The following is a 57,671-nucleotide window of genomic DNA, read 5'->3' on the forward strand; positions in this document are numbered from 1 at the left end:
TCGTTCTTAATATGAACTGCAGCTCATCTTACCGCATCGACTCGACCATGAATAATGATTAGTGGCTCATTATTTTTTTATCAAAACCGGCTCACTTTTTTATTAGCGCTGTGGCTCAGTTTTTTATTGACAAAGGCATCAATGAAAAAGCAGTATATCCGCTTAGCCAAAAAATCAAAAAGAACAACATCTTATAGAAATACACTTCACAAAACAGCTTAGCAAACTTCTTTGCGGTGATTTGAGACTTACACATAAAATATCCGGTTATCATCACAAAGCAATTGATTCCGATTTTTCCCCATGCACCAAACAGAAACAAAAACAGTGAATTTCCAGACATAGGATTTTCAGCAATCGGTCCATCATCACTCATTAATCCAGAATTAACAACAAAATGATGTGCAACAATCAATAGCATGGTAATGATTCGGAATAACTCCAAATTCGATTCGCGGATTTTAGGTTGATACCCACCTTTATTATTCATCGATAACTCTTTACAATCTACCATAGTTACTTCTTGTCCTCCAAAATCACATCGCAAAGTAAGCGCCACCCCCACCCATACGTTTACGAGGCTCAAAAAATGCGATTAAATAGTTCCAAAGGGTTCTACCCGAAAGGAGCTGAGAATATGCCAACGATCAGAGAAGTAAAGACCAAGCTACGTCACAGGAAGTGGTCAGAGCAGATACAGGAATGCCAAAGCAGCAGCATGACCGTAACTGCTTGGTGCAAGGAAAAAGGTATCAGCCAGCACACATACTACTCCCGCTTGAATACGGTGAGGAAGGAACTGCTGAAAAGAGCTGACTTTCCCTTGCAGTAGATCGTACCGCTGAGTGTCTCTCAAAGCGTCACCTGCACGACAGCTACGGTGCAAGCAACAATGTTCATATCTTAATACTTCACTCTGCCTTCAGCCACAGCCTTTAAATGCGCCCCATAAGGGCTCTTGCCATATGCCTCTGCAGATTTCAGTAGACCTTCTTTATCAATCCACCCATTAATGAATGCGATCTCCTCCGGCGCAGAAATGGTAATGCCCTGTCTGTTCTGAACCATCTCAACAAAGTTTGCTGCTTCAAGCAAACTCTGCATTGTTCCAGTATCGAGCCATGCAAAACCACGTCCGAGGAGCTGAACATCAAGAAGTCCATCTGAAAGATACATATCATTCAGCGTGGTGATTTCCAACTCGCCTCGTGCAGACGGCTTCACTTGATTTGCTCTGTCGCTCACGCCAGCCGGATAGAAATACAAACCGGTCACCGCGTAGTTCGATTTCGGATTCTTCGGCTTTTCCTCAATTGAAAGCGCCTTGCCATTCTCGTCAAACTCTACCACGCCGAAACGCTCCGGATCCGGTACATAATAACCAAACACGGTTGCTCTTCCTTTTTCTTCCGCATCGGAAACAGCAGCTTTCAACAGCTTCCTGAATCCATTACCATAGAAAATATTATCTCCAAGTACCATTGCTCCTGCTTCTCTGTTAAGGAACTCCTCACCGAGAATAAATGCCTGAGCAAGTCCATCAGGACTTGGTTGAACTTTATAAGACAAATTAATACCGTATTGACTTCCTTCACCGAGCAGTGCTTCAAAGCGCGGAGTATCATCCGGTGTACTGATAATCAAGATATCCTTGATCCCTGCAAGCATCAACGTACTGAGCGGATAATAGATCATCGGCTTATCATAAATCGGAAGCAACTGCTTCGATGTCACCTTTGTCAGCGGATAAAGACGTGTACCGCTGCCTCCTGCAAGAACAATACCCTTCATATCAATTCACAACCTTTCAGAATTTAAATGTATCCTTGAAGCCGAGCCACTTCTGATCCTTATCAGAGAGATTTAGCTTTGTGCCATCAGTGAGCGTATAGCCCTCTGCGCTTGCGCTGCCGTTGTATGTACCGACAAGCTCCGGCCACTCGATGCCGATTTCCGGATCGTTCCATGCCATGCCGCCCTCGTCATTTGCATGATAGAAGTCATCGCACTTATAGCAGAACTCCGCCACATCGGAGAGCACAAGGAAACCGTGTGCAAAGCCCTTCGGAATCAGAAACTGCTTTTTGTTTTCCTCAGTCAATTCCACACCGTACCACTTGCCGTATGTCGCGGAACCGGTTCGGAGATCGACTGCAACGTCAAACACTCTGCCCTTGATTGCACGGACAAGCTTTGTCTGCGGAAACTGCTTCTGGAAGTGCAAACCGCGAAGCACACCCTTCGTCGAACATGACTGATTGTCCTGCACAAACACGATGTCGATGCCTGCTTCCGCCATGTCACGCTGGCTGTAGGTCTCCATGAAATAACCGCGGTTATCGCCGTGAACTGCTGGCGTGATAACACAAAGTCCCTCGATACCGCCGACATTTTTCTCAACTATGATCTGTCCCATTACTGAATCTCCTTTAAATATCTTGCAAGCGCATCCTGCCATGTCGGCAGCGGCGCAAAGCCGTTCTCGACGAGCTTGGACTTATCCAGTCGGCTATTGAACGGTCTTGCAGCCTTGGAAAGACCGTATTCCGCAGTTGTAACTGGTGTCACCTTTGTAGACATCCCAGCCTGCTTGTAAATTTCAACTGTGAAGTCGTACCACGAAATATAGCCGCCCTCGTTGGTTGCATGATAATAGCCGTACTTATCCGTTTCAGCCATATCCACTAGCAGCCGCGCAAGATCATAAGTATAGGTCGGCGTGCCGATCTGGTCGCTAACAACGCGCACCTCATCATGCGTCTTGCCAACATTGACCATCGTCTTGATGAAATTCTTGCCGTTCACGCCGAATACCCATGCAATACGCACGATGAAATACTTATCCAGTGTGTTCGCAACGGCGAGCTCACCATCGAGCTTGGATTGACCGTAGACATTCTGCGGCGCATAGTCCTTGCAGTCCGGCTGCCACGGCTCTTCACCCTGACCGTTGAAAACGTAATCAGTCGAGATATAGATCATCTTGCAGTCCAGTTTCTTGCAAACATTGGCAATATTCTGCGTACCGTCCACATTGATTGCTTTGACCTTTGGCTGATTCTCTTCGTCCTCAGCAGCATCCACGGCTGTCCATGCAGCGCAGTGAATCACAACGTCCGGCTTGACCTCGGAAATCACCTTATCAACTGCCACTGCATCCGTAATATCCAGCTTGACATACTCGCATTCAGCAGCCGTCTCGTCCAGAATATCGCTTCCAATCGCGGTATAGCCGCGCTTTTTCAGCTCATTTACCACATCAAATCCGAGCTGTCCGCCGACACCTGTTACAAACGCTTTCACAATCAAACCTCCACACGATTGCCGTACATTTTCTCGTAGTAGTTCTGGTACTCGCCGGAGATGATAGTCTCCCACCACTCCTTGTTGTCGAGATACCACTTGATGGTCTTCTTGATGCCGTCTTCAAACTTCGTCTCCGGCAGCCAACCAAGCTCGTTGTGAATCTTGGTCGGGTCGATCGCATAGCGCATATCGTGACCTTTTCTATCCTCAACATGGACGATCAGGCTCTCAGGCTTGCCTAGTTCACGGCAGATCAGCTTTACGATGTCGATGTTCTTCATCTCGTTATGACCGCCGACGTTGTAAACCTCGCCGACTCTGCCCTTGTGGATAATCAGATCAATGGCGCGGCAGTGATCCTCGACATACAGCCAGTCGCGAACGTTCAGACCCTCACCGTAAACCGGCAATGGCTTGTCTGCAAGTGCATTTGCAATCATCAGCGGAATCAGCTTCTCCGGGAAGTGATACGGACCGTAGTTATTCGAGCAGCGGGAGATGGTCACGGGCAGACCGTAGGTTCTGTTGTAAGCCATGGCGAGCAGATCAGCGCCTGCCTTGGAAGAAGAATACGGGCTACTAGTATGAATCGGGGTCGTCTCGGTGAAAAACAGGTCAGGTCTATCAAGCGGCAGATCGCCGTACACTTCGTCGGTAGATACCTGATGATAACGCTGAATACCGTACTTACGGCAAGCGTCCATGAGAACCTGTGTACCGAGGATATTGGTCTGGAGGAAAATCTCCGGATTCTCGATGGAACGGTCAACATGGGACTCCGCCGCAAAATTCACAACGATGTCCGGCTTCTCCTCCTCGAAGAGCTTGTAAACACCCTCGCGGTCGCAGATGTCGAGCTTCACAAAGCGGAAGTTCGGGTTGTCCATTACGGGAGCAAGTGTCGAAAGATTGCCCGCATAGGTGAGCTTGTCCAGACAGATGATTCTGTAGTCTGGATAGGTGTTCAGCATGTGGAACACGAAATTTGAACCGATAAAGCCGGCACCGCCTGTTACGATAATGGTCATGATTTAAATACCTCCATAAAAAATCTTCACACAGGTTACTTCAATAACCCGTCATTTACATAATACTCATTTTATCAAGAAATGCTTTTTCTTTTCGAGTTATCCAAGAGCTAACTCCATTCCAATACTTATCCCACAATTTGAAAAACGGCTTCTCAAGCAAATTGATTCTTATAATATCAATCACACTACAAATTGTAAAGATACCAATCATGCATCCTATAGCATACAACGGCATCAGTTCATCACCAAAATGACCAACAACATCCAATGTATCGTTCCAGAGCCAACGCCGCATTGTGTCACTGTTAGCATGAATCAACAAAACACCGAATGTAGACGCAGCAACAGTGTTTATAAACCTGTTATATGGAATTCTGAGATTCTTGAAGAAAAGAAATGCAAGCACGCCAACTGCTACTGCCAAAAAGCTGTTAGAATCTGTTACAAAATAAAAAGGGATAAAAATATTGAATCTTTCACCTAAATATGCGCAACATATAACACTTGCCGCGGACATAAGTACAAACAACAGTAATAATATTCCGCATATCTTAGTGTTATCAAACCACTTCTTGGGATAAAGCCTAATATAAGATGCTATAACATACAACACCATAAACCATGACACATAGTTCATGTTCAAAGCAAAAAGCCCACATTTAAGTGTTCCAAACAAAACATATGTTAAGCAACTCAGTAGTATTAGAAAGAAATGTGTTCGCTCGCTGATATGCTTTATCAAATAATTCAAAAACGGAATAAACAAAAAGAATACCATATAACAATCATCAAATTTATATTTAATTGATGTGATAGGTACAATTGTTTTGACAAATGCAGTGACTGAAAAATTTTCATACTCGGTTAACAGAAAAATAAGAAAGAGAACTATGCGATAAAGCATTATTTCACATAAGAGCTTTGCAAATTTCTTAGCGGTAATATTAGATTTACACATAAAGTATCCTGTTATCATTACAAAGCAATTGATGCCGATTTTACCCCACGCTCCAAATAACAAAAGAAAAATAGAAAGTGGCGAAGTCGGAGACTCGGCTATTGGACCATCAACTGCTGTTAAGCCAGAATTAACAACATAATGATGTGCCACAATCAGCAACATCGTAATAATGCGAAACAACTCGATGTTTGATGCTCTTTTTGAGGAGGCGGCCTCTCCCCCACCTGCTAACATTTTTGACATACTTTATTCACCTTTAATTATTTTTTACAGCATAGTATTACATCACATATACGATTCACATCATCCATACTCAAATCAGCATACAACGGCAATGTAAGCACGCGCTTGCTGATATGCAAAGCAACAGGTGTCTGATTCACATCATATGCTCCATGGAAGCAATCAAATGTATTGGTCAGCGGATAGAAATACTTTCTTGCACCGATGCCCTGTTCCGCGAGAGCATCAAACACTTCATTGCGGGTTGCACCAAACTGTGTCGGCTCAAATACCACCGGGAAATATGCATAATTAGGTTCAACATCACTCTGAGTAGGGCAAAGAATAATGCCATCAACACCAGAGAGTCTTGAACGATACTGTTCCACAACCGCTTTACGCTTTGCAACCTCTTCATCAAGATGCCGCAGATTGCAAATGCCCATTGCCGCTTGGAACTCGTTCATCTTTGCATTGCCGCCGACAAATTCAACCGTCTCAGGTCCTCTGATACCAAAGTTCTTCATATCATTTAGCGTCTGTACAAGAGCGTCATTCGAGAAACACACAGAGCCGCCCTCAATGGTATTAAATACCTTTGTAGCATGGAAACTGTACATCGATGCATCGCCAAAGCAAGCCGTGCTTATCCCCTTGTACTTTACACCAAACGCATGTGCTGCATCATAGATAACTTTTAAGCCATACTTCTTGGCAATTCGCTCAATCTCCTCGACATTGCAGACATTACCGTACACATGCACGGGAACAATTGCACAGGTCTTATCCGTAATCAATGACTCAATCTTTGTTGCATCCATCGTATAGTATGTAGGATCAATGTCGCAGAAAACAGGATTCAAACTATTGCGAACGATTGCGTGCGTAGTCGAAGCAAAAGTGAACGGGCTGGTGATAACCTCTCCACCCTTCGGCAGATTCATTGCTGCAAGAACATTTTCAAGTGCAAGATGGCCGTTGGTGTAAAGAACAACATGTGGAACGTTCAGCAAGTTCTCAAGTTTAGCTTGAAGCTGCTTGTGCTTTGTTCCCATATTGGTCAGCCAATGGCTATCCCATAATTCTTTGATTTCTTCACAATATTCCTCATAGTCAGGCATTGAGGAACGTGTTACTAATATATTACTCATAAATAATCACCTATTTTTTTGATATAATAAAATGAAGACTGGCTCGCTTCACCTATACAACGCATTCCCATTTTATTGTAAAATGCTATTGCATTATTATTTGATTTATTTACTTCAAGTTTTAAATAAAGCATATCCTTTTTAATTGCTAAGTCACACGCTTTATCAAACAATAATCTTCCCACACCTTTTCCTCTATACGCCGGATCTACAGCAATAAAAGGTATGTATGCCGTTCGAGTCAAAACATCGTTTGCGTATACAGCAACAAATCCCGCAACTTCATCACCTATTTTAACTACAAGGAAGCAAGCGTATTCAGCTAATTTTAGAGCCATCTTATGCCTAAACTCATCATTGTTTCGTAAAGAAGTAAGTTCATTTTGAAAAGAATTCAGGACCACTTCAATATCTGCATAATTATCACAGATTACAAAGCAAATACTTGGATGACCTGAATCTGTATGTCCTAATCTCACTTCAATACCACCTTAACATAGTCATTCATGTGGTTCATCTTGTCATACATTTCATCAGCACTCGAAAACTTCAAGAAGATAATTCCAAGTGCTTTAGCGGCATTATCAAAGCACTCTACGGAATCGCCTTCTTTTTTATACAATTCCTTTCGGAAAATATTCTTTTCTATCTCATCAGAAAAGACGATATCCTGATAGATTCCATCTGCATCAGAATGAAGAACATAATGTGAACAGTAAGGTATCTCAATATGAGGATTAATGTTCAGTTTCTCACCCATAGCAGCCAACACGGACATCTCAACAATGTCCACACCGAAAATTGCGCTAAGTTGTATTGGTATCATATTCCCACCGGCTCTCGGTCCGATATCGATCAGATAAACCTTGTCATCATTATCAATCATCAGCTCAACATTCATACTGCCACTCTGAATGTTTAATTTCGTCACCAGATTTTGTAATACGGCTTTAGCTTTCTCCAAATCCGAATCGCTCAGCAATACCGGAAAGATTTCCCCTCCTGGAACAAGTGGATTGGGCGAATGCTCTCGAAAGCAATTCATTAATCCCCAAATAATGACCTTACCGTTATCAATGAAGATATCCCCACCGATATTGTACTTATGCTTTTGAACGATGAACTTTTCAATAATGATTCTCTTGGAATGTGAGAACGAAAACGCAAACTCCACAGCATTCTCAAATCCATTTGAGGATTGAAGGATTGTCACGCCTTTGCTTCCCGAAGAATCAACTGGCTTCATGATGATAGGATAATCAAAACTATCCTTATCCTGAATTGCCGATTCAGCGCTTGAATATCCCTTTGCAAAAGGACAATCAAAACCGTTATCCGATAAAAATGTCCTAAACTTGTCCTTATTGCAAAGAATATCCACAGATTTATAAGGATTTGTCGGAAGACCAAGCTTTTCCGCAACATAAGCTGCTGTTGGAGCGGCAGGATCAGAAGCATATGCAATCACGCCATTAACATTTTCTTCCTCGGCAACCCTCAATACCGCATCCTTATCAGTCGTACTCACAAGATAAAATCTATCAGCTACAAACTGTCCTGGGTTGTCTGAAAGATAATCACAAACAACAGTATAATAACCTAATCGCTTGGCGGTTTCGATTGCTACAACCTGTTGTGCAGAACCGCCCAATAAAAGTATTTTTTTCATAATTACGCTTCTTTCTTTTTTTTATGAAGTAATCCCTTAACAGTATTGATAAGATATTCAAAGCTATCAATATGGAACAGTTTTGATAATACAATATATATTGTAGCTCCAACAGGAACTTGAATGAGCAATGTCAATACACTACTCAATCCAATAAACTGAACACAAAACACAATTACGCCCATAAAAAGGGAAAGGCAAATCTGAGGCATCATATCCTTTAGCTGTTCAAGATAACTATAATTCATAAGCTTTTTATTTGGCCATGAATTAATAATTTGACCAAGAACAGATGTTACTAACAAGCTATATGCCATAGCCAAAGGACTAATCCACATTGTGGATAATATTGCAATTATACCAATAACCTTTTTTATTATCTCTAGAATTAAAAACAAATCACTTCGTCCCATAGCCTTAATAGCATTAAGATTTGCTGTGTGTATTGGATAGAAAGCAAACGTAAAGCAGAATATTCGTAAAAACGGTACACACGGCAACCACTTATCTGTTAATATCAGTGAAATCAATGGTTCTGCACATACTGCCAAACCAACCATAAAAGGCATCATGATATATGTGCTAATTTTAATTGATCTTCGCGTCATACTTTTAACGGCTTCTGGATTATCCTGAACTTTAGACATTGCAGGCAAGAGAACACTATCTATCGAGGTATTAATGTTTGTCACAATGAACTGCGGAAACTTTTTTCCTTGATTATAATATGCCAAATCAGACGAACTGTACATCTTACCAATTATTAATTGTCTTAAATCATTATATACTGTATCAATCAAAGCTGAAACAAGCAATTTCCAGCCATATGAGAATAATCCTTTCAATCTTTGAAGTGAAAACTTTTTTTGTGGACGCCATTTTACCGTAAACCACAAAATGGTTGTATCTATCGCCGCATTAAATAACATCTGTGCAACTAATGCCCATACTCCATAGCCCAAGTATGCCATGAGTATACCTAAAACCGCCGCTCCTATCGTACCGCCTAATGTTGAAAAGAAAAACTTCTTAAACAGCATATTTCGAGACACATATGCTTGCTGGACATTTTTTACTCCTGAAATAACTAGAATCAAACTCAAAACACGAATAACGGGTGTTAATTCCGGCATTTTATAAAAAGCTGAAATAAACGGAGCAGCTACAAACATTATAATATAGAGAACAGTACATACTACTATATTAAAATAGAACACACTGGAGAAGTCCAGATCATCAGCATCTTTCTTCTGAATCAATGCATTACCCATGCCACTATCAACAAATACCTGCATGATCGTAGTAAAAACGGTTACTAACGCAATAGTGCCGTAAACTGATGGATCAAGCAATCTTGCAAGTACTATTGATACAATGAATGTTACTCCTTGGGCTCCACAACGTTCAAAAAAGCGCCATAAGAAATTTGATAGAACTGAGTTGCTTTTTTTTGTTCTCGTGTTATTGTCCTTCATTTAATCTACCACACGCCTCCTAATGAATTAATAGATACAGATTGACATATGAAACTATTATAAACCGAACCTATAAATGAAGCATTTTATAATCAGATTTATTTTCCGCTTAGTAGGCAACTCATTCCAGCAGTCAATCGTCCACACCCTCGATAAATACTCTTTTCCCGAAGCTAAATACAAAGTGATTTCTTTTCGCTTAATTACATGATCAATCGTTTTCGAATACTTCTTTTTTGTACGACTATTAAATTCTTTAAGAATGGTAACATGTAAATCAAAAAAATTCTTTTTAAGTTTTTCATATGAATGTTGTATACTCCCCGACGCTGATTGTTCATTTCCAACTCTATACGCTGTAAAAATCTCATTGTGATAATGTGCATAGCCCATATTTGTAGCTACCAATCTAGTCAGCAAATCCAAACTTTTCTGATAATTGAATAGTTCCACCAGTGTGTCATATCGAAATACTGTAGAAGCTGTTGGGGTAAAATCTAACAAAAGCATTTCATCAACATCAAAATCGGCTCCATTGCTGTTCTTAAGTTTTTTAATAATCATTCTATCATTCCAAGATGGTTTAGAGTAAAACTTTCTAATTGGATTTCCATCAACATCAACTATACTAGCATTGCTAAAACAAAATGTACATTCATCATGTTTTTCCATATAATCAATCTGTTTTTGCAGTTTATTTGTATCTATCCAATAATCATCTCCTTCACAAATTGCCACATACTTACCATGAGCCATAGGATACAAAAATGAACGACTAACACTCACTCCTTGAGAATATTGGTTTTCTTTTTGATAAATACAGCATATCACGTCAGGGTATTCGCTCTCAAGTTTTCTTATTATGTCTTGAGTTCCGTCTGTTGAAGCATCGTCATGAATATACAACTTGAAACTATACTGTGTTTCTTGCGCTAAAATACTACGAATGGCTTTTTCAACCCATCTTGCATGATTATATGTTGGCATTAATATCGAAACCAATTCAGACATTTTCAGTTCTCCTTTTTTTCAAAAATGATAAACATGATTCTCATTTTCATTGCAATCATCATTTATAATTACGGCAAGCCAAGTAAAAATAATGAAATTACCACACGGATTTCCTATCGAATACAATTTATATAAATACACAAAAAATATTAATCCCGCACATATCGAAAAACATTTCTGTTCTTTCGATTTTGCTTTTACGTATGCCAATTTGAATACTCTAAAAAAACCATACAGTAGCAGGGCAGTTCCAATTAAACCAAATCTCCAAATGCACTGAACATATCCAATATCTGTTGCTCCTCTTCCAAGTGATTCGGGAGAACAACATTCGCCAATAATAAAATGCTCTGGAATACCTATCATTCTGTCCATAACAGCAAATCCTGATGTTTTTTCCCCTGAAGAAAAAAGAACATATATCGATTCAAAGCCGTCCTCAATCCACTCTTTAGTATCCTCTGGAACAATTGAATATAGAGCCATGACGCATAACATAATTATTATGACTGTTGCAGCTGTTCTTAACCACTTTTTTATGAACACGGTTGAATAAAAATACAAAGCAACTAGGGCACCACAAATGCCAACTAACAATATTCCAGTCCTTGTGTTTAATAATGGCATTAAAAGCATTGCTAAAAAAATCAGAATATACTTTATGTTTTTTGAGATTGAAAGGATAAAAGTATAAACAATTATAAATGAAGTTGTATATCCAAAAGAGTCAAATAGATTATCAGCCAATCCAAATGATCTTTGATTATTCATTAATACATAGTTCTTCATGTGCTGACTTTGACTATTGGCAATCGTAAAGCCATTGAAAACATTGCGAATGGGAGGACTAATCAATGCAATTATAACACAAATTGTTTGAATAATTCCAACCATCACCAAAAGGCTCATATAATCATTTGTATCAAGCTTGTATGATAGGGTTATATAATAAAAAACTAAATATGCAACATACCATTTAGACAAAGGAATAATGTAGGCTGTAAAATTATTTAGAAATCCCCCCCTTTGCCCAATTGAAGAAAAGCAAAAAATAAACGTTATAGACAAGAAGTATACTAGGAATGGTGAAAACACACGAAGTGGGTAGATTAACTCCTTTCTAAAAGTAATACCATTCTGATTGCAAATAAATAATAAAACAATAGTAATACCTACATAAGTCATTAATGACACCATTTCTAAAGGAAAAAAATCAGGATTAAATATGCATAAAAACATGTATATTATTAATCCGATTCTTAGAGGAATACTAATTTCTTTTTTCATTATATCATTCCTTAACCAAAAGTTTCTCAACTTTCAACATTTTCAGCTCAATTATAAGGGAATAAGTAATTCAATCGATTAAAATAGATTTATGAAAGTCGAAACAAAGACAGACACCTTGATTTTCAATTTTATAAAAAAGTAGACTGCTATAACTAATCATCTGCTATTTTTTTACTTGCATACAATACCCATCAATCAATCCTTTTATCCACGCTTTCATCTTTTTCATCTTATTATCCTCGAACAACAAATATACTATGATTCTCGTCCATGCGGTACGCCGATATCTTAACGCTTTCCTCCAACCGAATGACTTCTGATGTTTTCTTCCAAAGTATATTTGATTCCTTACTAAATAATAGCACCTAAAAGGAGAATGATTAAACACCACAATCTCTTTTCCAAATAGTTTACGCCTTTTTGTATTATATCCAACTTCATGTAAAATCCCTAGAAATGGGATTCTAACAATCTTATATCCAGCTTGAAGCAGCCTATAACAAAAATCAGTATCAACAGAATCGATAAAGAAAGACTCATCAAAGCCGCCTATTTTAGCCCATGCATCAATATTAATATAGTTTCCAGAAGTAATGCACTTATCTATAATTGTGTAGTTTGCATTAGAAGAATCATCTATGCTATAACTGAAATTCCTGTCTTCTATTTCACACGTTAATGATGCAACGTTGTCTAAACAGACAAATTGTTGATACTGAGCAATCAAACCTTCCCTGCATACCGTGTCCTGATCTAACGTCAAAACCCATTTTACGCCATTATTTCTAGCTACTTCTACAATTTGATTTAAAGCTTTTGCGATTCCTAAGTTTTTGTTGTTTTCAATCAATTCTATATTTGAATAACACGACAATAGCTTTTTAATATCTATTAGATTATTTGATCCATTATCAATTAAGACAGTAAAATCGACTTGAACTGTAATTGCATCAAGATTTTCTTTAAGTCTTTGGATCAAAGGGTTGAATAATACAATTCCAGCACCAGTCATTATCTCACCTCATATTTTATATTGTTAAAAAGGGGTAATTAGCTTTGCTTGTTTTTCATTACATCAATCAAAAGCCAATTATCCATATACAACCCAATTTTTTTTCCATTAGTAAACCACGCATTAGGTGCAATAACTATTTTATCCTTGTTTTTGCTCAGATACTGTGCCCACCAACTAAATGTGCTATTAGATATTATAAAGTTTTTACACATAGTCATCAACCTAATTTTTTCTTCAACAGAATCAGTACCTGTTTCATAGAAAAACCTAACATGAGGGAATCGCTTTTCAAAATCAATATACTCCCTCACCCAGTTTAGATCATCTGAAAAAATTATAAACTCTGGTTTATCAAGTTTTTTTAGCATGATTTCAACCGCTTCGTAGAAATAATTATTGTCGCAAACAAATAATTTTTTTTTCACCTTTGGAACAAGATAATTTCCTCCGCGAATTGAAATGCATACTGAATTAGTATTTTGTGCGACATTATACAAAGCCTGATTAGCTTCAACGCAAGGAGTTGTCGGCACAATTTCGTCTGATAGTTCTTTTTCAACTTCGTGAAAGAATTGAAAATTTTGCCACCAACCATTAAGAAACAAACTATCGCATTTCAACTTTGGAATATCTATGTAATCATTACTTTGCCATACAAGATAACCTTTTTTTGATAAGATTTTAAAGTATAGCTTAGGACAAACTTTTTTTAATACTCTTACCACTGGGTGGTATAGATCAGCAAACCATGCTGGCTTTTCATCTTCAATCTGAACATTTTCATTGAGCTTATAATTGGTCATATCGTAACTGAATTTATACGGAATATGTTTCATCTTTTGACTTCTATGTTCAAGATCATATACATTACATATTATTTTTCCACCATATTGCTTTTGACATCTGCGTGCAAAAGCATATTGAAATAATTGATTTCCAAGTCTTCCAGTTAAATAAACGTGTATTTCATTCATATTTAATATTCAAACGCTCCTCGCCGATTAATTAAAACCTCATTTATAATTATTGCAGCCCCATTTGCTGCCTTTGATAAGGAGCTGAAAGAATAGAGAAAAATGGCTGCCCTAAATATGAAAGTAAAGCCATAAGACGTTCCCTTTTTCTTGCTTCTTTATCAAAGATCACAGTTTTTCTATATTTTTTCATTTCTTCCCATACCGCATCCCGTTCTCTTTTATATTTTCTCGGAATTTGCAAATATACAGCACGGTTAACATTGAATGCTCTTGATCCAACAGCGTTTTTCAAATTAGGATACATTTCAATCACTTTTTTGTACAAATCCTGTGACACTGCAATGCAAGACATTTTTTTTGATGAAAAACCTTGCCGCATTGTACTTACGGCACGAATTCGATAGCCATACATTTTTTCAGTTGTAAATGCTACTTTCGAAGCTTTCGCTAACAACTTATACGTTGTAGCTAAATCTTCATAATACAGTCCAACAGGATACTCAATTCCATTGAATAATTCTCGCTTATATATTTTTCCATGTGGTCCGGTATGGAACACTCTACTTTGATAAAGTAATTGTTTAACAGCTTTCTCAGAGTCCTCAATACCTGTTTTCACATCGCACTCATCAAAGAGTTGTTCTTTATTATTGAACTTTTGATATGGGCTACACGCAATCAAAGTGTTATACTTGTTAATCAAGCACAATAACGATTCTATTAGATTTTTCTTTGCAATGTCATCGCTGTCAACAAAAACAATATACTCTCCATTGCATTGATTGATTGCAATATTTCTCGCCTCAGATTGTCCTCCATTTTGTTTGTGAATAGTTCTAACACGGTGATCATTTAAGGCATACTTGTCACATATTTTGCCGCTTTGATCTGTTGAACCATCGTCAACGAGAATAACTTCTATGTTTTTATATGACTGGTGAATTACACTTTCTAAACAATCAGGTAGTTCATTCTCAACATTATACACCGGAATGATTACACTAATTAACGGATTCATTTATAGTTTCTCCTATATTAGCCTTTTCTCATAGCTCGTTTTATCAGAACATCAAGTCCCATAAAATTTAATCCCCTTCGAGCAATCGTTTTCGCTCGAACCTTTACTGTAATGGGGACGTATTTTTGCAAAAGATCGCCAAATGTCAGAGTATTATAATCTTCATAAAACTTCTTATGCTTTTCATGCATTTTCGGCGACTCTTTCATTTCCTTTACGCCGTCAATAGCTATAGCATAAGGAATTTCCTCAATTATTAAGTCATCGTGTAAAGCGTCGATTATAGCCTTTGCTTTCGGTGTGTGAATTAATACACGCGTAATACCCTTCTTTTCGTTTAATTTTGTTCGGAATTTATGTGCATTAAAACAGTCCCAAATTGTGAAATCGGACACTCTATCAGGTGATCTGAATTTGCATTTAGTACATGAAGGACGGATAATCAATCCAGAAAAGAATAATCTAAGCCATTGGTTCTGTTCAATGCCGCTTCGATTTGTATTACCATTCTTACTTTTTATTTCCATTGTTGAGTACTGATAGCCGAATGCTTTATCGCGAAAATGAACTGAACTAACCGGGTTATGCTCGCTAACCAATTTCATATAAGAATTCCACACTCCTGGTGAGGGAACTGCTCTGCACACCACATCTACAGTTATTAAGTTATCATATTCTTTTCCGAGAAATTGTTTCAGACCCTCAATCTGACATGGTGTTCCGCTATAACATACCATTCTGCCACTTTTAAGTAATTGCTTGGTCTCGGAATAAGTAGCTAAAGGATTGCTCTGAACATATTTACTATTACGAAAAACTGATAAATCAGCTTCTTTCTCCGCACAAGTATGTATTACTCTGAATTTATCATCAAAAGCTGCACCAAAGACAATTCCGCCATGCTTTAATACATATCTCGCAATTGCCGAAAACGCACCGCCAGACGTACTCTCCCGTAAAATTTTCTCATCCGTATTCTGAACAAGAAAGGCTCTTTTCACTTTTGCTTCTATCGTTTTTTTATTGATTATTGGACATACTTTTTCGCAGAGTCCACATTCAACACACGATTTCTTCGCAATAGTCGGGTAAAGAAAACCTTCCGAGTCACTTTTGAGTGTAATTGCGTTCTTGGGACAAATACTATAACACGCTGTACATCCGCAGCAATCACTTTTATTTTTTAATTCAATCATCGTTTATCGCCCGACACCCTTCCAACGCCTTTTGAAGGAAAGACATAGAGTGCGTCCTGAACTCTTCAAGTTTTTCATCAATCTGCGTATAATCTATTTTCTTTTTTATTTGGGTACTGAAATCGTTTTCTTCATTAATAATCCTAGATTCCAATCCCAGAACACTTAATAGCGAATCAATTCTACTGTTTGTAGACATAGAAGTAGACTGAACGAATCTTCTGAAAGAATAAAACTCTTTATGATTAATAATTGAGAAAACGGTTCCATGAAAAGAGTCCGTACAGACGCACTCCGCATTCTTGATCAGATTTACGAATCCTGCTGGATCAACATCGTATGGAGCTATATCCGCAAATTCCTCATCTGACTTGATATAAGAATCAAGCTGCTGGAGTGCAACAGTTTTTAGACCTCTTTTTTTAGCCAACCTTTTTGCACACATACGAGAAAAATGATTATCTCCCAAAAAATAACAAAACAAATAAGGCTCTTTAATCCGTTTCTCACTTTTTATAATTGAGTCCCATTGCTCACAATTAAGCAATAATGTCGGATCACACACCAATTCAGCGTTGATCCCAGCTATATCTTTAATCAATTTAACGCCTGACTTTTCCCGGACAGACAAATAGTCAAACCTCGGCAGGAACTTTCTGGCACTCTCTGCCTGTTTCTTTGGTAAAGAAGAAACACCAAAACTTGTGGCGTAAGCGATTTTACGAATATTATCCGGAACAAAACTTAAAGTATAATAATTTGCGGCTATGTTAGAGGGCAGCCATAATTGATCACTTCCAACCAGAAAAGCCGCATACTCGCTTGCATTTTGCCCAAGTTCTTTTTTGGAATGATATGCCTTAGACAACTTAAATTGTTTTTTAGAAAAAGCTTCAAAACATCGGTTTCTTATAATGATATTGTGTTTCAACTCTTTGTTTACTTTTTTAGCCAAGGCAAGTTTAACAAATCCTAATTTATCTTTAATAACATCAATTGATAAAATCCTGCTACGAAAGTATTTCACTTTTTCCGCACGAATTTCTTGCTTGAGCCCCTCTATATCTATTGTTTCATTTGGTATTCCCAATAAATCCAAGACGGATTGTGTAGCTAATGCCTGAAGCATACTTCCATAATTGGGCTGAAAATAACATGAAACAACCGCGACTTTTTTCTTTTTCATCATAATCACACTCTTAACATACTCTTAAACAACTTACTAGTTGCACTAGCCATTTTTGAAGCATCAAACAGCCCTATTCTCTCTTTTCCATTTGTAGTCAATCGTTTTCTTAATTCTGCATCACCATATAATTCCAAGACAGCTTGCGCCGCGGATTTATAATCATCTATATCCACAAGAACACCAGCATCTCCAATGACATATGGAATCGCATCAGCTCTTGTAGCCACAATTGGCTTACCAAGCAACATATATTCAGGGAGTACTAATCCAAATCCTTCCCAACGACTAAGTAACACAGCAATATCAAAGCATGCAGCATATGCAAAAGGATCATTTACCCATCCTGTGATAAGGAAACTATCTGATAATCCCGCTTCTTTGACTTGTATTTCAGCAGAATCTCGGAATTGACCTCCACCTATATCATCACCAACAATGATAAAAAATGCTTCTGGTATTGTTTTTTTCACAATTGAAGCCATATTAATAAAAATGTCATGCGCTTTTTGCTTTGAAAGACGCCCTGTCATGCCAATAACCAAGGCATTCTCCGGAATTCCTAGTTCCGCCCGACTCTTCGGTTGAAAGCATTGATATTCTTCAATATTAATTCCGTTATTTATCAGAACGAGTTTATCAATTTTACATATCTTATGCTCTAAAGCGCTCTTTTTCTCATATTCCGAAATACATACAATCTTATCTGTCAAAGGTGCAAGCATACGCTCTATCATTTCATACACAAATAGCTTTTTCTTACTTGCGCTTTTCATATTGAAAGCCCAACCATGTGCATTATAGATTACTTTATTCTTTATACCCAGATCAGCTATTCTTCCAATTGCCCCAGCTTTTGAACTATGGCAATATACTACATCCGGCTTATAATGCTTGATTGCTTTGCGTACTGCAAATACGGCCTTTGTATCGTTCTTAATCGAAATCGCATTATGCATCGAGTCGATAACTATAATCGACTTAACCAAGCCTTTGAACTTGTCCCTGTCCAGAAGAGAAGAACATACCAGAACATACTCAAACTCAGTATATTTCTTCATTTTAGTCAGCAGTGTGACCAAGTATCTTTCCACACCACCCGGAGCTTCTACGATATGCATTATTGTTTTTGCCACGTTTTCTTCTGACCTCTTTCACAATTAATGTTCTTATATAACAACAAAGAAACGCGTGCTTTACGCTCGTCTCTGAGTCATTTAATCTCTTTCCCGGCAACTCTTCCACAAAGATCAACCAGTAAACATCCTTTTCAAAGCCTTCAAAAATAGACTCTCAACGAGTTTCTACCCTTCAATCCGCAGAGTGTCATATTTCGCTCTTTACGTTCACAATGTACCAAACCGGTTCGTTCACAAAAGCCACGTATTTTCGCTATTTTACAAGCATATCCCATATGCTGACATTCAACCTGCTTCAGCGTCAACTCAATAAGTTCAAAATGTCTGCCCAAATGGGCAGACATCCGATATGACTATGTAATTATATGGGTGATAAATGCTGCATCTCAAACGACGCTTTTCCGCCTCATAATTTAGCAGTTATATTATTACAAAGCCGCTTTTAACCGTTCTTTCCAACAACTACTACTACCATAGTTTTTATAATAATCTTTACATCAACAATAACAGATCTTTCTCTGACGTATTTTCGATCAAGTTCTATCTGTTCTCCGAGAGTAAGTGAATTCTTACCGCTGATCTGCCAGTAACATGAAAGTCCCGGTCTTACAGCAAGACGATCGCTTGGCAGATTTTTCTGTTCTTCCTCTATAAATGGACGCGGACCTATCACAGCCATATCGCCCTTTAGTATATTGATAAGCTGAGGAAGTTCATCTATTGAAGTAGTACGAATGATACGTCCTACTCTTGTTATTCTCGGATCGTGGTCTATCTTGAAGTTTGCACCCTTGTCCTGATTCTGCTTTATAAGAGTAGCCTTCAGTTCTTCGGCATTAACTTTCATCGAACGAAATTTAAGTATCTGAAAAGGTTTATTATCCTTGCCTATGCGCGTTTGCTTAAACAGCACAGGACCGGGATCATCTATAAATATAGCGATTGCCGTTATCAGCAACAGAGGTGACAACAGTATCAAAGCGAGCAATGAACAAGCGATATCCATTCCTCTTTTTATAACATTATAAAAAGGCTTGTTATCAATTTTGAGTGACGACTTTATCTTTGCCGGATTATCGCATTCTTTTACATATGCAGCATTCATCTGATTTTCCTCCTAACTTTACCAATTACATATAACTGATTACTTATAAAATGTATAGGATATTATTTCAGACAATGCAATTAAGATTGCATCCTGCAACAAGGGCATTGTCGTCATGGAAAATCAACTTGCAGGTTTCCTTCGATGACATTACAATTTCCTTATTCACCATCACGTATTGCGTTGCGCCTAAAACAAGCAATTTTTTCATACATATGCCCCCTAAAAAATAATATTATTAAGTTTTTGAGGAAAAATAAAAAATGCAGATACTTCTGTATCTGCATTTAACATAAAGCCCCCAGATACAGAATTTTCTGACGTACAAGCGCAGTTATTCCCAATCTGAAGCCGATCATATATGACTTATAATATAAAAATATATTCTCTTAATAGTCACTCCGCAATGACCTGCTTACGAAATAAGCATACATCTCATACATACCCCTCAAAAACATTAATTCAACTTGCCGTAATATCACACCGTCTATGTAATACGCTGCTCAAATCTCACCCCTGATATTCGAGCCGGCATCATATGTGAAAAACGTTTAATGGATTAAGAGTTAAGTGTTTTCTTGATTTTTTAATGTAACTCAGCAATTATTCTTTTATGACATTCATATGCAAGAAAGTAATTGATTTCATGCATATTTATTCATTTAAGTCAATCGCTGTTTTGAAGTTGAATTTTGTTTTTTGACATGTCACATTATAGCATAAAACTGTACTTCATGTCAATAATCGAGAAGTAATATTGTAGAATATTACCAACGTAAAACTTTATTTAAGTTTGAATTTATATATTATTTTTATGGCTGTATATCAAGTCTGTAATATAGCTATATCTTATTACAAAATGTAAATCAACAATTTTTTTAACTTGTCTATTTTTAGGTAAAATCCACACTTTATATCGAAGTGAATTTTTTAAAATATATTAGTTGTTAAAAAAATAGCACTCTTTTCATTCATTTATCACAATTCAAAATCAGACGACTTGTATTTTACATTTTTTCACTAAAAATGCATTATTATCACATATGCAATTGTGAAAGTTCAGTTATCGAAATAGTAAAATAATGACATATCAATAATTTAAGCGGCATTGCCGCTGATTTTCTGTTAACGCCCCGTATTTTGCAGTAATATGTCCGACCAAAGTACGCTATTTCTTCAATTTATGCCACTCTCGCTGCTCGATTATAAGCATAAAAAAGAACAGTCTGTGCAAATTGCACAGACTGTTTTAACACAAACGCCCTGTTTGAGTTTCAACTTTCTGTTATTCAAGAGAACTGATAAGCCCTAACAGATACATCTGTATACTCAGTGCATCGTTTGATGTGATGCCCTTGAACGTTTTATCTGCATCACCGTTGAGAAGCCCCTGAGCTGTTATATGATGCTCGTCAGTACCGTTTACGCCGTATTTGTCAGGATTAGCCAGAGACTGCATAATGATGACCACATCTGACATATCCACACCGCCGTCACAGTTTGCATCACCAAGAAGCGTAACTGTTTGTTTCGGCTCAACTGTAGACAGAGGAGCAGTCTCTATAGTACGGATAATGATGTAATTCAGGTTTATCGCCTTGTCATCGCTGTTTATGCAGATATCTACCACACCGTCAGCGCCGACTTCCAGTTCGCAGACAGAAGGAGTTTTTCCGTCTGTTACACAGTCTCTCATTAGTATCTTCTCAAAATTCGTACCGCAAGCTGTTCTTACATAAGGCTTCTTCGAGCAGTTCCACGGATCACTGAAACACATTTCTATTTCATATTTGCCCTTTGGCAGCCAGAATCCATAAACGAGCTGACGGTCGATATTATTTTCATACTGGTTCTTGGTGTAACGGAAGGACGCTGTTTTGTCCCTGTTGTCGATAGTATTGTACTCGTCGCACCATGTATTCGCGGTATAAATGCCACTGCTCTTTGAGCTGCCGTTGTACTGGTCGGTAGGATCGTCCATAAGCCCCCAGTAAGCGCCTGTTACCTCATCAGCTCCGAAAAGCTGTTCAGTAACGCTGTTGTAGTAGCCAAGCTTGTCCTCGCCTGTTACAGTATAGGTGTTGTGGTCGCCGCAGTCAACAAAATAAGCAATGCTGCTGTCATACTCATAAAGCGGCTTAACGGCTGTCATATAGATGAAGTCGCACACCTTTGCGGATTCCTTATCGTCATTTGCTGAGAATGTAACTGTGAGAACATCATAATTTGTTCCGTCAGCTGTTATAGCCTCCACATTTTTGTCCATTACATCAGCTGGAACAATAAGGTCAACGTCGTAAATGTCCTTATTGCCTGTGTAATCCAGTGTACCTGCATAGAGGATAGTGTCGCCGACTACTATGCGGATAGACTTGCCGTTGTCAGCCTTGCGGAATTTAACGGTAAGGATAGTGTAATCAGCTTCCTTATCGACTGCCATGCGGTAGCTGAACGAGCCTCCGCTCTTTGCGTAGCGGTATGTACTGTCGTCGATAACGCTCTGAGTGTTGAACTCCTGCATATTGTGGAGATTATCGTTTTCGTACTGTCCGTAACCCGGCTGTACAGTATCGGTAACGGTCTTCTTTGAACGTGCAGGTCTGTCGATAGCTGAGCTGCTGCTCTGGAAATTCCAGTAGATACCGTATCTCTGCTGATACTGCTTGTAGTGTGGAGTAAATACCAGATCATGGTCAGTATCCTTCAGAGTGAATTTCAGTGAGCTGTTGTCCTTGACCAGATGATCGTTTATATCAGCCATGAAGGTGCTTACTGTTGTACTATTGTCGGAAATGCGGATATTCTCGGAAGGTGTAACCTTTTCCTTCGGGATAGTTACCCACATACCCGTGGAGCTTGTCTGCATATCCTGCTTGCCAAGCTCTGCGCTGAGAACTACAGGGCCGTACTTGAAGCCGTATACCGTATTCTTGTCAGGAAGCGAATATGCCTTGACTTCCTCGGGAATAGTTACCTCGATAACATCGCCTGTCTTGAAGTCGCCTGTTACCTGAGCATAGCCGTTGACAGTCTTGTAGCTGTACTTCTCCCCATCTACCTTGACAGTCATATTGCCTGCCTTCCAGTCAGGTATGCGGAAGCGGAAATCAACTGCACCTGTACCGTCGATAGTGAACTTTGAAGTAATACCCTCAGGAATAGTGCTCTCCTGAGTTATCTTCATATTCTTGTCAGCCCAGTTCAGAATGGAACTCTGATACATATTTACATAGAGGGTATTTTCACCGTGCATATAGATAGTATCACCAAGCTTTGTGAAGCTCTCCATGCCGCTGCCTGTACAGCACCAGAAGTGGTCGAACTGTGAGCTGTATACCTTGAAGTAGCCTGTAGCCATAGGCTGGAAGTAGGTAGTCATACCTGTTTCGGGATTCTGAGAGGAGAGAATAGAATTATAATATGTATTCTCGTAGTAATCCATGTATTTGCTGTCGCCTGTTATCTTGAACAGCTCACGGCTGAGCTTCAGCATATTGTAGGAGTTGCAGGTCTCGCAGTTGCAGTTGGTACGCTCCTTGTCAAGAATATCATCTTCACCGAAGTGCTCCCACTCACTGTTTCCGCCTGTGATGTAGGTATGATGAGTATTTACCATTTCCCAGAAAGCCTCTGCGTATTGCAGATAACGTGAAGCGTCTATCTTCTGACCGTTGACAGTCTTTCCGTCAAGAGCTATATAGCGTTTGAGAGCTCCGAGGAACTTAGGGATAGTAGTATTTGCGTGTTTGTTGTTGAGGACGTTTGAACCGCCTTTCAGTACAGCTTCGTGGAGATTTGTCTCGTCAAAGTAATGAGCAGCTTCTGCGTGATCGTCCTTGCCTGTTATCATGTACAGGTCATACAAACAGTCATTCATGCCGCCGTACTCGATAGAGAGTACCGTGTTGTGCTTCTGCTGGTTCCATGTCTTGCATCGGTTGTAGACCCAATCGCCTAAATTCGAGCCCAGTTCCTTTGCGGGATCATAGCCTGTTGCATTGTAGATATCAACTATACCTGCAATGAGCTTATGCATCGTGTACCACGGTACCCATGCCTCGTTGATGATGTTGGACTTTCCTGCTTCGATGTTGTCGAACTGCACTTCAACGCCTGTGCCGTTAGGGTGAGCAGCTGCCCATATAAAGCCTGCCTTTCCTTTTGAATTCTTCTGGCACTCGCGGAGTCCGTCAATGAGCGCCGTCATCTTTGACAATATCTCCTGCCGCTGAGTATCCGTAAGTTCGGGGTGCTGATAAGCCTGAGACAGCGCTGTGAGGTAATGTCCCACTGAGTGACCTGCGATATTGGTGTTTTCCCAGCCGCCGTATCGCTTTGCTCCCCCTGTGTTCAGCCCTGCATTCTCACGGAAGCCAGCAAGCAGCCTGTTGTTGTCAAAAAACAACAGGTACTTGATCTCCTTGCTGAATGCATTGGTGCAGTAATCATCAGTCATGGTTATGTCTGCAAGACTGAAATTCTGAATGTGCATATCGTCTTCCGCAGCTGCTTCGGGGAGAGGGAACGCTGTAAGCGTCATGAGAAGCGCAGCGGACAGTCCCAGTGATGTCATACGAGAATATTTTTCTGTTCGCATTTTCAATTCCTCCTTAAATTTAATATCCAATATTATTTTATAACATCGCATACTGAATAACAACCCATAAAAATACAGAAAAGGTTGAATATTTTTATATCCTTTGACCTGATTTAAGAAAAAAGAACAGCTATTGAAACTTCTTGCACAGGTTCTTTACAGCTGTTCTTCCTCTTTACAGTTTCCAGTAAATATGTATCTCCCTATCGCCATTATCGCCGACCATTCCGATCTCGATATGGTCTATGAACTCCTCAGTCAGAGCTCTGTCCAGTTTGTCGAAATGAGTATACTTTTCGATGATCACTTTACGCCCTTCAGAGTTCCTGATATGTTCTCGGCATTCCTTTATCTGCTCGGTCATCTCAGCCATACGGGCAGTAATCTCCTGCTCCTCATCGCTCAGGCTTTTACGGAACAGCGAATACTCCTTATCGGAGATGACTCCGTCGAGCTTGTCCTTATACATATTTAAAAGGCGCTTCTCCGCTGCATCATGACGCTCGTTTAATTTAGCACGATCTGCTTCAAGTCGTTTCAGCTGTTCGGCATATATATCACAGACACCTATCTTATCTGACTGACAGTACAGCTCAACTATAGCATTCAGCTCATCAAGTATCTTTTTCTCAAGCACAAGTCCGCTTATGCTCGAATTGTTTGTACAGTTCATAGCACCTGTCTTATATGAGGCGCATTGCAGACCATAATATTTTTTAGTCCTTTCCTTATTATAATATACATTTCTTTTCATCGGACGACCGCAGACTGCACATCTAACTTTTCCCGACAAAGGTGAAAGTTCCTGCGAACGCTTTCCCACTCTTGCATGACTGCTGAGCCGTTCCTGTGTGCGCGACCATGTTTCCGCGTCGATAATCGCCTCATGGGCATCAGGTATACGTATCCAGTCAGCCTGCTCCACCTTTTTCCGCTTCTTGTTCTTATAGCTGATATGGTGAGACTTTCCCTGCACGAGCGTTCCCGTGTACATCTCGTTGGCAAGTATCCTTGCAACAGTCGACTGTGTCCACAGCCCGCGGCTGCTGCTCGTGTCGGCATTAACATTGACATATTTCGAGCCTCTCTGCCTTTTGTATTCGGCAGGACTGACTATACCGTCCTCGTTCAGCTTTAGAACTATGCCGCGATAGCCTTCGCCGCTGACATACATATCAAATATCAGCCGTACAATCTGTGCAGCTTCTTCATCTATGATAAGATGATGTTTATCATTCGGGTCTATCATATATCCGTATGGCGCAAATGAACCTATGAACTGTCCCTGTTCACGCTTATATGCAAGAGTTCGGCGTATCTTTGACGAGATATCCTTCACATACATCTCATTATAAGCGGAAGTGAACAGCCGCATGGTACTGTAGCTCTCGCTTTCGGAGTCAGCATTGTCCGCAACTCCGATAAAACGGATCCCCCATTCAAGGAACTTGTCATTTATATACTGCTCTACCACAACTGTATCACGGGAAAAACGCGACTGATCCTTGCACAGAACGATGTCTATTTGCCCCGATTCACAGTCGTGCAGAAGTCGGTTGAACTCGGGACGGCTACGGTCAATGCCGCTGTAGCCGTCATCAGTATATATATCGTATATCTCCCAGCCGCGTTCATGGCAATAATCACGCAGCATAGCTTTCTGGTTCTGTATACTTGCGCTGTCATCACCTGACTTGTCCCTGTCCTCAATGGACAGGCGGCAGTAGATACCTACTTTCGGCATCGACCTCACCTCCCTTCATTTATATGTAGTTGTCAGTTTTACTTGATAAGATTGCTGTTTATCAGCTTTTCGACCTTGGCTGTAACAGCTGCTTTAAGCTGTTCTAAGCTTTGCGACTTGAAACTGTTCGTTGTATATATTACGTCTTTCATTGTTTTCGCCTCCTCCCTTTCATATATATGTTACATCTGAATTGTATATGCACTAAATTAATACTTGAGCTGTAGAAATGCAATTGTCTCCCATTATGGGAGGCGACTGTTTGATTATATTCAAAGACTAAAAAGCTATATATTTTTTAATTTCCGACAAAATTGCATATAAAAAAGCAATCTGTACAAAAAAGTACAGATTGCTTTTGGTCAATAAGAATATTTTATTTTCTGAGCTCCTCAGGAAAAGACTGAAGTAATTTATCTAAACAACGTTCAAAGAAAGACTGACGTATCAATGTACGATCATTTTCTCGTGTCTGTCCATACATTGATCCGATAGCATCAAGATCGGCTTCATCGATATTACCATCCATATTTACATCTGCTGCAATCTTCATATATTTAGCCATTCTGTGGATACCTATCTCGATATAATTATTCAAGGAAAGATGATCGGCTTCATTGACGATACCATCTCCGTTAACATCTCCAATTCTTGAATAAACATATTCAGAAAGAATATCAACATCAGTATTTTCGATAACTCCGTCAAAGTTCAGATCAGCATTTGCTTTCTGTACATCTGTCAGGTAGCTGCCATTCATGTAGTCTTCAAGAACCTTGAGATCGGCACCTGTTACAAATCCGTCTTCATTTATATCGCCAAGTCTCTTAATTGAATATGTCTTATAAGGTATTTCAGTCAATTGACCATTTGAATGCTTTGTGTAAATTCGCCAATTTATAAAGTCTTTTGAATGATCAAAGTCGTCAGGATTAGTTGAACACATGAAAAAATCATATTTCCATCCCTGATCTTTATCGTCCCATGTAGTATCAACATAGTAACACCTGTCGTTTGTCGGATCATTGTCATATGCATATAACTTTACTACATTCCATGCATGACCGTATTTACCTCCATTAGGATCACCATCCACTGCTTCACAGCATACACCCGCAGCATTCAGCAGGAGACTGTATGCTCTTGAATATCCGTCACAAACTGTATAGAAACCTGCTTCAGGATATTCGTCACTTGCTTTTTCATAATGGAGAAAAGCAGATGCATCACAATGATTCTTTTCGTCACCTGTATATACTTCGTTGTTATCAAGTATTTTTTTCACAACGGGGTCATATTGTACATGGTTGCATAACCAGTTATGAAGCTTTAATGCCCTAACCATTTCGTTATCATTTTCCATATCAACATATTTCTTTGCGATATAAGCAGCGTAACGCTTAGCATAATAATCTGAAATATTAGTATAATTCTGGAAAGTTTCATATATTCCATCCTGGAAAACAGGTACTATCTGTGGTTCTTCCGAATCATCTTCTGAATATACAAATGGATCGATACCGTTTACAGTGAAAGAAGTGCCTTGGATTCCGCTAATAATATTACTGCATCGATTTAGTACTTCAGTTGCATTGCTTTCTGTGATTTGTTCAGGAACAATGATATTCTTAAGATATTTAAGATTTTGAAAAGCGTTGAATCTTACAGAAATACCATCATTTAATGTAAATGTTTCACCTGTCTTTGCAGAAGGATATTTGATAATTTCTGTATTATCTTCATTATAAATAACGCCGTCGATCACGTTGTAATGATTTGGATATCTTGACGTAAATTCTCTTAATGAATCACAGTTATAAAATACTGTATTGAAATTATCATGTATTTCCATATTTTTAGGAAGAGCCACTGTTACAAGATTTGAGCAGTTCCAAAATGCTGAATCCGCTATTCCTGTAATGCCTGATGCATACTGCATATCAACTGAGGTAATATTTGCATTATCTTTGAATGCCTCATATTCGATTGCTGTAACAACGTAATATGTACCATCTGCATAGATAGCATTAGGGATCTGAACTGTTCCTGATGCATCTTTTCCGCTCTTGACATGAGCCACATTGCCTTCATAAAGTGAGTAAACTATGTCGTTCTGAGTGATATCACAAATCGGTCTCATTACTTCTCCAGTCTCGGGATTTGTGTATATCGGACGCTTAGGTGGTGCAGCAGCAGCATTTAATGCTGTCTGCATTGAAAGTGCCATTGTTGCAGTAGCTAAAACTGTTGCGATACGTGCTGATAATTTTTTGCTCATAATAAAATTCCTTTCTGTATTACATATTTTTCTGAAAGCAGCCATTTTCATTTGATTTAACTGCTCATTAATTACAATCGTAATGTTTATTTATCATCGGACAAAAAAATATTGATAAGTCTGTTTTATTTCCACATTGACATTTATAGTAACGAATGGTATAATATTTGTAATTAAAATTCCGATGAAGATGTTGCTGCGAGCAACACGTTCCATAAAGGAGAGTAAATTATGAAACACTTATCATTACAGCTTCTGGCACAGACTGTTGCAGACAAACGTAAGGAAATGAAGCTTTCTCAGGCTGTTATATCAGAAAAAACAGGGATAAACCGTTCACTTATGTCCCGACTTGAAGCTGCGGACTTCAGTCCTTCTGTGGAACAGCTCCTTGCGCTGTCGGAGGTGCTCGGATTTGAGATCTCGGACGTACTGACAGACGATACATCTGCGGTCAATCCCGTCGATCGAAAAAAAATAGCCGTCGCAGGAACAGGCTACGTGGGACTCTCTCTTGCAGTTCTGCTCGCACAGCACAACGATGTTACTGCTGTGGATATAATTCCCGAAAAGGCAGAAAAGCTTAATAACTGGACAAGTCCCATACAGGACGACTATATCGAAAAGTACCTTGCCGAACACGAAGAGCGAGGGCTCTCCCTTAAAGCTACTACCGACGGTGAAACCGCCTACAAAGACGCTGATATCATAATCATAGCAGCTCCTACGAACTATGATCCCAAGACCAATTTCTTCGACTGCTCGGCTGTTGAAGCCGTCCTTGAACTCATAAAAAAGGCGACCTCCGAACGCAGCAGTAAGCCTGCCATTGTTATCAAGTCCACGATACCTGTTGGCTATACAATGCAGGTGAGACAGAAAATGGGCATGGATAATATCATTTTCAGTCCCGAATTCCTGCGCGAATCAAAGGCGCTCTATGATAATCTCTATCCTTCACGTATAATCGTAGGCTCTGACGAAGAAAACAAACAAGCTGCGGAAACTTTTGCGGTTCTGCTTCAGCAGGGCGCTATAAAGACGAATATCCCCGTTCTGTTCATGGCTACAACAGAAGCAGAAGCAACAAAGCTCTTTGTCAATACCTACCTTGCCCTGCGCGTATCCTACTTCAACGAGCTTGACACCTATGCAGAAGTAAAGGGACTTGATACTGCCAATATTATCAAAGGAGTGTGCCTCGACCCCCGTGTAGGCGATTTCTATAACAATCCGTCCTTCGGTTACGGCGGATACTGCCTGCCAAAAGACACAAAACAGCTCCTTGCAAACTATCAGAACGTTCCGCAGAATATGATGTCCGCTATAGTAGAATCAAACCGCACTCGCAAGGACTTCATTGCTGACCGTGTACTTGAAAAAGCAGGCTATTACAACTACGGCGATAACAACGTATACGACAGCAGCATGGAAAAAGAGATCGTCGTAGGAGTTTACAGACTTACTATGAAATCCAACAGCGATAACTTCCGACAGTCATCAATACAGGGCGTAATGAAGCGTATCAAGGCAAAGGGCGCTACTGTCATAATATATGAGCCTACTCTCGAAAACGGCAGCACTTTCTTCGGCTCACTTGTGGTAAATGACCTGAAAAAATTCAAGAGCAAATGCAGTTGTATAGTAGCCAACCGCTACGACTCAGCTCTCGACGATGTTGCAGAAAAGGTCTATACACGCGATCTTTTCAAGAGAGACTGATAAGCTGACAAAGCCTTACAAATACAACTCTGAGCTAAGATCAGAAATCCAAAGTAGGATATCGAATATTTAAACCAGTACAAGTTATATATTATAGCTATTAATATGATAACGAAGCACTTCCTTGTCAAAACATAGATTTATGTATATATATCACTTTCAGCTTTAGTATTTAAAACATTTATACTTAGTTCATATTTTCATATTAAAAAATACGAAAAAATATGTTATAATAACATAAATCTATTTCAGACTATTTTTACGATTGAATATGATATATTAATCGTTTTAACAGCGAGGTGAAGCGGAATATGAAATTTTCATTGGGGCAAAAAATAGTTATGCTGATTACTGTTGTCGCTGTCATTCTGACAGGAACCTGTGTCACGGTCAGTACTGCCGCACATCGCAAAACAATCAGAAACGAATATATGATAACAGCTGATTCTATGGCTTCTACAGTTGCCGTTTCCGTGAACGCCGAACAAATGGAAAAGATCTGCGATCAGGTAATGGAAATTTATCGCGGTTCGGATTTAAAACTGAACAGTACACAATATGAAGACCCACGCTATGACAGCTATATGGAGCAGTATCTTTCGATCATGGACGAACCTGAATATCAGTCGATACAGAATGAACTGCGTGAGATCCAGGATGTCAGTGAAGTCGATTGCATTTATACCGTCATGATCTGTCCGGAAGATGAAACCTATATTTATCTCGTAGATGCTGCTTATGACGATGAGTTTGTTCCTCCGGGCTGCATTGATTCCGTGGAAGAATCATGCCTTAAATATTTGCATGATCCTGAGAAGGGCTTCCCTGCGATAGTGACCAATACTCCTGAATACGGCTGGATGGTTACTTCATTCGTGCCGATCCACAGCGAAAGTGGAAAAATCGTCGGTTATGCAGGCATTGATATTGACATGAACGAGATCGTAAAAAAGGAACAGCACTTTTTGATACTTCTGACAGCGATCCTCTCAGGTCTGACAATTTTAATTTGTATGTTTGCTATATTATTTGTGCGAAAGAAGGTCGTCAAGCCTATAAATATGCTTTCTGAGGCCGCAGGCAGATACGGAAAAAATCAGGCAGCTGCATCGGAGGATAAACGCAATGAATTCAGTACACTTAACATTCACACGGGCGATGAACTTGAAATACTTCTCCGCTCTATGATACAGATGGAAAAGGATATCGACAACTATATCCAGAATCTGACCAATACCAGACAGCAGCTGAGTTCCGTGCGTCAGCAGGCGGACGATATGCACGAGCTGGCACATAAGGATTCGATTACAGGCATTCGTAACAGAATGGCATATGACAAAGAGGTCATGCAGCTTGAAGCAGATTTTAAGAACGGTTTGCAGGAATTCGGAATCGCCGTGATAGACCTGAATTTCTTAAAGCGCATAAATGATGAATACGGACATGAATACGGAAATATTTCAATAAAATTGCTTAGTAAGCTGGTTTGCACAATTTTTACGCATTCTCCTGTCTTTCGTATCGGCGGAGATGAATTTGCAGTTATTCTGCAGGGACATGATTTTGAAAACATAGAGCAGCTCAAAGATGAATTTAACGATAACCTTGACGAATATAAGCGTGATACGGCGCTCCAGCCGTGGGAAAAGATTTCTGCCGCATTGGGGTATGCGCTATTTGAACCGAATAAGGATAACTGCGTAGAGGATGTATTCAAACGTGCCGATCAGAATATGTATGAACGCAAAAAAAGCAATGAAAGCAAATCGGATCGGATAATATCAGTAACAGAAAAACGACGAAAATTCAACATCATAAAAAACAAGATCTCCCACTCGATCGAGTGGGAGATCATTTTGTACAGTCATAGATTTATTTCCGTTTTCACCTCGGAAAGCTTACTACACTGAATCAGTTTTATATTATCTTACTTAACAGGTATCTCAGGAACTAATCCGAGAAGATATTTCTGTATAATTCCTGCATCCTCTGTGGTCATACCATTGTTTCCGACAACATCGGCATTCTTTATGCCCTGAGCTGTAATGTGGCTCTTTTCTGTTCCGTTAAGACCATACTTATTAGGATTTGCAAGTGCCTGCATTATCATTACAACATCGGAAAGATCAACTCCCCTATCACAGTTAGCATCGCCATAGATCGCGGGAGTAACATCTGAATCAGGTATCTTTTTGATATAATCAGCGCTTACATAACCGATACTGCCGTTATACACTGTCTTGTACCAGCCCTTTGTATCGCAGGCAAAGATATCAAGCTGAGTACGGTCAGAAATTGAAGCAAGTATCGTCGAAGATGTATTCGGCTGGCTTCTGAGGTTGAGAGTGCTCGAATTTACGTCCACATAGCCTCCAAAGAGCCTTTCCTCGGGATAACTGCTGAGTGAATAACCAGAGATATACCACTTATCTCCGTCGCCTGCTTCAAGGTCAAATATTCCATATCCGCTAAGCTTACTGTCGCCTACAGTTACTACCTTGAACTTGTTCACACCTGAGCTGAGTATCTTCAGACCTTTTTCGAGATTGAAATCAGGTGAGCCTTTTCCTCCGACTTCAATATATACAACGCCGTCCTTTTCGATAAGGTGACTTTCCATTCTTCTGCTAAGGCTGGTTTTCAGCTCACCTGTACAAGTTCTTTCAATATACTCCTTCATGATTTTTGGAGTGATTTCCTGCTTTTTTGCCTTGCCGTATTCAATGCCGTTAACTTTGATATTATTTGCTGCACCGGATTCAGCTCCTTCTGAAATGATAGAAAGAATAAATCCAAGGCTTTCAATTCTTATTTGTGCTGCGCTTGTAAGATCATTATCTGCTTTGTTTGTTGTAAAGTAGCCGAATTCATAGTCACTTATCTTCCATTCGCCGTTATCGTTGTTGAAAACTGCTCTGCCGTAATCATTCATCTGATCACTTTTCTTTGTAATAGCTGCGTAGTAGTCCATAGCAGGCTCAACGATATCTACACCGTTATCTGTAAGGAATGTGGAGAATGAACAACCTGCACTTCTGAAATAAAGTTCACCGTTTTTTTCAAGCAGGCTGGTCTTGCACTTTTCAAGAAGCTCATCTCTCAGTTCACCGGTACAGGTATCATTTATGAGAGCCTTAGCGCTTTCAATAGATGTCAGACCTTTATAATCAACCTTGTAGAACTCATCTAATTTTGAATCACTTCCATGCGTTAATTTAATAATGATGTTCATATTATTTATTTTCTCTATAGCTGCCTTTTCGCGGTCAGAGACTACCTTTGGCTCGTAATCCTCTATCTTCTTGATATAATCAGCACTTACATAACCTATTTTGCCATTGTACTTTGTCTTGTACCAGCCCTCAACAGCACTGTCAAATATATTCAGCTGAGTTCCCTGAGGTATGGTATCAAGTATAGCAGACGCTGTAGTTGCCGAGCTTCTTAAATTAAGACCGCCTATCTGTGTTGCTACACTGCCGCCGAATAAGTAGTGCATAAAATACGGATCTCCTGACTGACCTGCGCTTATGTAATCAAGCTGAATAGAGCTTTGCGCTATAAATGCGTTCCAGAGCTTACCGTTGCTCTCATAGAATGTATACCAGTACTCCCTGGTATTATCAGGTTTAAGGCTGTATTCAAACTTAATATAACCGCTTATAGTTTTGCCGTTTTTATCTGTGAAAGAAAAATTGCCGTTATAAATGTCTTCCCCTTTTGTGATAACGAGTTTTTCAAAAGAATCTACGTCTGTCCATGTTCCTGCTATTGATGCAACGCTGATGCTGGTAGCTATCGGATCTGTTATTGGGTAATAACCATATTCATTTGCCTTTTCCGCAGCTGCTGCAACAACAGGAGCAGTATCGGCTGCAAAAACAGAAGCTGTAGGTGCTGATGCAAGCATTGCAAGAACTGTTAAACAAGTAATCATTTTTTTCATATCCATAACCTCATTTCATATAATTCCGACACGTTCATAACAAGTCCCCTTCGTGTGATTATATAATAACATATTTATTTTGCTTTGTGTTAAGAATTACAAAATTGTAATTTTCTTATAGTGATGAAATTACTTCTTATGTACGATCTCACTTTTCAGCGCTGACTGCCTCTCGCAGATAAAGTAACACGCCAAAGCTCCCTGTGCAAAAACAGAGAGCTTTTTTGTATCAACGCGGCAATATCAGATTGTAATTATTGAAAGAATGTATGTCTGATGGTATAATAAAAACAGAACTTTCACAGCCGATAAATCGGATAAATATAAGTACGGGAAAATATTTCCTTTTTTTCTAAGACATTTGCCCTGCAAAACTCGTCTAATAAGTGAAAGGCAAAATATTTCCGGAAAGGAGCCGTTCAATGGATAATGGTGCAAGTAGCTACAGCCGTTATCTTGTCGGAGACGATTCAGCTCTTGGAGACATTGTCCGTGAATATAAGGACGGTCTCACTATCTATCTGAATAGTTTTACCAATAATATCCACGATGCTGAGGAACTCATGGAGGAGACCTTCTTCAAGCTTGCGTATAAAAAACCAAAGTATACGGGGAAAAGCTCGTTCAAGACATGGCTTTATTCCATTGGAAGGAATCTTGCCATAGACTATCTCAGGCGTATGAAGAAAAAGGGCAATACCTCGCTGGACGAGTGCTCCGAACTGAATTCAGGACTGGATATCGAGGAAAACTATATCAAAGAAGAACAAAAGCTGATGATACACAGAGCTCTGAAAAAAATGCGAAGCCAGTACAGTCAGGCTATATGCCTTACGTATATCGAGGGCTTCAGCAATTCAGAGGCGGCGTGTATAATGCATAAAAGCAGCCGACAGATGACAAATTTGCTATATCAGGCGAAAAAAGCTCTTCGTGAAGAGTTGGAAAAGGAGGGAATAAAGTATGCGGGAATGGGATGAGATAACCCGTGATCTGCTCAGAAGACGAGACGAAAAGATCGCTCGGAAAAAAGCGCAACTGAGCGTCGTGAAAAGAACGGCGCTGTCTGCTTTGTGTCTTTGCATTACTGTTGCAGCAGGAGCAGGTATATGGAAGAATATGCCTGAGTACAAAAAACTGACCGACAGCCATACCGAGCCGACTACTGTTACTGTAGAACCAACTTCAGACAGCAATGTACCGCCGACTGTTACTTCATCGGTAAACAGCGTTACAGCCGCGACAAAGGGAAATCATGACATAGTTACAACTGCTGCGGCAGAAACAACTTCTGCCCGTATTACTTTTACAGCGGCTTCTGCTTCTGCACAGCAGACAACTGCTGCGGTTCCGTCAGCTCTCACAAACGGGCATGAGAACATTGTTACGACTGATATTGATGTATTACCTAACGAACCACAAATCGAAAGTGAAAGGAATGTTGTTATGAGGAAATTTCTGGCTGTTTTAGCAGCAACTTCAACAATGGCAAATCCAATTCTCGCAAACTCTTCACCTATAGTCCGCTTTGATCAGAAAGAGGATTATGTTTATTCCGCTACATTGAATTACAGCAAGATCGAATCAGGCGAGCTTGATCCCGATTTTAACGGCGACGGAAAATTCGATATCTTCGATGCCCGTGATGCCTTTGCAGCAAAAGCGCCTGATATGAATACCATCTACAATTATTATCTGCTCAATAATGGTATTGTTCCCGAGGATTTTGACGCTTACAAGTATAAAGATGAGAACGGCAAGGTATCTGATGATTCATGGCGCTTTATTGATTGGATCGCAAGTATGCCCCAGCCGAATTTAAAATACGATCATGCTGTAAACTATGACCGTGAGAATAACGTAAGTCTTGATTTCAATGACGACGGCGTTGTTGATTACAAGGACTGCCTTGATTACTGGGTATTCAACAATTACCTTTCAGGCTATGTACTGTGGAACCTTGATTTTGACATAAGCGACGGATTCGCAGAAAAATACGGCGTCGATCCGAATAACAAGGGCTGGGCGGTTGAACACAGACTGGATTCCATACTCGGAACTGTCTCGGAGGATATCGGCTTCTGCATACCTGACGATATGTTCTATCAGGACTTCCCTATGAAGGAGTCTACCCTGAAAAACTGCGCTCAGTATTACAGAGAGCACAGATACATCGGTCATGATTTCGACGCGGGCGCTGTCATTGTTACCAAGGAGATCATAAATAACTATGATTTCACCGAGGAATGGCTTGATCCCGATAAATGCTATGAGTACCTCATCTCAAATGCCGAGGACGAGTATCTTGATGATATTCGCTTCAGAGAATGTGTAGCTTGCATCTCGGGACATGATGAGAAATTCACCAATTCAAAGGGTCAGTCATTTGAGCGGAAAAAGTATGAGTATGATTACATGGGCGAAGCAAGAGTTGACGCTATCGAAGCAGGTCTTGTAAAATATGAGGACTACTGCGACATACTCAGCTGGCACAGCAACAATCAGAACTATATGTCTGCTACCTATCCCGAGTACGAAAAAGCTGTCATGGAGGGCAGGACAGCTGCTCCGGATATGAACGCCGACTGGAAGCTCGACGACATGGATATCGAGATACTCTCTGCCTGCTACAGAGTCATTACTGTCAAGGAGTATACTACCGACGAGGTGGTAGATACCGTAAAGCGCTGGTACGATCCGACTATGTTCTCACGCGCAAATAACGGAAGATTTAACGTGGATTATAACAGACCCGACTGGAATCCCGACGGCGATGCCATAGCTTCACTTGACTGCAACGAAAACGGTATCATCTGCGACGATTATGACGTTCTTTTTGCAGGTATCTATATCGCCAAGTACGGAACAGTTGATTTCGACTTGTACAACGAGTTCTTTGCTTCAGAGCTGTATACTCAGTTCGAGAACAGAGACTGGAGATATTACGACCGTCATTCGGGCTTCTTCCATGATATGCCATACGGAGTTTACTATGATTACATAGTGTCACTGGGCGATCTCCTGTTTGATATGGACAAGGCTAACAAAAACGAGCCGAAGCTTCCGAAGGCAGCGCCTTACAGAACAGGCGACGCATCTGCTGACGGCGATGTTAAGATGAACGACGTTGTTCTCATAATGCAGACGCTTTGTAATCCGAATAAGTACAGACTGTCCATAAGAGGCGAATTTAATGCCGATGTATACAATACAAATGACGGAATCACACCTAATGATGCGCTGACAGTCCAGCAAAGACTTCTTGGACTTATTTGAATATTGAAAAAAGCTCCGTAATACGGAGCTTTTTCGTTTATCAGTGATAATCCCGACTGCCATTTAGTGCATAGCAAAAATACTGATACCTTCGTGAACTGAGATAAAAAAGAGCATTTCTGCTATAAGACAATAAGTATTAAAAAAATTCAATCCTAAAAAATAGTGCAGCCTTGCTGCACTATTTTTTCCAAACAATCCTCCGAGAACGGCACGAGCCTCATGAATCCAAAGCTGCCGTTCTCAATCGGGCTATTATAAAGTCTTTAAATACTCCATGAAGTTCTGCTTGTTCTCGAGTGCAGTCGTAGTAGGTCTGCCGAGATCATCACGCGCACCGATAGAACACTTGACTTCGATAAGACTGAGTTCATTTCTGCCCTTTGCTGCCTCGAGTTCCTTGTCAAGATCATCGAAATTGTCAACGCATACTGCATTCGGATAGCCGCAAGCCTTTGCAATGCCCACAAGGTCTATCTGTGCAGCAACTGTCGGCATACCGCCAACTGTCTCATGTGCGCCGTTGTTGATGACAACGTGTACGACGTTCTTCGGCTTGTTTGCGCCAAGCACTGCCATGCTGCCCATATGCATGAGAACAGCTCCGTCGCCGTCTACGCACCATATTCTCTGATCGGGCTTGTTGATAGCAACACCAAGCGCAATAGAAGAAGTATGTCCCATAGAACCAACTGTCAGGAAGTCATATTTATGGCTCTGACCGTTAGCAACACGGGTCTCGAACAGCTCACGGCTTGGCTTACCTGTTGTGGAAACGATCGGGTCTTCACCTGTTGCCTTGACGATATGCTGAATTATCTCCTCGCGTATCATCTTGTTGTCATTCTTATATGCAACTTCGGGAGCATTTGTCAGTGCGCCCTTGCGGACAACTATCGCAACTTGCTTGCCTGTTTCCAGTACCTTGCGGAAATCAGCCATTACAGCAGTAAGCTCGTCCTCGGTAGTATCCTTGCTGAGGATAAACGTCTTAATATCCATATCCTCCAGCAGCTTGACAGTTACTTCGCCCTGATAGATATGCTGAGGTTCATCGTGAACACCCGGCTCTCCACGCCAACCCACAATGAAGATCATAGGTATAGCGTACACCTTGTCATTCAGCAGTGAAGCCACTGGATTGATGATATTGCCTTCGCCTGAATTCTGCATATACACAGCAGGCACTTTGCCTGTAGCAAGATGATAGCCTGCTGCAAGAGCTGTACAGTTGCCCTCGTTTGCAGCAATTATATGATGCTTCTGGTCTATGCCGTAGGTATCCATAAGATAATTACAAAGCGCCTTCAGCTGTGAATCAGGAACACCTGTATAGAAGTCAGCTCCGATAATATTTACAAAACTTTCTACTTTCATTAGTATACTCCTCAATTATATTTCGCATAGTCAGGATCAAATTCCTCAAGTTCAGCAACGGAATCTATCTCAACGATCTGATCGGCAGTTACCTCATTTATCACAAGCTGTAACTTTTCTAACTGCTGGTCAACGATCTCGTCCCAATAGAGCTGTTCATGACCTTCGTGCTGATATGCTTCCTGTACGGCATTTGCTATGATCTCAGCATCTTTCTGCCTGAAGTAGGATACTCCGACCATATTGTAGGTATCTGTGCCGCACTTGCCCACTCTTGTGATGATCCCATTATCATCAAGATCAAACACCCAGTCATCGGAATAGCCCTTTACCATCTTGCCATAGTAGCAGGAGCGGTCAAGCTTTGCCGTGAAGATCGAGGGATCAGAAACGAACAGGTCTGCCTCACAAATAAAGCAGTTTGCTGTTTTCATGACTTCGGCAGCCGCAAAAATGGAAGAAATATTGTTTTTCACGGTATATTCCTTGTTCTCGATGATAGAAACATTCGGGTATTCTTCTGTCAGATAGCGAAACTGTTCGCCGAGATAGCCCACAACGATATAGATATGCTCAACGCCGCGCTGTTCTAATCCGTCTATAACGGTGCTTATCATAGAACGTCCATGCGCTTTGACCAAGGGCTTAGGCACTTTCTGAGTCAGCGGAGCCATTCTGGTTCCGAGACCTGCTGCCATTAATATTGCGATCTCTTTTTCCATAGTCACACCTTACAGTTCGTCGATCAATGTGATGATATTCTTTATAGACATCAAGCGGTCGTCAACTTCCTTCGCTCTGTGATTTTTAAGAATATCAATTGCTGTCTGCTGCATTGCAGGGAATGCGCTTCTGGTGAGCTGATTAGCATAAATAACGATATTTACGCCGTGTGCAGCGAGCTCATCTTCTGTGATGATATTGAAAGATGTAGGTACGACAACTATCGGTGTCTTCTTATCCTTTTCGCGGAATTTATCGCAGAATTCAAGTATCTCAGCAGGATCCTTCTTACGGCTGTGTATCATGATGCCGTCAGCACCTGCTTCTGCAAAAGCAAAGGCTCTTGCAAGTGCATCGTCCATTCCCTTTTCGAGGATAAGGCTCTCGATACGTGCGATTATCATGAAATCATCGGTAAGCTGTGCTTCCTTGCCTGCTCTTATCTTGGCGCTCATCTCTTCGATAGTAGCCTGTGTCTGCTCGACCTCAGTACCGAAAAGCGAGTTCTTCTTCAGTCCCTTCTTGTCCTCGATGATGATAGCGCTTACGCCCATTCTTTCAAGTGAACGGACAGTATATACGAAATGCTCTGTAAGTCCGCCTGTATCGCCGTCAAAGATGATAGGCTTAGTAGTTACTTCCATGATATCATCAATTGTACGGAAGCGCGAAGTCATATCAACAAGTTCGATGTCAGGCTTGCCCTTTGCTGTAGAATCGCAGAGGGAAGATACCCACATTGCATCAAACTGATCCAGTTTGCCGTCTACCTCAACAACTGTCTTTTCTGCGATAAGACCTGTCAGACCGCTGTGTGCCTCGATAGTCTTGACAACAGGACACATCTCGATAAGCTGACGAAGTCTTTTTCTGCGGTACTCAGGCATAGCAAGCTTTTCTCTGAGCTGCCTGTCGATCTTCTTTACGACAGGATTATATGTGTACGGAACATCAATTATCTCGCCGCCGTATTCAGAGAGCTTCTTCTCAACATTGGCACGAATAGCTGATGCAGCGCCTTCCTTCCAGTTGTCACCGTGAATAATATAGTCAGGATGAAGTTTTTCGATAACGTCATCATACATTGCACTTTCCTGGATCACAACTTCATCTACGCCGTCCAGCTGCTGATAAAGCTTTACTCTATCCTCTAAAGAGATAGTCGGGAACTTGTTAAAACGGATCAGTGCTTTGTCGCAAAGGGCTCCGACCACGACTCTGCCATACTTTTTGGCATTTTGAATTATATTGATATGCCCCTCGTGAATCACATCGGTGCAAAAACAAGTATAAACAGTTTTCATCTTAATCCTCCATTAATCCTTATATATTACAGGGATCTGAATGTTGTTTTCTTTTAATGCCTCTTTGAATACAACAAAGAAATCCTTGATATCCTGCTCGTCGATGGCACCGAGTGCGCAAAGGCGGAATGTATTCGTAGTGGATATCTTACCCGGATAGATAGTGAAGCCTCTGTCATAGCAATAATCATGAACAGCCTCAAAGCTCCAGTTTGGATCATCAGGATATACAGCAGAAGAAACAAGTCCTGTTCTCCATTCAGGCTTTATCACCTGACGGAAGCCAAGCTCGTCCAGACCGTCATTTATAGCATTGAATACTCTTGTATGACGAGCCCACTTTGCTTCTTCACCCTCAGCCCAGTATTCCTTCAACGCCTGAATAGTGGAATAGATCGTCTGAACAGGAGGAGTGAAGTGCATCTCGCCTGTACGCTCAAAGAAGTCGTACTGAAGCCAGAGATTGCAGTAGTAGGAGCGCTTCGGGTATTCCTTTGATTTCTCGATGATATCCTTTCTGCCTACAACAAACGAAAGACCTGTGAATGCCATCAGACCCTTCTGAGCGGAAGCCATGCAGAAATCAATATTGTCCTCATGAACATTGATAGGACGCATTGCATAAGTCGATGTAGTATCAACAGTGAAAACTGCACCGTATTTATGTGCCAGAGCACCGATCTCACGAATAGGATTCAGGATACCTGTTCCTGTTTCGTTATGAGTAGTATGAACAAGTGCGATATCGGGATTATTTTTCAGCGTCTCCTCCACAACAGCAAGGTCAGGACGCTGATCTACAGGAAATTGCAGATCAATGTGAGGCAAGCCGTAAAACTGGCATATCTCTACAGCTCTTGTACTGTAAGCACCATTATTTACAACAAGCACCTTCTTTCCCTCGGGAAGAAGCGAATTAATGCATACGTCAATATTTATAGTACCGCTGCCGCAGAAAAGTACAGATGTGTACTCATCAAGATCACCATGAACGATCTTGACAAGATCCTCACGCAGTCCCTTCATAAGTCCGCCAAACTCCTTTTCACGCGGACAGATATCAGGTACGACCTGTGCATACTTTACAGTATCAGTCGTGGTTGAAGGACCCGGGTTCAAAAGGATATTTCTTTTAATAGACTCCATTTTAATACAATCTCCTCTAATATATATTTTCAATCAGTTTCACTGTGATATAAGGCATATATATCTTCAACTGAAGTGATTCCAAACTCTGCTAATTTCAGTGAGTTCATCTCGCCGCTCACTTTTCTGTACCAATCCATAGTATCCTTAACATTTGGCACATCTACGCCAACTATCTTTGCAAATTCCTCGATAATAGCAAGTCCGTAAGGGAAATCAGCCGTGAAATACCTTGACTGAAGATCAGGTATCCAGCCGTTCGGAGTTTCGATCATCGGAGAAGTCAGATTATGCAGGCTTTTAATAGTGCTTATCTTCTGTGTCATAGCCTGTACGGTTTCGCTTTCATAATGTATCTTCAAAGAGCGTACATAGGAAAGATCCATTTTATCAAGCTTATGGCATATCTCCTGAAGTTCCTGATCGCAGGCAAGCAGGAGTTCCGACGATCTGTCGCTCCAGTCGCCGTAGAACAAAGGATTTCTTTCGTAAAATACGCCTTCTTTGTAATCCTCGAACAGTGTCTTCAGTCTTGTTGTATGAAGGATAGGATTGCTTGGTGTAAGAGTAACGTTCAGATAGTTAGGGAGCGGGATACAAGGGATATCCCATACATACTCAAAGAACGGGCTCCACTTTTCTGCCTGATCGGCAGGAATGGAAGCAAGGAACAGCTCACTGCGCAAGCCTTCGCAGCGTACTCTCTTTCCATACTGCTCAAGTCTCGCAACAGAAGGTACTCTCTGTAAACCGAGAAGTATCGCGCCAGCCTGTATACATTTCCTGAATGCGAACTCCGCACCGCCTGTACCGGGAATAACGCAAATGCACATTCCTTTTTCGATGAATGGCAGCATATCCTCTGCAAGTTCGGGCAGCTTAAAGGCAGGATATGTGACTAAAACGATCTGACAGCCGCTTATTGCTTCTTTAAGATCGTCAGTAACGAGACTTATATTTCCGTGCGTTACTTCGTCGAACTCATTTACTATTTCAAGCTCCTTGCTGAATTTATCGGCTTTTGAAGAAAACATACTGACTTCATAGCCCTTTGAGGCACAGATACACGCAAACTGTGTACCGATATTTCCGCCGCCGATAACCGCAGCTTTACTAACCTTATTACAGAACTGCATACAATTCTCCCTTCATTAATGAGTAACAAGATGCACTCACATTGATAAATAATTATTATTTAACATAATTCGGACCATTTGATCCAAAAGAAAAATCTTATCTATCATGATCTTGCCATGCCGAACAATATATGTTCTGCCCCTGTTATACGAACTTTTTCCCTGATCGGGTCCGCCTTCTTCAAAAGCCGTATTGCGAGCGGGCAGACCACAGCAACTATATTTAAGTATAGCAAAAACCATACAATAAGTCAAGTCTTATCAACGCTTTTTCGGCATTCCGCTTTCCCCCACCCTGCTAAAGAAAAATCAGGCAGCTATATAAAAATTCTGACGATATCTGCCTCCTGACGACAGTCTCTCTTTTTGTTCATAGAAAATTTTCATTTGCTTCGCACATTTCATTCTTCTGATACGTTAAACTATTATAAAAAAGCGTCTCAGCCTGCAAAGGAGGGTATTTATATGAAGCTGACCACCAAAATACTATCCGCGATCACCGCAGCGGCAATATCTGCGGGAACTTCCCCATTGTTCCCCGCAGCCGCCAATGCAGCAGATACTATGGCAGTAAAACTGCCGAACTGGATACCGCAAGACTTTGAATCCGCTCTTGAATTCCGCAATACATATGGTGATACACATATACAAAACGGCTGTTTATGCGTTTTGTTTACCGAGTCATCGAAAGAAGTGGAACTACCTGACGACGAAAAAGTACGCTATACCGTCTGCGAAAACGAATATGCCGATTACGGCGATCATACAGAAACGCTCTCAAACGTGTTTGCGAAGGAGATATTCCACGAGACCTTCACTGTCCCAGATGAAATGGGAACTTCCGACCTGCAATTCGAGGTTGTGGTTTATCTTCCCGAAATATCGGGAAGATTCGATGTCACACTGTACGATGCGACAAAAAAATACGTGAACTGCATCATGCCTACATATTCTTTCTGGACAGACGGCAATTATACTATAACAGAGACCGATCTTCACGGCTGAGTGCCTGACTGTATGACAGAATTCAAGGACTACCGCGAAAAACACGGTGATATCGCCGTAGTTGACAATTACGTGACATTCTGTCTGGAAACCGCAGGCGGTACGAACTATTCATGGACAAATACCAGCAATTACGACTACGGCGAGGGAATATTCGGCAGTTACAGCCAGTTTAACTGTTCCGAAGTTGCTGTATCACCGCCTCCAGGTTCGCCCGAGTACGTTGTTGATGTAAATCAGGCCGATAATGATGGTCTCGCCAACTTATCGTGGAGCTATGCTCCTCGTCACGCTTCAGAAAAGGTCGCAAAAGTACTGAATGCTGACTGTATGATAACCGATAATACCAAAACCGTGCTCCTGCCCGAAATGGTGCGCATAAAAATAGTCGATGCCGATACAGGCGAGCTTCTCACAGACCCTGTTCCGCAGATAACTCCACAGATAAAGGTCAGCGAAGACGGCATCTATGTAGATCATTCATTTGAATTCGACTCCAATCCATACATCTGGAACGACGATATACACCTGAACTCAGACTACTTCAAGCTTGAACTCAAACAGAACAATATCCCTGACGGGTACACCCTTCCCGAGGACTTTGAGGAAGTCACGAAATACGTCAACGGCGCTATGGATATAGTCTTTAAGCTGAAAAAAAGCCAAACAGACCTTCCGACAGGCGCAACGCGCATAACCCTGTTGGACAGCACTACAGGCAAGCCCGTGCCGAATTATGTCCTCGTGAACCGTCCGTACTCTTTCAGGATCGACATACGTATCCGCGATATGTACACAGGTCCGATATATACTGTAAATTCCAATCCGTGTACTTATGTCGACAATCTTGCTGCTGTCTATAAAGATGCGGACAGCTTCACTTTCAGCTGTGACGAGCAGCCCGAGATCACAGTAAATGATAACGACTCTATGGAGATTGTACTAAGGATAAAGCCAGACAGGATCGGCGACGTGAACAGCGACGGCATATTCAGTCTCTCCGATCTGGTAATGCTGCAAAGATGGCTGCTGGGAAGAACTGATGCCAAGCTTACCAACTGGGAGGCAGCAGATTTCTGCAAGGACGACAAGATAGATGTGTTTGACCTCTGTCTTATGAGAAAAGCTCTTTTGATAAAAGGCAATGTGCCTTATGCTCTCAGCGTTATCTTATCAGGCGGAGTAGAGGGCATATTCAAAGAGTACAAGGTCTACAGCAAAGACGACGGGTATTTTCTTTCATATTACAATAGGCAAAGCCGCATGAAAGAACCTTTAGTCATAGAATTATCCGAGGAAGAATACCATAAACTGATGTCGCTGGACTATTCAAAGTATATCTCATATGAAGACTATGACAAATACAGCCCGACAATTTCAGATGCAATATATTCCCTCGGAAGTATCTCCTGTGTCAACGGATATGACCTTGATCTCAACCATAACGTCGGCAGTCTTATCAAAAGGCTGGAAGACATCGTAATAGATTACACAAGGAATCAAAAGATATAACAATAGTATAAAGCGTTATATAAGGCGGTATCACCAAAAGCTGTGATACCGCCTTATTAATTGAAAAGCTGCAAACGAACATGAACATCACGCTCAACAAAGGTGCAACCAATTTTGGTGATTGCCGTTAGTTTTTTACTTATTGTTCATTGATTTTTCAGTAAAAATATGATACAATTAATATGATAAAAATCCCCCTTTTGAGGGATCACATATATTTCACGGTAATAAACGGCTATATACTGGAAATCTTTGGAGGAACTATGAAAAAATCATCTCATTCCGGATTGCTTATGCTGTCAGACATAGCTACGCCGTTCCTGACGCTTTTCATTGTTATATTTGTGTATATCTTCTTTTGTCCGCCAAGCAGCCACCCCGATAATGAAGTTATAGATATGACAAAAGGCTGGATCAGTCAGGACGGACAGGCAATCTCAATACACAACCTGCCAAAAGGTGATCTTGTTCTGACGCAAAGCATTAAGGATATCCAAAAGTATAATCAGAGCATTTGCCTGAAAAGCTCCGATACATGGCTCGAAATAGCATTTGACGGTCAGACTGCCTACAAGTATGCACCTGTACAGGCGCCTATCTTCGGCGCGTCATACGGTATGTATGTACATATGGTCTCCATACCTACCGATGCATCAGAGATCACATTGACGCTGCACCCTATTTACAAGGATAAAACTGCGAATATATCGTCTATCTGTATCGAAGATGCTGCCTTATTCATTGCGGACGTATACCATCAGGGTATGTTTAATTTCTTCCTGTGCATCATCATCGTCGCATTCGGAATAGTCATGATGATAATGGGTCTGACCACACGAAGACTGAACGAAAGCAAAATGCTGAACTTCTTCTCGCTCAGTTCATTTGCAATACTGGTAGGTACATGGTCGTCAAACGACACATATCTTCTTCAGACCTTTACCAATCACCCTGAGATGGTGAAAATGCTCAGCTATCTGTGCCTTATTTTTATCGCTTATCCGCCTGTATCCTTCATGGCAAGCGCGACCGAAAACAAGCACACGAAGTTCCTGCCTGCAATGGTCGTACTCATTGCGCTTAATCTCGGAGCTAATATGCTCCTTTCGTGCTTCGGCATATTCGACCCGCATGATATGCTCATATTGTCACATATTAATATAGGTGTGGCAATGGTCATGGTTATCCTGCTTATGGTAAAGGCTATCCGCAGAAAGAGCCTGAATAAATTCTTCATAAAGATGACGCTGTTAGGTATGACCGCGGCTTTGCTTGGTGTCAGCATAGACCTTGTACGCTTCTGGACGGACAAGAACGGATCATACGGTGCAAGTCCGTACACAAAGCTCGGTGTGCTCATCTTCATCTTCCTTGAAGGCGCATACCTTATAAAGGAACGAGGCCGTCTTGCTGTTGAACGCGAACGAGCTGAACTCATGGAGAAAATGGCTTACACCGACGGACTTACCGAGCTCGCCAACCGTGCTGCTTTCCACGAGAAGGAAACTGCAATAAGCAGCGAAAAGAAGCCCTGCTTCATCGTTCAGCTGGATATCAACTACCTGAAAACAGTCAACGATAAATACGGTCATGCCGAAGGCGACAAACACATAATCGCAGCCGCTGACTCTATCCGCGAAAGCTTCTCGGATATCGGCACCTGCTACAGAACAGGCGGCGATGAATTCATCGTCATTGCGGTCAATACCAACGAATCTGCTGTCAGACAGGCTCTCGACAAGCTTGAAAAGGCTGCTGCAAAGTACAACCAGAAGGAAGACCCACCTGTACCGCTTGAACTGGCTTACGGCTACGCGGAATATATCCCCGAAAAAGATGTGCTGGAAGCCGCAGAAAAGCTCGCCGATGAGCGTATGTACGTCAAAAAGCGCAGAATGAAAGAGGGAAAATAACAACACATGATATATCAGGAAGGCAGCTTGTGCTGCCTTCTTTTTTATTCATGGTTTTTTCTGAGATCACTGATGCAGCAAGTTATTTTCTTGGTGTATAATACTAATAGTTTATTTTAGCATATATTGTAAACTTTTAGTGAAACTGCTTGTATAAACTTTAGGTTTATGTTATAATCAATATGGATAACTATGCTTTTGAGATAATTATTTTTTGTTTTATGTAAAATGTATCTACGAGGTGAGGCAGTATGAAAAAACATAAATCAGACAACATATCAGCCTTTTCTGATGAAGATATAAGAAATATCCGCAGGTCAGCCATTATAAAGTTCGCTATAGTCTGCATTTTCATTGTTATCATGATCGTCTTTAATACAATAAGCTGGTTCACAATGAACACCGACGTAAAAGGCTCGGGAATGTCCATAGCCGCAAGAGGTCCCGATTATGAGATACTGGTGCTGGAAAATGGTTCTAACGGTCAATACTATGCCGATTATCATCGTTTGGTGGCGGATTCCTCCGCCGTAGTCTGGCAAATGGTTGATGCCAATAATATGGGAAATTATAATGATACCTCAGAAAACCCGGGCATTAAACCCGGCTCTTATGGAATGGTCTCATTTTATGTAAAACCGTTGGTCAACTCTGTTGATCTTAGCTTTAACTTTGAAATATTCGGGTATAAGTATGATAAAGATGCTGCAAATTCAGCAGATAAGATGAAACTGCTCGATTCCGATGAGTCGCCTGCTGTATTCCTTAACGGTCATATTCTTCTATTTGAAGAAAGAACAGGTACATCTGAGGATAATTTCATTTACAGCAAACCTATCCTCTCAAATAAAGATATGCAGAGAGTTATAAGCCAAAAAACATACACGAAGAAGGCTAATGATGCTCCTACGCAAGTTGATATATACTGGATCTGGCCTACAACTCTAAGTAAGGTTATTGACGCAAGAGATTGCACAAAAATATCTGTTACCGAAGCGCCTTTTACAAACAAGACTCCATACAGCGAATCATCAGGCACAAATGCTTATAACGAAGTCGTTGACAATATCAGGACTTTTCCCGATTATTACTGTAAGGGCGTGAACCGTCCTGCTAATACGAGTGCGATGCTTTCTGAGGCAACAATAGTTACAGATTATGATAAATACGGAGATTACTACGATCAGGCAGATAATGATATTGGAATGGGTGTCGATTTTATCCTGTTAAAATTATCTGTTTCGCAAGTGTCTTCCTCCGGGGAGTGATACAAGTGAATAAAATTCTCGAAAAATTCAGAAAAATGAAAACAAGTCAGAAAATAGAGTTCTTACTTGCATCACTTTGTACTATCTCCTTTTTAATAGGAATGCCTGTCTGGGCTTGGTTTTCAGGCGAGAACAAAATGGAGACTATGACAAAGATAAAAGAACCCGAAAATCTCGACATAAGAGCCGGTCACTATCATTCTATTATAAATTTTGAACTCAGCGATATCAGTATTGAAGATATGTATGACACAGCAAATAATGTCTCAAAACCTGAATATCGTGTATTCAGCGTAAGTGCAGGTGACTATAGGATACCATATAAGCTACAGCTTGCACATACAACAAATATCCCGTTCAAGTATTCAATATATAAAGCAACAGAGGTCGATTCAGCCGGAACAAATACTGTTGCATATAAACCAATTTATAAGGATCCTGATGACCCTACAACAAACGGCAGAAACTACTATTATCAGATCGGTGAAGAAGTCACTCTTTCAGCTCTTAACGGAGATGAAACAAACGAAGTATATTACGGCAGACAAATCGCAAAAAATGGAGATGCCTGCTATATCAAGACCTATGAGGACGAAAACGATGAACCTGAAATATATGCAGTTCCCGTGTATCTGCAATCGGAAACTATAACGCCGACCGAGAAGGGCGAGGAAGCACATGATTACTTCATTCTGAAAATAGAGTGGGATCATGAAAACTCAGCAACGAATTTTACCAACTGGAATAAGGCGGAAAACAACAAAGAAACAGATATTATCTATATCACAGCAAGCCGAAGCACAGGCTGATGAAAACGAGGTGAAGATCATGGAAAAAATACTGAAAACGTTAAGAAAGCACTGGACGAGAGTTTGGCTGATAGCCATTCTGTTGATCTCAGGCGGCGTTTATGTGACCTATTCGATCTATACAGAGGTATCATCTGTAAAACGCGTTGTTTCGACACAGGCTTCACCTGTTGATATGTTCTCATCAAACTGTATGCGCCCAGATATTTCGAGCAGACGGCTTTCTTCGGCTGAATACAGCATTACAGTATGTAATTTCGATCAGGACAAGCCGACTATATATAACCCTTCAACTATCAGCTACACACTTCACGCTGAACTTCAAGTGGGAGAAAATCATACTAATCTGGCAACATATCTCGCTGCTCTGGATCAAACAAATGCTGAGCAGAAAGCCAAATATGACAGCTACTTAGGAAAAGCTGAATTATACTTTATATACAAAACAGAGGACGATGCAACAGGAGCAGTTGCAAGATCAGCGAACGGTTTTACTCCCAACAACGGCTTTACAGTAAATCTGGATTCTGATACTCTTGCACCTCAGAAGTCTTCTGTCGATATGTATAAAGTTGAAATAGACAGTTCTTCAATCAATGATCCCGACACTGACATTTTTGTCCATGTTTGGGCAGTTCCGACACCTCCGACCACACTCAGGACTATCGAAACAAGATTGTATGGTGCGGCATCTTCATCAAATACAGCCACATGGACAGGAACATTTATCGAAACAGACTGTGCTGCCGTTGATTATGACTTCTATAACTATGTTATTACAGGCAGCGGCGAGGGAACGGTCGATATCTTATGGGATCCAAGCAAATTCAATATAAACGAATTTTTCTTCAACGAGTCCCTTTCAGGCAATACATTTGTCGGCAGGAATACTCCCACAGAGATCGCAGGATCTGATACGAAGTACGGAAGCGAAAAATATGACGGAAAATATGTCGGCTGGAGCAAGATAACTCTCAGCGTCGGAGCTGTCAACTCAAAAAACAGATATGAACTACAGCTATATAAGACTGCATCGGACTCTCTTACGGGAGTTTCCTATACGGGTGACAATGCAGCGACAAAATATATCGACTGCTTCTTCAACACATAAATCCAATGATTATAAGCCGATATTCCATAAAGAACTTTCCGTGAATACAAGAGTGGTGATAATATGAAATTATCTTTCAATAAAAAAGCAAAGAAAAGGATAATAAGTCTCACAACTGCCTTTGCTATAATAACTAATGCTTTTCCGTTAGGAGAACTGTCAGGTATAATATCGCCTTTGATCTCTCTGAAAGCAAAAGCAGCAGAATTCCTGCCTGCCGATGAAATTTCTGCGGACGGTCTTGCACATTTCAAAGCATTAACATTTGGAGCTTCTCCGACTTATGCTCCGACTACGGGTGCAGAAGAATTTGAAAACACCGCTAATAGCTATGTTGCATATAATTCAGCTGCAAATAATTATACTATTTCTTTTGGTGACACATCCCTGTTTATAGATTACTGCTGGCATTATAGCAATACAGACGGCTTTGCAGCCTCACACTGCAATGATACTCTGATAATCGGTTTCGTCGGCGGCAGCGAATTATCGGACGATTTCGTCGGATTGGGTACTTCCGATTCTCCGTTCGGCGGAATGCTAAGATTTGGTGGCGAGAACTATCAGTTCAACGCTCACAGAGCTTTGTTCAATTATGTATATGATTCGGTAGAACTTCTGGTCGATGCAACAGGAGCTGCGGAAAATCTTGTTATCAAAAGGCTGTCAAATGTTGGCGCAAGCGAGAGCTCCCCTCTTCTGGCAGACCATGTACGCCATGATACAAGAGAAGGAAAATCGTCGGCTCAATGGCAGATCGAATTGAATACTTCAAACGCTAAGACCTATTCGGGTGTTATTGGAGAAACTGAAAGTAATACCGTTGTAAAACTGAATTATACGAACAATTCATCTGCTGATATCGCATCTTCTTCTGATGCAGGTGAGATCTGCGGAACGATGCAAAGCGGCTCATCAATAGAACTGACCTATTCCGCAGCAAGCGGTCATGCCATTACTTCATCAGGCGGCAACGCAGGCGGTCTTGTGGGTACTATGAATGGCTCATCGACCTTGACTGTCAAGGCAATGCCGTCCGTATCACTTAATGCTGAGTCAGCATCTGATTATGCAGGCGGTCTTGTAGGCGAACTGACTTCGGAGGCAGCGATAGATAATCAGACAGGTTCACGAATTCCTGTCAGCGGAAGTATTAAAGGCTTCAGCGGTGCGGGTGGACTGTTCGGACACTATACCAACTATACGACAGAGTTTGATCTGGCAAATTACAATAATACTGCTACCGCAGACGGAACGTATTGCGGCGGTGTTTTCGGTGTGCTTGAAAATATCAAAGATGCCTCCGCAGCATCTTTATCTCTGACAATAAAAAATACAGGCAACGCAGGAACACTCATGGCAAATTCGGGAACAACGGGTGCTAAAAGCGGATATTTCGGCGGAATCGCAGGAAAATACACCACTAATGCACTTGCGAACAGTCTGATCCTTGATAATTTGACACTGACAGCAAATGCAAATGCTGCTTACAGTGCTTTCGGCGGAGCAATAGGAACTGTTGACTCTGCTGCTTATGTGAAGACTGTCGGTACAATAAGCGTAACTGCAAAAGGCACGACTTCATCAGCTTATTTCGGCGGTCTTGTTGGTGCAGCATCGGCAGGTAACGGCGTATTTGTTGATCTTGACAGTTTTACTTTAAATACAGGCAATGAGCAATTTAAGGGCGGCGGTCTTGTCGGTCTGTTTAACAGGGGCGTACTGCGACTTAGCGGAACGACTACCATGACCGGCGCAAAGCCTGCAAGCGCAGCTAATTGCGGACAGCTTGTCGGCAATAATGACAACGTTCTTGTTTACGCCCCCACGTCCGGCAACTGGACATTTGTACGTTCAAGCGGTGCTAAAACAGACGACCTCGGTACATGGGGCGAGGTGGTTCGCGGAATAGATGACAGCAGTTCATCAAATACTGTTTATTTCAACAGCACAGCCCACACAGCAACAATTGCTGCCGCAAAGACTTCTATGGGCAGTACCGACGACTTCATCAGAACAGCTCTTAATATTCAGCTCAATCAGGGCAGTGGCTATGACTGCTTGCTGTTTACTTCTGGTTCTGGCAATACAAGAGCAACGCTCCTTGCGAGTAATTCCCTGTCCTTAAGTAATGATATTTCTCTTGTCGGAACGGGCATTACAGGTTTCATGCGCGATGGCGGCGCTGTTTCGGATATCGGAACATTTACAGGAACATTCGACGGAAACGATCACTCGATAACCCTTGCTATAGGCGAAAAGTATGGCAGCGGAGTTACCTCTGCTTCTACTGCCGAGGGTGTTGGTCAGATATACCGTCATCAGCATAATGGTCTGTTCGCAGTTCTCGCAGGAACGGTAAAGGAACTTACTGTTACAGGTACGATCAATGTAAACAACTGCGTTGATGGAATGAATATCGGCGGAATAGCTTCCCGCAACGGCGGCAATGTCACGCTGACAAAAGTCATTGCAAATGAAACAGTAAACTATAATGAAAGCTCCAAAGTTACAGGAACGGAAGCTGCGGGAAAGAATATCGGCGGTTATATCGGCTTCGTGGGAACAAACGGCACTATTACGATAAACGGTGTCAGCTCTATCGGTGCGACCTTCAATCTCAGCGGCTCCCATGAAAGCTGGAATGTTTACGGCGGTGCTATCGGAAAGATCACAGCAGGATCATTCACGGTCAATATAGGAACAGCTGGCGATAATAATAACAAGCTGACCGACAGCCTGACCACTTCCATAACAGGCATAACTGCCGTTGGTTCAAACAGCGACGGCGGAGGTCTTATCGGTCATATTATAAATGTAGGAAGTTACTCCGCTCGTCAGGTGAATATCAACAACCTTGCAATCAGCGGCTGTACGATAGGAAATGCTGCAAGCACAAATGGCGGCGGCTTTCTCGGCTATTCATGGCTGAACACCACCACTAACATAAACGGCGTTACAGCAAGCGGTACTATCAATAATTCGGCTGCGGCAAATGTCGGCGTTATGCTTTACAGCTCAACAGGAAAAATGGTCGTCAATTCACTTGCTATCAACGGACTTACTATGTCCTCGGGCGGCGGTGCTTCACTTGGCATGATCGTAAACAGAGCTTTTGCCGGCGAAACTAAAGACGGCAAAACAACTTACAGCGGAGGTCTGTACCTCGATGTTTTGAACAGCGGTTATTCGCTGACCTGTGCAGCTCCTTCCTCTGCTGTCGGAGTTTTTGACGAAATCGCCGCTTATTCCGCAATGAATCCAAGCGAAGTTATCAAGGGCGGTGCCGGTGTTATCTCGATCAATATGAACGCAACGAGAAATGGCACACTCGTTAACATCAATCAAACAGGCACTTATCAGAACAGATTGAAAACAGGTGATGCCTGCGCAAATTCCAATTCAAGATACTACTATAATATTGATAAAATGAGTTCCTCAGACGGCGGACAAAACCTTGTATTGTGGAGCTTGAGCAAGTATGCATATTCGGGTATCAAAAGCGAATTCGGCACATCACTTAATACGACACTCAGCGGAACAGCTGATCTGACAGGACTGTCATTCTATCCCCTTGCAAGTGCAAATGAAAACTATACAATAGGAAATCTGACTATTACCTTTGATTATAACGGTGTAAGAGGAACTGCCGAAGGTCTGTTCGGAACTGCTAATCCTACAGACAGCTATGTCCGCGATCCTGCTGCGGCAAACCAGCACTATCTTATGCATTCGGGATTGTTTATAGATCAGCCGAGCGGAAAGTCCCTGACTGTAACGGGAACACTGTCTCTTGGCGGTACCTTCATGGAGGACAGCAGTCATCTGGGTGTTATCATAAGCGGAACGATGAAGGGTACTTTCCTCTGTAATACAGGTTCGATCATACTTGACGGTATAAAGCCTATGAACGGTGCTTCTGCTTACACAAGCGGCTATCTGCTGATAAATAATATTCGCAGAACAGACGATCTGGCTGCTCCGCCTTCTGTTACAATAAAGAATTTAAGCAATACAGATAAATATTCCTCTACTACAGGTTCAGCATATTCTGCATCAGGAACAACAGATAATGTTGCCAATAGCCTTATCGGAAGTGCTTCAGGTAAAGGTATTACAATCATCTTCTCAAAAATAAAACTCGACGGCAGAGATAAAACTAAGTCTGATGCAAATTTAAATGCTCAGGAGCTTTACAATGCTTACAAAACATACAATTCTATATTCTCAGCCTCTACATTGCTGGCAGAGATCAATACCGATCAAAGTGCAAAGCTCGAATACAATTTCACAAAATCCGATGACTGGGGAACTAACACTCCACGAGAAGTAACTTATGGTGCGGAGATCAAGAACTCTTTGGAGTATGTTGATGAAGAACAGAAATACTCCCCTGAATCAGGAGCATCGAATGGCGAATATGTTAATCCTGTTAATAGTACAGCCAGATCAGAGGTATACGATTTTGCGGCAGGTTTTCTGCCTTACGTCAAAACACCTTACAGTGATACTACAGATGCAAACGGCTGTTTTAAGCGTGAGCTGAAAGTCAATGTTCAGTCCGTATCTCTCAGCAGCGGCTGCGGAACTTATAACGATCCCTATTTGATAAGTGATCCGAAGGTCTTTGAAGCTGTAGCAAAGTTTATTGCAAGCGGTGATACTAATGACCTGAAAGAAGTAGTTCTGCCAAAAACTCCTGACAGTGATGACATTATATCAGGAAATCGCTGGCATAGCGGAACAGATTACCACGCAGCTTTCAAGGCAAGCGGAGATGATTATGTTAAGGGTTCTTACACATGGAATGGAAATAATGTCCGTAAGTATCTTGCAAGTGCATATTATATGATCACTGATGATATTGAGCTAACCAATAGTTATGTGGGGCTTGGTCTGGCAACAGAAAATTCAAATGTTACAGCAAATGGTGACTATGCTTTTCGCGGCGTTATCGTTGGTGCTGATGTTCCTGACAGCGATGCCGAAAACGCTCCTACACACAAGGCAAGGATAACAAATGGAAGTGCGAATCCTTTCATAAACGTTTCCAACGGCAGCGTTGTCAAAGACTTAAATATAACTGTGTCCAGTAATATAACGCTAAGTCAGGCAAACGCCGCTTACAACAATGCGTTCTTCGGATATTATCATTTGTGTAAGTATTATGGCGGTATCTTCGGCGAAGTTATGGGCGGAGATAACATAATAGACAACAGCTACGTAACATATAGCAATTCAACCATTACACTTAGCGGCAGTAAAGGAACTATCGTACCTGTTGGCGGATATGTGGGCGTTGTCGTGTTCGGAGGAGTAATATTCAAGAATATGACAGCTACTACCAGTGCAACTTCGACAGAATTGAAGGTCAATAACTCAGGACTAAACGTAAAATACACAGGAAAATCTGAAAATCTTGCTGATAATGACAAGCAAGCGGATTGGGCTGCTATTTATGTTAATCCCATTGTAGGCAGAGTTATCAATGGCTATGCAGTCAATGAGACCACTCGATTCTCTACATCAGAAAATGGAAAATACCATAATGATGGAGGTTTTAATTCAGGAACAGCAAGAACAGGCGCTGAACTCCACACACTGAAAAACGGTACAAAGCATTATTCCATAGCAGACATCAACAAGAATGAAACCAATAAACTCGATGTCAGCGCAGTGCCTTCAAGCACATCTTCCGACGGAACGATAAATATCCCGAATTCTCAGGCTTTCTTTATTCTTTCACTTATCACGCAGTCCTGTGCCGGAACGTCTCAGGGTGCGAATACAGGTTATATCAATTCCCTATCTTATGGCACAAATTCTACGGTCTACGGTATGAGCCGTAATGCCGACTATACAAATGTTGGAACCGCAACCGAGAACAGTGATCCTGATTTTGCACTTGCAGGCAATGATACTACATCAAATTACGCAACTCCGTACATTATTGACCGCTACTGCACTAACCATAATGCACGCTGCGTTACAAGTACAAAAGGATATTATGACATCAACCTCAATGCAAAGACGATCTACTCTGTAGATTCATATACCTATCAACTTCCTGATAGTTTCAGAGGACTTGGTAGTGTGGGGTATTATGATAATGCAGATAGCAATTACTATCAAAACCGATACAGTGTAAAAGTTGACTTGTTTGATGGAAAGGGCTGTATTATTGATGAGGATATTTATTTAAACAGATACAGAACAGATAATTATTTCTCTATACTTCACAAAGGAAATGCCGCAACCCAATCAGTTCAATCAGAAGTTGCAACCTATAATGTTAATCAAGAAAATCTTAATCATGGCATAGGACTGTTTGATAGCATAATAACCAGAAATGCAAATAGCAATATTTCCAATTTTACAATAAGTGGTTCTGTAAATACTGAAATATATAAAAATGGCTACAATACCTCATCACAAGAAGACACTATTCCTGCAAATAGCGAAGCAAAATTCCTTAGCGTAGGCGGCGTTGTCGGTGAATGCAGAGGAGGATTATATTTACGTTTTTATCAAATATCATTAAACAATCTGTCTGTATGTGGTTCGTGTGTTGTGGGAGGTATTTTAGGATATTCAGGAATCAATAGTACTTCTATAAATGTTACTCTCCGTCAATGCTCTGCTGAAGGATTATCTGTTAAGATGGTTTCTTCTTCCGATCAGGATAATGTTGAAAAATCAAGAAATGCAATTGGCGGTTTAATTGGTAAAATCTTTGGTGGTAAAGCTATCATTTATGGAACATCATTAGAAGACAGTAATAATGATTTGAATAACTATTCTACAGTTACAATCAAAGCATTTGAATTCCAAAATCCTTCAGCAACATACAGAGCAGCTGCAGGCGGTCTTGTTGGCTTTGCCGGTGACGGCTGTCGTGTGTATGATATGAAATTACAATCATCACCTAATACAAATGTCACTATCGGCGGAAATGGAGTACGCTTTGTAGGCGGCTTAGTTGGTGCTATGCAGTCGCAGGCCAGTGGTGGTAAGACCGGTGTTGCAGTATTTAAAAACAGTACTGTTAAAGA

General features: G+C 40.9%; 40 protein-coding genes (1 of these 40 running past the window's edge). 12 read left to right on the forward strand and 28 right to left on the reverse strand.

The genetic code is table 11. The features are described 5' to 3' along the window. Positions 1–115: 115 nt before the first annotated feature. Positions 116–514, reverse strand: a complete 399-nt coding sequence (locus tag K6G33_RS07720; protein WP_296777983.1) for an acyltransferase family protein — start codon at positions 512–514, stop codon at positions 116–118. Positions 515–637: 123 nt separating this feature from the next. Here K6G33_RS07720 and K6G33_RS07725 point away from each other — a divergent pair, with 123 nt between their 5' ends. After that, positions 638–832, forward strand: a complete 195-nt coding sequence (locus K6G33_RS07725) for a hypothetical protein (protein ID WP_296777986.1) — start codon at positions 638–640, stop codon at positions 830–832. Positions 833–903: 71 nt separating this feature from the next. Here K6G33_RS07725 and rfbA read toward each other — a convergent pair whose 3' ends face one another. The 21 genes from rfbA to K6G33_RS07830 all read right to left on the reverse strand — a co-directional run bounded on the left by rfbA (position 904) and on the right by K6G33_RS07830 (position 28,371). Then, positions 904–1,791, reverse strand: a complete 888-nt coding sequence (gene rfbA / locus K6G33_RS07730) for a glucose-1-phosphate thymidylyltransferase RfbA (protein WP_296777987.1) — start codon at positions 1,789–1,791, stop codon at positions 904–906. A 16-nt stretch (positions 1,792–1,807) separates the two neighbouring features. Continuing rightward, on the reverse strand, positions 1,808–2,416 hold the full coding sequence (gene rfbC / locus K6G33_RS07735) for a dTDP-4-dehydrorhamnose 3,5-epimerase (RefSeq protein ID WP_296777990.1): 609 nt from the start codon (positions 2,414–2,416) through the stop codon (positions 1,808–1,810). Then, positions 2,416–3,303: a dTDP-4-dehydrorhamnose reductase gene (gene rfbD, locus K6G33_RS07740; protein WP_296777992.1), complete on the reverse strand. Its 888-nt coding sequence runs from the start codon at positions 3,301–3,303 to the stop codon at positions 2,416–2,418. Before rfbD ends, rfbC begins: the two co-directional genes overlap by 1 nt. Positions 3,304–3,305: 2 nt before the next feature. After that, complete coding sequence (rfbB, locus tag K6G33_RS07745) at positions 3,306–4,334, reverse strand: dTDP-glucose 4,6-dehydratase (RefSeq protein ID WP_296777994.1); 1,029 nt, start codon at positions 4,332–4,334, stop codon at positions 3,306–3,308. A gap of 55 nt (positions 4,335–4,389) precedes the next feature. Continuing rightward, entirely contained in the window at positions 4,390–5,541 is a 1,152-nt protein-coding gene (locus tag K6G33_RS07750; protein ID WP_296777996.1) for an acyltransferase family protein, read from the reverse strand. Between the two features lie 17 nt (positions 5,542–5,558). Next, positions 5,559–6,671: a DegT/DnrJ/EryC1/StrS aminotransferase family protein gene (locus tag K6G33_RS07755; RefSeq protein ID WP_296777999.1), complete on the reverse strand. Its 1,113-nt coding sequence runs from the start codon at positions 6,669–6,671 to the stop codon at positions 5,559–5,561. Then, positions 6,668–7,150, reverse strand: a complete 483-nt coding sequence (locus K6G33_RS07760; protein WP_296778000.1) for a GNAT family N-acetyltransferase — start codon at positions 7,148–7,150, stop codon at positions 6,668–6,670. Before K6G33_RS07760 ends, K6G33_RS07755 begins: the two co-directional genes overlap by 4 nt. After that, positions 7,147–8,340 (reverse strand): ATP-grasp domain-containing protein, encoded by a 1,194-nt coding sequence (locus K6G33_RS07765; RefSeq protein ID WP_296778003.1) that lies wholly within the window; start codon positions 8,338–8,340, stop codon positions 7,147–7,149. The genes K6G33_RS07760 and K6G33_RS07765 overlap by 4 nt, the downstream gene beginning before the upstream one ends. A gap of 2 nt (positions 8,341–8,342) precedes the next feature. Further along, a complete protein-coding gene (locus K6G33_RS07770) occupies positions 8,343–9,815 on the reverse strand; it encodes a lipopolysaccharide biosynthesis protein (protein WP_296778004.1) in 1,473 nt (490 codons plus the stop codon). 57 nt (positions 9,816–9,872) lie between these two features. Further along, the gene (locus tag K6G33_RS07775) at positions 9,873–10,826 is read right to left on the reverse strand and encodes a glycosyltransferase family 2 protein (protein WP_296778007.1); all 954 of its coding nucleotides are present in this window, start codon (positions 10,824–10,826) and stop codon (positions 9,873–9,875) included. A gap of 18 nt (positions 10,827–10,844) precedes the next feature. Then, the gene (locus K6G33_RS07780; RefSeq protein ID WP_296778009.1) at positions 10,845–12,113 is read right to left on the reverse strand and encodes a M50 family metallopeptidase; all 1,269 of its coding nucleotides are present in this window, start codon (positions 12,111–12,113) and stop codon (positions 10,845–10,847) included. A 166-nt stretch (positions 12,114–12,279) separates the two neighbouring features. Then, a complete protein-coding gene (locus K6G33_RS07785; RefSeq protein ID WP_296778012.1) occupies positions 12,280–13,128 on the reverse strand; it encodes a glycosyltransferase family 2 protein in 849 nt (282 codons plus the stop codon). Positions 13,129–13,166: 38 nt separating this feature from the next. Next, on the reverse strand, positions 13,167–14,105 hold the full coding sequence (locus K6G33_RS07790) for an alpha-1,2-fucosyltransferase (RefSeq protein WP_296778014.1): 939 nt from the start codon (positions 14,103–14,105) through the stop codon (positions 13,167–13,169). Between the two features lie 49 nt (positions 14,106–14,154). Next, positions 14,155–15,126 (reverse strand): glycosyltransferase family 2 protein, encoded by a 972-nt coding sequence (locus K6G33_RS07795; protein ID WP_296778016.1) that lies wholly within the window; start codon positions 15,124–15,126, stop codon positions 14,155–14,157. A gap of 17 nt (positions 15,127–15,143) precedes the next feature. Next, entirely contained in the window at positions 15,144–16,322 is a 1,179-nt protein-coding gene (locus K6G33_RS07800; RefSeq protein WP_296778018.1) for a Coenzyme F420 hydrogenase/dehydrogenase, beta subunit C-terminal domain, read from the reverse strand. Beyond that, the gene (locus tag K6G33_RS07805; RefSeq protein WP_296778020.1) at positions 16,315–17,511 is read right to left on the reverse strand and encodes a polysaccharide pyruvyl transferase family protein; all 1,197 of its coding nucleotides are present in this window, start codon (positions 17,509–17,511) and stop codon (positions 16,315–16,317) included. Before K6G33_RS07805 ends, K6G33_RS07800 begins: the two co-directional genes overlap by 8 nt. A gap of 2 nt (positions 17,512–17,513) precedes the next feature. Then, positions 17,514–18,644 carry a glycosyltransferase family 4 protein gene (locus K6G33_RS07810; protein WP_296778023.1) on the reverse strand — a complete coding sequence of 377 codons (1,131 nt, stop codon included), beginning with the start codon at positions 18,642–18,644 and terminating at the stop codon, positions 17,514–17,516. Positions 18,645–19,089: 445 nt separating this feature from the next. Further along, positions 19,090–19,752 carry a sugar transferase gene (locus tag K6G33_RS07815; protein ID WP_296778025.1) on the reverse strand — a complete coding sequence of 221 codons (663 nt, stop codon included), beginning with the start codon at positions 19,750–19,752 and terminating at the stop codon, positions 19,090–19,092. A 1,285-nt stretch (positions 19,753–21,037) separates the two neighbouring features. Beyond that, positions 21,038–24,349: a beta-L-arabinofuranosidase domain-containing protein gene (locus tag K6G33_RS07820; RefSeq protein WP_296778028.1), complete on the reverse strand. Its 3,312-nt coding sequence runs from the start codon at positions 24,347–24,349 to the stop codon at positions 21,038–21,040. A 175-nt stretch (positions 24,350–24,524) separates the two neighbouring features. Continuing rightward, on the reverse strand, positions 24,525–26,093 hold the full coding sequence (locus K6G33_RS07825; RefSeq protein WP_296778031.1) for a recombinase family protein: 1,569 nt from the start codon (positions 26,091–26,093) through the stop codon (positions 24,525–24,527). A 376-nt stretch (positions 26,094–26,469) separates the two neighbouring features. Beyond that, complete coding sequence (locus K6G33_RS07830) at positions 26,470–28,371, reverse strand: dockerin type I domain-containing protein (RefSeq protein WP_296778033.1); 1,902 nt, start codon at positions 28,369–28,371, stop codon at positions 26,470–26,472. Positions 28,372–28,602: 231 nt separating this feature from the next. Here K6G33_RS07830 and K6G33_RS07835 point away from each other — a divergent pair, with 231 nt between their 5' ends. After that, positions 28,603–30,093 (forward strand): nucleotide sugar dehydrogenase, encoded by a 1,491-nt coding sequence (locus K6G33_RS07835; protein WP_296778036.1) that lies wholly within the window; start codon positions 28,603–28,605, stop codon positions 30,091–30,093. Positions 30,094–30,404: 311 nt separating this feature from the next. Next, the gene (locus tag K6G33_RS07840) at positions 30,405–32,003 is read left to right on the forward strand and encodes a diguanylate cyclase (protein ID WP_296778037.1); all 1,599 of its coding nucleotides are present in this window, start codon (positions 30,405–30,407) and stop codon (positions 32,001–32,003) included. A 17-nt stretch (positions 32,004–32,020) separates the two neighbouring features. Here the strand turns inward: K6G33_RS07840 and K6G33_RS07845 are convergent, their stop codons facing one another. Next, positions 32,021–34,039, reverse strand: a complete 2,019-nt coding sequence (locus tag K6G33_RS07845) for an SH3 domain-containing protein (protein ID WP_296778039.1) — start codon at positions 34,037–34,039, stop codon at positions 32,021–32,023. Between the two features lie 422 nt (positions 34,040–34,461). On the opposite strand from K6G33_RS07845, the gene K6G33_RS07850 reads away from it, so the two are divergent. Together K6G33_RS07850 and K6G33_RS07855 are read left to right on the forward strand one after the other, a co-directional pair. Beyond that, complete coding sequence (locus K6G33_RS07850; RefSeq protein WP_296778041.1) at positions 34,462–35,019, forward strand: RNA polymerase sigma factor; 558 nt, start codon at positions 34,462–34,464, stop codon at positions 35,017–35,019. Further along, positions 35,003–37,315 (forward strand): hypothetical protein, encoded by a 2,313-nt coding sequence (locus K6G33_RS07855; protein WP_296778043.1) that lies wholly within the window; start codon positions 35,003–35,005, stop codon positions 37,313–37,315. The genes K6G33_RS07850 and K6G33_RS07855 overlap by 17 nt, the downstream gene beginning before the upstream one ends. Before the next feature lie 255 nt (positions 37,316–37,570). Here the strand turns inward: K6G33_RS07855 and aepY are convergent, their stop codons facing one another. Genes aepY through K6G33_RS07880 form a run of 5 tightly spaced genes read right to left on the reverse strand, consistent with a single transcriptional unit; the run spans position 37,571 to position 43,001 of the window. Further along, positions 37,571–38,692 (reverse strand): phosphonopyruvate decarboxylase, encoded by a 1,122-nt coding sequence (aepY, locus tag K6G33_RS07860; RefSeq protein WP_296778046.1) that lies wholly within the window; start codon positions 38,690–38,692, stop codon positions 37,571–37,573. Between the two features lie 11 nt (positions 38,693–38,703). Then, positions 38,704–39,414, reverse strand: a complete 711-nt coding sequence (locus K6G33_RS07865) for an NTP transferase domain-containing protein (protein WP_296778048.1) — start codon at positions 39,412–39,414, stop codon at positions 38,704–38,706. Between the two features lie 9 nt (positions 39,415–39,423). Then, a complete protein-coding gene (gene aepX, locus K6G33_RS07870) occupies positions 39,424–40,719 on the reverse strand; it encodes a phosphoenolpyruvate mutase (protein ID WP_296778051.1) in 1,296 nt (431 codons plus the stop codon). 12 nt (positions 40,720–40,731) lie between these two features. Beyond that, on the reverse strand, positions 40,732–41,865 hold the full coding sequence (locus tag K6G33_RS07875) for a 2-aminoethylphosphonate aminotransferase (protein WP_296778053.1): 1,134 nt from the start codon (positions 41,863–41,865) through the stop codon (positions 40,732–40,734). A 29-nt stretch (positions 41,866–41,894) separates the two neighbouring features. Beyond that, complete coding sequence (locus K6G33_RS07880) at positions 41,895–43,001, reverse strand: NAD/NADP octopine/nopaline dehydrogenase family protein (RefSeq protein ID WP_296778054.1); 1,107 nt, start codon at positions 42,999–43,001, stop codon at positions 41,895–41,897. Between the two features lie 465 nt (positions 43,002–43,466). Here K6G33_RS07880 and K6G33_RS07885 point away from each other — a divergent pair, with 465 nt between their 5' ends. From K6G33_RS07885 to K6G33_RS07915, 7 genes are all read left to right on the forward strand, one after another. Continuing rightward, the gene (locus K6G33_RS07885) at positions 43,467–44,006 is read left to right on the forward strand and encodes a hypothetical protein (RefSeq protein ID WP_296778057.1); all 540 of its coding nucleotides are present in this window, start codon (positions 43,467–43,469) and stop codon (positions 44,004–44,006) included. A gap of 12 nt (positions 44,007–44,018) precedes the next feature. Next, positions 44,019–45,518, forward strand: coding sequence for a dockerin type I repeat-containing protein (locus K6G33_RS07890; protein WP_296778059.1), 1,500 nt, complete (start codon positions 44,019–44,021; stop codon positions 45,516–45,518). Between the two features lie 263 nt (positions 45,519–45,781). Continuing rightward, positions 45,782–47,431, forward strand: coding sequence for a GGDEF domain-containing protein (locus K6G33_RS07895; protein ID WP_296778061.1), 1,650 nt, complete (start codon positions 45,782–45,784; stop codon positions 47,429–47,431). A 251-nt stretch (positions 47,432–47,682) separates the two neighbouring features. After that, positions 47,683–48,699 carry a hypothetical protein gene (locus tag K6G33_RS07900; protein WP_296778064.1) on the forward strand — a complete coding sequence of 339 codons (1,017 nt, stop codon included), beginning with the start codon at positions 47,683–47,685 and terminating at the stop codon, positions 48,697–48,699. Positions 48,700–48,704: 5 nt separating this feature from the next. Further along, positions 48,705–49,508 carry a hypothetical protein gene (locus tag K6G33_RS07905; RefSeq protein WP_296778067.1) on the forward strand — a complete coding sequence of 268 codons (804 nt, stop codon included), beginning with the start codon at positions 48,705–48,707 and terminating at the stop codon, positions 49,506–49,508. A 19-nt stretch (positions 49,509–49,527) separates the two neighbouring features. Continuing rightward, entirely contained in the window at positions 49,528–50,619 is a 1,092-nt protein-coding gene (locus K6G33_RS07910; protein WP_296778069.1) for a hypothetical protein, read from the forward strand. Positions 50,620–50,682: 63 nt separating this feature from the next. After that, positions 50,683–57,671: the 5' portion of a hypothetical protein gene (locus tag K6G33_RS07915; RefSeq protein WP_296778072.1), read on the forward strand. It continues 3,421 nt past the right edge of the window; only the first 6,989 of its 10,410 coding nucleotides appear in the window; the start codon lies at positions 50,683–50,685; its stop codon lies beyond the right edge, outside the window.

It is taken from the genome of Ruminococcus sp., assembly GCF_024691275.1.
In the GTDB taxonomy this organism is placed as follows: Bacteria; Bacillota; Clostridia; order Oscillospirales; family Ruminococcaceae; genus Ruminococcus.

Coding starts and splice junctions, on each gene's coding strand:
- K6G33_RS07720 (WP_296777983.1), bottom strand. CDS start 514: ATGGTAGATTGTAAAGAGTTATCGATGAATAATAAAGGTGGGTATCAA.
- K6G33_RS07725 (WP_296777986.1), top strand. CDS start 638: ATGCCAACGATCAGAGAAGTAAAGACCAAGCTACGTCACAGGAAGTGG.
- rfbA (WP_296777987.1), bottom strand. CDS start 1,791: ATGAAGGGTATTGTTCTTGCAGGAGGCAGCGGTACACGTCTTTATCCG.
- rfbC (WP_296777990.1), bottom strand. CDS start 2,416: ATGGGACAGATCATAGTTGAGAAAAATGTCGGCGGTATCGAGGGACTT.
- rfbB (WP_296777994.1), bottom strand. CDS start 4,334: ATGACCATTATCGTAACAGGCGGTGCCGGCTTTATCGGTTCAAATTTC.
- K6G33_RS07750 (WP_296777996.1), bottom strand. CDS start 5,541: ATGTCAAAAATGTTAGCAGGTGGGGGAGAGGCCGCCTCCTCAAAAAGA.
- K6G33_RS07755 (WP_296777999.1), bottom strand. CDS start 6,671: ATGAGTAATATATTAGTAACACGTTCCTCAATGCCTGACTATGAGGAA.
- K6G33_RS07765 (WP_296778003.1), bottom strand. CDS start 8,340: ATGAAAAAAATACTTTTATTGGGCGGTTCTGCACAACAGGTTGTAGCA.
- K6G33_RS07770 (WP_296778004.1), bottom strand. CDS start 9,815: ATGAAGGACAATAACACGAGAACAAAAAAAAGCAACTCAGTTCTATCA.
- K6G33_RS07775 (WP_296778007.1), bottom strand. CDS start 10,826: ATGTCTGAATTGGTTTCGATATTAATGCCAACATATAATCATGCAAGA.
- K6G33_RS07780 (WP_296778009.1), bottom strand. CDS start 12,113: ATGAAAAAAGAAATTAGTATTCCTCTAAGAATCGGATTAATAATATAC.
- K6G33_RS07785 (WP_296778012.1), bottom strand. CDS start 13,128: ATGACTGGTGCTGGAATTGTATTATTCAACCCTTTGATCCAAAGACTT.
- K6G33_RS07790 (WP_296778014.1), bottom strand. CDS start 14,105: ATGAATGAAATACACGTTTATTTAACTGGAAGACTTGGAAATCAATTA.
- K6G33_RS07795 (WP_296778016.1), bottom strand. CDS start 15,126: ATGAATCCGTTAATTAGTGTAATCATTCCGGTGTATAATGTTGAGAAT.
- K6G33_RS07800 (WP_296778018.1), bottom strand. CDS start 16,322: ATGATTGAATTAAAAAATAAAAGTGATTGCTGCGGATGTACAGCGTGT.
- K6G33_RS07805 (WP_296778020.1), bottom strand. CDS start 17,511: ATGATGAAAAAGAAAAAAGTCGCGGTTGTTTCATGTTATTTTCAGCCC.
- K6G33_RS07815 (WP_296778025.1), bottom strand. CDS start 19,752: ATGAATGCTGCATATGTAAAAGAATGCGATAATCCGGCAAAGATAAAG.
- K6G33_RS07820 (WP_296778028.1), bottom strand. CDS start 24,349: ATGCGAACAGAAAAATATTCTCGTATGACATCACTGGGACTGTCCGCT.
- K6G33_RS07825 (WP_296778031.1), bottom strand. CDS start 26,093: ATGCCGAAAGTAGGTATCTACTGCCGCCTGTCCATTGAGGACAGGGAC.
- K6G33_RS07830 (WP_296778033.1), bottom strand. CDS start 28,371: ATGAGCAAAAAATTATCAGCACGTATCGCAACAGTTTTAGCTACTGCA.
- K6G33_RS07835 (WP_296778036.1), top strand. CDS start 28,603: ATGAAACACTTATCATTACAGCTTCTGGCACAGACTGTTGCAGACAAA.
- K6G33_RS07840 (WP_296778037.1), top strand. CDS start 30,405: ATGAAATTTTCATTGGGGCAAAAAATAGTTATGCTGATTACTGTTGTC.
- K6G33_RS07845 (WP_296778039.1), bottom strand. CDS start 34,039: ATGAAAAAAATGATTACTTGTTTAACAGTTCTTGCAATGCTTGCATCA.
- K6G33_RS07850 (WP_296778041.1), top strand. CDS start 34,462: ATGGATAATGGTGCAAGTAGCTACAGCCGTTATCTTGTCGGAGACGAT.
- K6G33_RS07855 (WP_296778043.1), top strand. CDS start 35,003: ATGCGGGAATGGGATGAGATAACCCGTGATCTGCTCAGAAGACGAGAC.
- aepY (WP_296778046.1), bottom strand. CDS start 38,692: ATGAAAGTAGAAAGTTTTGTAAATATTATCGGAGCTGACTTCTATACA.
- K6G33_RS07865 (WP_296778048.1), bottom strand. CDS start 39,414: ATGGAAAAAGAGATCGCAATATTAATGGCAGCAGGTCTCGGAACCAGA.
- aepX (WP_296778051.1), bottom strand. CDS start 40,719: ATGAAAACTGTTTATACTTGTTTTTGCACCGATGTGATTCACGAGGGG.
- K6G33_RS07875 (WP_296778053.1), bottom strand. CDS start 41,865: ATGGAGTCTATTAAAAGAAATATCCTTTTGAACCCGGGTCCTTCAACC.
- K6G33_RS07880 (WP_296778054.1), bottom strand. CDS start 43,001: ATGCAGTTCTGTAATAAGGTTAGTAAAGCTGCGGTTATCGGCGGCGGA.
- K6G33_RS07885 (WP_296778057.1), top strand. CDS start 43,467: ATGAAGCTGACCACCAAAATACTATCCGCGATCACCGCAGCGGCAATA.
- K6G33_RS07890 (WP_296778059.1), top strand. CDS start 44,019: ATGACAGAATTCAAGGACTACCGCGAAAAACACGGTGATATCGCCGTA.
- K6G33_RS07895 (WP_296778061.1), top strand. CDS start 45,782: ATGAAAAAATCATCTCATTCCGGATTGCTTATGCTGTCAGACATAGCT.
- K6G33_RS07900 (WP_296778064.1), top strand. CDS start 47,683: ATGAAAAAACATAAATCAGACAACATATCAGCCTTTTCTGATGAAGAT.
- K6G33_RS07910 (WP_296778069.1), top strand. CDS start 49,528: ATGGAAAAAATACTGAAAACGTTAAGAAAGCACTGGACGAGAGTTTGG.